The sequence below is a fragment of the Streptomyces flavalbus genome (assembly GCF_042674625.1).
Classification (GTDB): Bacteria; Actinomycetota; Actinomycetes; order Streptomycetales; family Streptomycetaceae; genus Streptomyces; species Streptomyces flavalbus.
This window is the reverse complement of record NZ_JBHTEB010000001.1, coordinates 2,498,049-2,553,855: the sequence shown is the minus strand read 5'-3', so window position 1 is coordinate 2,553,855 and position 55,807 is coordinate 2,498,049. Positions and strand designations below refer to the sequence as shown.

The window sequence follows — 55,807 nt, the reverse complement described above, 5'->3', positions numbered from 1 at the left end:
AGCGGTGACAACCGGCTGAGCGTCGCCGAGGGGCTGGCGGGGACCGCCCGGGTCATCACCTGCGCCGCGCTCATCATGACCAGCGTGTTCTTCGCGTTCCTGCTCTCCACCAACGTGGTCATCAAGATGCTGGCCCTCGGGCTCGGCGTGAGCGTCGTCGTGGACGCCACCGTCGTGCGGCTGGTGCTGGTGCCCGCGACCATGTTCCTGCTGGGGCGGGCCAACTGGTGGCTGCCGCGGTGGCTGGACCGGGTGCTGCCCCGGCTCGACGCCGAGGGGGTCGAGCAGTGAGGTCCCGGCGTCGTCGCGTCGTCGTCGCGGTCCTCGTCGCCGGGCTGCTCCTCACCGGCACCGTCGGCGAACTCGTCGCCCGTGCCCTGCTCGCCGGTCGGGTCGAGGACGCGGTCGGGCGGCGGCTGGGCGAGGACGCCGACGTCGATGTCGACATCGAGGGCGGGCTGATGCTGTACGAGCTGTACGACCGTCACCTGGACGCCGTGACCGTGCGCGGTGACGACGCCGACCTGGGGCGGATGGAGGGGGTTCACGTGCAAGTGCGGCTCGATGACGTGCGGCTGCGCCAGGGGACCGTCGGGCGGACCCGGGCGGACGTCGACATACCGGCCGCCTCGCTGACGGAGCTGGCCAGCGGCGGCGATGGCCCCCGACGGCTGGAGGTCACCGGCGTGCGCACCGACCCGGGCGCCGACACCGTCGTGCTCCAGCTCGGCGGCGGGCTCGGTGAGGTCACCCTGCGGCCCGGCGTCGAGGACGGGCGGGTCGCGCTGCACGTCGGTGCCGTGCGGGTCTTCGGCAGGGACGCGCCCCCGGCCCTCGTCGAGCGGTTCGAGGAGAGGCTCTCGGAGCGGGGAGGGCGTGACGGTCCCCGGCGGTATCCCCTGGGGCTCGAAGCCACCGCCGTCGACGTCACCGACGACGGCCTCCACGTCAGCCTCAGCGGCGGTCCGGCGCGGCTTCCGGGGCGGGGCTGACCGCGGTGCGCTGGAGCAGGCCCCAGGTGAACTCCGCCGTCACCCGGTGCCGTACGCCCTGTCCGTCCGGTGCCGTGAACGCCAGTCCCCAGCGGGTGGGCGCGGTGCCCTCCAGGGGGCGGGCGGGGGCGAAGGCGCGGGCGGCCTCGTCGACCGTGCAGGACCACGGGGTGAGGTCCTCGACCGTACGGAGGGCGGGCGGCTCGGCGTCGGGGGCGCGGACCAGCCACTCGTTCCACAGGGCGCCGCCCGGGGCGAGCAGCACCTCGAAGCGGAGGTCGGGCCAGAGCGGGACCGGCCACCGCAGGGCCTCGCAGTCCAGGTCGCCGACGCGGCGGGGGACGGCCGTCTCCGGGGTGCCGAGGACCGAGCGGTAGCGGGTCGCCGCGGCGCGGGCGTGGGGGGAGCGGAGCATGGCCTGCCAGCGCTTGTTGGCCTCCCGCATGTCCGTGATCGACGCGCCCAGCTCCTGACGGGCCGCCGCCACCAGGTCCGGGTTGTGGTCGGCCATCCGGCGCAGCAGGACGAGCTGGAACTGGAGGGGGGTGAAAGGGCTGGGGGGGAGTTTCGAACGGGGTGGCATGGAACCCATCGTCGTCCATGCGGGCGGCGCCGTGCGGACGGCGCCCGTCCGGCAGGAACAGCACCGAGTCGACGTACGGCGAGCCGGGCCAGCTCCGGTTCGAAGCGGGGGTAGAACGCGAACGGCGGCCCGGCGCCGCCGAGTTCGCCGCGCACCGCGTACGGCAGCCGGGCGCGGGCGCGGCCCAGCGCGTCCTGCGACCAGTCGACGCCGACGAGGCGGTGCCCGGCGAGCAGTGGGGCGGCGGTGGCCGCGGCGGTGCCGTCGCCGCAGCCGAGGTCCAGGACGGTGCGGGGGCCGTCGGCCCGGGCGGGGCCGAGGGCGGCGGCCAGCAGCCGGGCCTGGCGCAGGGCGCGGGGCGTGCCGGAGGCGACGGGGACGGCGGGGTTCTCGTAGAAGTCGCGCAGGTCACCCGGGTGGTGCGGCGGTGGACATCGCGTCACCTCCGGCGCGTGGAGGTGGTGCTCGAACAGGTCCCTGAGGTGAGCGCCCTCACCGGGCCCGAGCAGGCCGCGGGACCAGCGCGGCGCCAGGTGGAGTCGGCCCGCCGTGGACGCCGTGGTGACCGTCAGGCCGCGCGGCATCCGGGCGGGCGCCGAGAACCACACCGCGTGGGCCGCGTCCGCGCCGAAGTCCAGTTTCAGTCCCCGCGGGCGCCGACCGGCAGGCGCAGCAGGTCGGTGCCGACGACCACCCGGCCCGAGTAGCCCCGCGACGCCTTGGCGCGCCAGGTGTCGTCGGGGAGGACGTTGGTCGCGCCGGGCACCAGGTGGGTCAGGACCAGCGTGCCGCAGCGGGCGCGCTCGGCGACCCGGCCGACGCGGGTGGCGTCGGTGTGGCTGATCTCCATGTGCCGGAGCTGCGCGGGCCGCAGCCCCGCCAGGGCGAGCGTCGGCAGGTCCATCACCTCGTGCACCAGCACGTCCGCGCCGCGCGCCAGCCGCTCCACGTTCCGGCAGGGCGCGGTGTCCCCGCCGAACACCACCGAGCCGTGCGCCGTGTCGAAGCGGAACGCGTACGACGGGAAGACCGGCGGATGCTCCACCAGCGTGGCCGTCACCCGCACCCGGTCGTCCCGCATGACCTCGAACGGCCGCATCCGCGGCGCCACCGGCCCCGCCGCCCTCGCCCCGCACCGCTCCGGCAGCCGGATGTCGTGCGCCCGGACCAGCTCCCGGATGTCGGGCCAGCCCTCGCTACGCATCCGTACGTTGATGTCGTAGGCGGTCGCGTCGATGTGCCGGGCGACCAGCTCGGACAGGCCCGGCGCGGGCGCCTCGGGGCACACCGTCGGTACCGTGCGCCCCGCGGGCCAGATGTCCGGCAGGGCGCCCGCCGAGCCGGGGCCGTACAGGTGGACGGGCCCGGTCAGCGACTGGAAGCCGCCGAACCGCAGCCACAGCAGCGGGTACAGGTCGGCGAGGTGGTCGGAGTGCAGGTGCGTGACGAACACCGCCTCAAGCTGGTCGGGCGTCAGCCCCGCCTGCGCGAACCGCCCGAACGCGCCCGGACCGCAGTCGACGAGGTAGACCCGGCCGTCCACCACCAGCGCGGAGGCGATCCCCGACCGCCCGTGCATGGGCACGGGCCCGCCGCAGGTGCCGAGCAGCACCAGCTCGGTACCGGAGCCCGCGGCGGCGGGACGGCCGGAGGCCGCCGTGGCGGTGGCGGTGGCGGCGGTGAGGCCGGAAGCGGACATGGCGGCGGCGGTCGTACGCAGCAGGGCGCGGCGGGAGAGCGGAGGGACACGGGACGCGGATGAGGGCATGGCGATTCCAGGGAGGGGTGAGGCGGGTACGGGCTGCGGGTGCGGGGCGGTGGGTGCGCCCCTCTCCTCGCAGTCAACGGCGGGCGGCCGGTACCGGCTTTGGTCCCGTCGCCCAAACTCCCCGCGCTTCTTGGCACCCGCGGCCCATGACCCGGGCCGCCGTCAGCCGGGCCCCAGCAGCCGGGTGATCTCCAGGGCGAGCCGCAGTTCCAGGCAGTCCGCGGGCAGCGGGGCGCCGCCCAGGAGGCGCACGGCCCGCCGCACCCGGTACGTCACCGTGTTCCGGGCGACGAAGAGCCGCTCGGCGGCGTTCCGCGGGCTGCGCCCCTCGGCGAGGTAGACCCGCAGCGTCTCGCGCAGCTCCCGGGTCCGCGCGTCGTCGGCGCCGAGCGGGCCGAGGACGCGGGCGGCGAACCAGCGGGCGTGCTCCGGGTCGGCGGTGAGCAGGGCCGCCGTACTCACCTCGGCGTAGTCGCACAGCCAGCCGGTGCGGCCGAGGCGGGCCACGCGTTCCGCCTCCCGGGCGCCGCGGTGACTGCGCCGGAAGCCCTCGGTGCCGTAGCCGACGGGGCCGAGGGCGGCCCGCAGCGGACGGCGTTCGCGGACCCGGCGCGGCAGTTGGGCGAGGGCGTGCCGGGGCGGGGCGGCGGGCCAGCACGCCCACGCCCACAGTTCGCCGCCGCCCGCGGTGACGGTGAGGAGGTTCTCCGCGCCCGCCGCCCGGGACAGCTCGGCGGCCAGCGCGCGCAGCGCGTCCGCGGACCCGTCGGCCGGGTCGGGCGCGGCGGAGCTGACGATGAACGCCACGTGGTGGCGGGCCAGGTCGTAGCCCAGGGTGCGCGCGGCGACCGCCCCGCCGACCGCCCGCCCGGCCAGCACGTCGGTGACGATCCGGCGCCGGGCGGCCTCGGTGCCGCGCCGCCAGCGGTCGCGCTCGGCGACGTACTCCTCGGCGAGCCTGCTGGCCTGGACGTCGGCGTAGACGAACAGCAGCTCGCTGACCCGGTGCGTCTCCAGCGCCCGCACGTCCTCCGGTTCGGCGCCGAGCGCCTCCAGGAGACGGCCGTGCAGGTGGGCGTGGCCGAGCCGGACCCCGCGCAGCACCCGGTCGAGGGGGACGTTCTGCCGGGCGAGCTGGGAGTTGCTGGCGACGGCCTCCGGGGCGACCAGCGCGGCGGCGGGCTCCGGCTCGGTGAGCAGTCCGCGCAGCGCGACCAGGACGGTGGCCTCCACCGCCCGCTGGAACGGGGCGTGCGCGCCGGGGCCGCCGTGCTCGGGCACCTGCCGCACGATGTCCGCGGCCATCTCCCGGGCCACCTCCACCGCCCAGCCGACCGGCCCGGGGCCGAGGCGCCGCTCGGCGGCGGCGATCGTCTCGGCGGAGCAGGCCGGTTCGGGCGGCGGGCCGGACGGGCGCAGCCGCAGCAGCCACGAGGGTGCGGAGGAGGCCGTCACGCTCATCCGGTCAGTACAGCAGAGGGGCGGGGGAGATCAGCAGGGGAGCGCCCCGGGCATGGTCGGGGGAGGCCGTGCCCGGGACGCTCGTCCATGGGTCAGGGCCGCGCTCCCGCCAGGCCCCGGGAGCGCAGCACCCGCCGTTCCAGCGGGGCGAAGAGCAGCAGGTCGACGGCGACGCCGACCGTGAGGATCTCCGCGATGCTGGCCAGCACCAGCGCCATGTCCTGGTAGGAGCGGGCGTTCTCCAGCAACTGCCCGAGGCCGAGGCCCAGTTCCGGGGAGCTGGCGATGAGTTCGGCGGCCATCAGGGACCGCCAGGCGAACGCCCAGCCCTGCTTGAGCCCGGCGAGGTAGCCGGGCAGCGCGGCGGGCAGCAGCACGTGCCGTACCCGGGCGGGCCCGGTCGCGCCGAGGACCCGCCCGGCGCGCAGGTACAGCGGCGGCACCTGGTCGACGCCGGACAGCAGCCCGTTGGCGATGGACGGTACGGCGCCCAGCAGGATCACCGCGTAGATGGTGGCGTCGGTCAGCCCGAACCACACCACCGCCGCGGGCACCCACGCCACCGACGGCAGCGACTGGAGCCCGGACAACACCGGGCCGACCGCGAACCGCAGGGGCCGTACCGCGCCGAGCAGCAGCCCCAGCGCGGTGCCGACGACCACGGCGACGGCGAACCCGAGGGCGCCGCGCTCCACGCTGGTCCACACGGTGGAGAACAGCGTCCCCTCGTACCACTGGTCGCTCAGCGCGCCCCACACGTCGGCGGGCGAGGGCAGCAGGTAGTCCGGCTTCAGCTCGGCCGCGTAGGCCGCCTGCCACAGCAGCAGGACGACGACGGCGGCGACCAGGGGCGGCAGCACCCGCTCCCGCAGCATCCGCAGCGGTGGCGTACGGCCGCCCCCGGCCGGGACGCCGTCGAGGGCGTCCAGGCCCGCCCCGACCGCCGCCGTCCCGTCCGTCTGACGCTCCGCGGTGCGCGGCGCGGCGGTCTCACCGGCGCCCATGGCGTCGTATCTCCTCCCTCAGGGCGTCGGTGACCACGCCGGTCAGGGCCGCCTCGGGCGCGTCGGCGGCGCTCCACTCGCGGGCGACGCGGCCCGGCCGGGACGACAGCAGCACCACCCGCTCACCGAGCCGGACGGCCTCGCGGACGTTGTGGGTGACGAAGACGACGCTGAGCCCGTTCTCCGCCCAGATGCGGGTCAGCTCCTCGTGCAGCACGTCCCGGGTGATCGCGTCGAGCGCGGCGAACGGCTCGTCCATCAGCAGGACGTCGCCGTCCTGGGCGAGCGCCCGCGCGAGGGCGACGCGCTGCCGCATCCCACCGGACAGCTCGTGCACGCGCTTGCCGTGCGCGTCCTTCAGGCGGACCAGCTCCAGCAGGTGCCGGGCACGCTCGGGGCGCTCCCGGCGCGGTACGCCGCGCAGCCGCAGGGCGAGTTCGACGTTCCGTCCGGCGGTCAGCCAGGGGAACAGGGCGTGGTCCTGGAACATCAGCGCGGGCCGCCGTCCGCCCGGCACCTCGATGTGGCCCGTGGACGGCGCGTCCAGGCCCGCCACCAGGTTGAGCAGGGTCGACTTGCCGCACCCGGAGGCGCCCAGCACGCACAGGAACTCGCCGCGGCGCACGGTCAGGCCGATGTCGTCGAGGACCGTCTGACGGCGACCGCCGCCCTCGAACCACTTGGAGACATGGGTGAGGCGTACGGCGGGCGTGGCGTCCGCGTCGGCCGGGGCGAGGGAGCGGACCGGCGCACCGGCCCGCACCACCGTTTCTGACATGAGATCAAATCCCTTGGTTCAGCTCAGTGAGAGGTTCGGGGTGGTCAGTCGCCGTCGGCCCGGACGCCGAGCCCGGCGTCGGACACCGGTGGCTCGCCCATCGCGGCGCGCACCCGGTTCAGCGGCCGCAGGTCGAACACGCCGCGCAGGTCCTCGGCGGAGGGGCCGTCCCGGCGGCCCTCGGGGCCGAGCAGGTCCAGGTCGGCCGCCCGGTCCGCCTGCTCGGCGAGCGTCGCGGCGAGCGGGTCGTCGTCGAGCCGCACGTGCGCCCAGGCCGCGTCGAGGACCCCGGTGTCCAGCGGTCTGCCGGTCAGCGCGTCGATGGCGCGGTTCACGCTCGCCCGGCCCTCGCGGGGATGGTCGGTGAGCCAGACCCGGGTGCGGGCCGCGCCGCGCAGCACGGCCTCCACCACGTCGGGGTGCCCGTCGAGGAAGGACGGCGCGACGACCACCAGCGCGGTGACGAACGCGCCGTCCTCCCACAGGTCCGACTCGTCGACGACGACCCGCCCGCCGTCCGCGACCAGTTGCGCCGCGACCGGCTCGGGCACCCACGCCCCGTCGATCGCGCCGCGCCGGAAACTGGTCGGGATCTCCTTCACGGACTGCCGTACGACGGTGACGTCCCCGCGTCCGGTGCGCGGGTCGACCTCCCAGCCCTGCTCCCTGATCCAGTGCAGCAGGGCCACGTCCTGGGTGTTGCCCGCCTCCGGGGTGGCGATCCGCAGGCCCCGCACGTCGGTGCCGTGCGCCGCCCCGGCCCCCGCGTCCGGGTCGACGACCAGGGCGGCCCCGCCGGACGCGGCGCCCGCCACGATCCGCAGGGCCCGCCCGTGGGAGCGCAGATAGCCGTTGACGGCCGGTGAGGGCCCCATCCACGCCATGTCCACGGCACCGGCGTTGAGCGCCTCCAGCGCCGCTGGGCCGCCGTTGAACACCTGCGTGCGCAGCCGGGTGCCGCCCAGCTCCTCGGTGAGGAAGCCCTCCCGCACCCCGGCCAGCGCGGTCGCGTGGGTCACGTTCGCGAAGTAGCCGACGCTCACCGACTCCGCGGACAGCGGCGGCCCGCTGCCCACGTACTCCGGCACGGCGGCGGCCCGCGGCGCCCGTGACCCGTAGCCGCACCCGGCGGCGGCCAGCAGGCAGACGACCGCCAGGAGCAGCGCCAGCCGGGCCCGCCTGGTGGGGTCAGTCCGCCGCATCGGGTAACTCCGGCGCCGTCTCCCCGATCATGCCCGCGGCGAGGGTGGCGCCGTCGCCGGGGTCGATGAGGACGAAGGAGCCGGTGCGGCGGCTGTCGGCGTAGGCGTCGTAGGCGAGGGGTTCGGCGGTGCGCAGGAAGACCTGGCCGATCTCGTTCAGGTCGAGCCTGCCGCCGCCCGCGATCCGCCGGACGACCGCGCGCACGGTGCGCGTGGTGTGCTTCAGCAGCACGTGGTCGCCGGGGCGCAGCGGCCGTTCGTGCAGGTGGCAGACGGCGGCCTCGACGTCCCGGGACACCGTGGGCAGCGCCCGCGCGGGCACCAGCAGGTCACCCCGGGACACGTCGAGGTCGTCCGCGAGCCGCACCGCCGCGGACTGCGGGGCGCGGGCCGACCGGGTCGCCGCGCCGAGCACGTCGATGCCGGTGACGGTGGTGGCGCGGCCGGAGGGCAGCACGGTGACCCGGTCGCCGACCCGCAGCTCACCGGAGGCGAGCTGACCGGCGTACCGGCGCACGTCACCGGCGCGGATGACGTACTGCACGGGGAAGCGGGCCGGGGTGTCCGCGCCGCCCTCCTCCGCGACCGGTACCCGCTCCAGGTGTTCGAGGACCGTCGGCCCCCGGTACCAGTCCATGCGCGTCGACGGTTCGACGACGTTGTCCCCGGCGAGCGCGGAGATCGGGATCGCGGTGACGTCCGGGACGCCGAGGCCGGTCGCGAACCGGGTGAACTCCTCCGCGATCGCCGTGAACACGGCCTCCTCGTACCCGGCGAGGTCCATCTTGTTGACGGCGAGGACCACGTGCGGCACCCGCAGCAGCGCCGCCACCGCCGCGTGCCGCCGGGTCTGCTCCACGACCCCCTTGCGGGCGTCGACGAGGATCACCGTGAGGGTGGCGGTGGAGGCGCCGGTGACCATGTTGCGGGTGTACTGCACGTGGCCCGGCGTGTCCGCGAGGATGAACCGCCTGCGCGGGGTCGCGAAGTAGCGGTACGCCACGTCGATGGTGATGCCCTGCTCGCGTTCGGCGCGCAGCCCGTCCGTGAGCAGCGCCAGGTCGGGCCCCTCCCCGGACGACGCCCGCGCCACCGCCTCCAACTGGTCCGCGAGGACCGACTTGGAGTCGTGCAGCAGCCGTCCCACGAGGGTGGACTTGCCGTCGTCCACGGAGCCCGCGGTGGCCCAGCGGAGCAGGTCGGGTTCGGGCGCCGCGACTGGCGCTTCGGGTTCCCGCGCTTCGGGTTCCTCGGTGAGCTGGGGCATGGCGTTCGGGTGTCCCTCCGGTACGGCGGCCACCGGACCGGCGGTCAGCCGGGACCTGGCCTCCTGGAAGATGCCGCGCATCATCAGGGCGGCGGTGACGTGCGGGGGATGGCCGTGGGGGTGGCCGTGGGGATGGCCGTAGGAATGGTGGCCGTAGGCCGAGACGTCGGCGGTCATGTCAGAAGTAGCCCTCCCGTTTGCGGTCCTCCATCGCCGCCTCCGACAGCCGGTCGTCGGCGCGGGTGGCGCCGCGCTCGGTGAGCCGGGAGGCGGTGATCTCGGTGATGACCTCGGTGACGTCGGCCGCCTCGGACAGCACCGCGCCGGTGCACGACATGTCGCCGACGGTGCGGTAGCGCACCCGGCGCCGCTCCACCGGTTCGCCGTCGCGGGGACCGCCCCAGGCGCCGGGCGCCAGCCACATGCCGGAGCGCAGGAACACCTCCCGCTCGTGGGCGAAGTAGATCGGCGGCAGCTCGATGCGCTCCCGGGCGATGTACTGCCACACGTCCAGCTCGGTCCAGTTCGACAGCGGGAACACGCGCACGTGCTCGCCGGGCAGGTGCCGCCCGTTGTAGAGCTGCCACAGCTCGGGGCGCTGACGGCGCGGGTCCCAGGTGCCGAACTCGTCCCGCAGCGAGTACACCCGCTCCTTGGCGCGCGCCTTCTCCTCGTCCCGCCGCCCGCCCCCGAAGACGGCGTCGAAGCCGCCGCCGGTGATGGCCTCCAGGAGGGGGAGCGTCTGGAGGGGGTTGCGGGTGCCGTCGGGGCGTTCGCGCAGCACCCCGCGGTCGATGTAGTCCTGTACGGACGCCACGTGCAGGGTGAGCTGGTGCTCGGCCACCACCCGGTCCCGGTAGGCGAGCACCTCGGGGAAGTTGTGCCCGGTGTCCACGTGCAGCAGCGCGAACGGCAGCGGCGCGGGCGCGAACGCCTTCAGCGCCAGGTGCAGCATCACCACCGAGTCCTTGCCGCCGGAGAACAGCAGCACCGGCTTCTCGAACTCGCCCGCGACCTCGCGGAAGACGTACGCCGACTCGGACTCCAGCACCTCGGTGTGCCCGAGGCGCCCGGTCACCGGCCGGGTGCCGACGGCGGTCACAGCAGCCCCCTGTCCGCCAGCAGCGCGTGCAGCGCCTCGACCGACTCGGGCACGGAGTGCAACTGCGTCTCGATCCGGGCGTCCGGGGCGCGCGGCGGCTCGTACGGGTCGTCGACGCCGGTCAGCCCGGACAGCCGCCCGGCGCGGGCCTGCGCGTACAGGCCCTTCACGTCGCGGACCGCGCACACCTGCAGCGGCGTGGCGACGTGCACCTCCAGGTACGGCGTGCCGCTGGCCTCGTGCCGCTTGCGGACCGCCTCCCGGCTGTCCTCGTACGGCGCGATCACCGGCACAAGCGCCAGGATGCCGTTGCGCGCCAGCACCTCCGCGACCAGGCCGATGCGCTGCACGTTGGTGTCGCGGTCCTCGCGGGTGAAGCCGAGCCCGGCGCTGAGGAAGGTGCGGATCTCGTCGCCGTCGAGGACCTCCACCCGGTGGCCCTCCCGGGTCAGACGGCTGGCGAGGGCCTGCGCGAGGGTCGTCTTGCCGGAGCTGGGCAGCCCGGTCAGCCAGACGGTGCCGCCGCGGGTCGCCGGGGTGCGCCCACTCATGCGTCGCTCCTCACCGCGATACCGGCCATGGGTCCCGCCACCGGGACGACGCCGTGCGCGGCGAGGGTGGCGAACCCGGGCGCGCACGCCTGGTCCAGCTCCTCGCGCTCGGCGTCGGGCAGGTCCCGCCAGGACGACGAGGGCTGCCCGACCCGGGCCGCGGCCCGCTTCTCCCACTCCGCGTCCACGAAGTCCGGGCCGAGGAAGTCACCGATGCGGTGCAGGGTGTCCTCGGGCGCGGCGAGCAGGTCCTCGTACCAGACGTGCAGCACGTTCTCCGGGGGCAGCAGCGACATCGCCTCCATGCCGCGCTTCATCTCGTCCGCCCAGTAGGTGCCGAACAGCGACACCGGCACGCGGTAGTCGCGCACCGCCGCCGCGTCGAACCGGTCGGGCAGGAACGGCAGCAACTCCTCGGGTACGAAGCCAAGTTCGCTCTCCCTCGGCGGCTCGCCGGGGAGCTGGTCGGCGTACGGGTCGTGGCCCAGGGTCAGGTGCAGGGCCATGACGACGGCGGCCATCCGGAAGCCGGTGTGGCGGCTCATGGACAGCGCGCAGTCCCGTCCGTCGCGCACGATGTGCAGGTAGCGGGCGTCGGGGAAGTGGTCGCGGAACTGTCCGGCGAGGATCAGCGAGCCGCCGCTGCGCTCGGCCCACAGCGTCTTGCCGAAGCGGGCGCACAGCCAGGAGAACAGCAGCGCGTAGTGGTCGGCGACGGGCGCGTCCGGGAAGGAGGCGACGGCGGCCTCGATCTCGTCGTACAGCGCGTCGGGGGTGTCGGTCAGGTGCGGGAGCGTGGTCAGGAGCAGGGCGGGGACGCCGTCCTCGGCGGTGAAGCGGGCGCCGGGCGCGGTGGGCCGGTAGAGGATCTCCTTCGGCGCGATGCCGTGCGCGGTCAGCAGCCGGTTGACGGTGTTGCGGGCGGACAGGACGCCCCAGAACTCCCGCGCGGTGACGGTGCCTTCGGGGAAGACCCGGGCGGATATCCGGTACATGTCGGTGAGGTGGTTGAACAGCTCCGACAGGCTGAGCACCTGCGGGTGTTCCCGCAGCAGCGCGGAGACGAGGGTGGAGCCGCAGCGGCCGGTGCCGGTGACGAAGAGCTGGCCCGGGGGCGCCTCAAGAGGGCTGGGCATGGTGAGGCCGTTCCTTCCGTGCGTCTGGGGTCGGTGGCTTTGCTGGCTGCGCTGGTCCCGTCGGGTGGTCAGGAGGAGCGGCGCAGCAGGGCCGCGTAGAGGGTGAGGCCGGGGCCGAAGGCCATCGCGACCACGGGGCCGTCGCTCTCCGGCAGCCGCTCCAGGACCATCAGCACGGTCGGGGAGGAGCAGTTGCCGCACTCGTCGAGGACGGCGTACGAGGCGTCCAGGGCGCCGTCGGGCAGGGCGAGCCGCTCCCCGACGACCTCCAGGATGCGCTTGCCGCCGGGGTGCACCGCCCAGCCGGTGACGTCCTCCGGGGTCAGCCCGTGCGGGGCGAGGAGCTGGTCGCGCACGACGTCACCGACGTGCTGGGCGAGTACGTCCGGCACCTTCGGGGAGAGGCTCATCTTGAAGCCGAGGTCGGTGATCTGCCAGCTCATCAGGTCGGCGGTGCTGTGGTCGGTGACGGCGACCACGTCGACCACCTCGTGGCCGCTGCCCGCGTCGGGCTCCAGGACGACGGCCGCGGCGGCGTCCGCGAACAGCGCGTGCGCCACGATCTGCTCCATGTCCCGGGTGGGCGGCTGCACGTGCAGCGAGGTCAGTTCGAGGCAGAGGAGCACCGCGGGACGGCCACGCGAGGCCACGAAGTCGGAGACCGCGCCGAGGGACGGCACGGCGGCGTAGCAGCCCATGTGGCCGACGAACAGCCGCTGCACCCTGCTGTTCATGCCGAGCTGGTCGGCGAGGCGTAAGTCCAGGCCGGGGGTGGTGTAGCCGGTACAGGACGCCACCGCGAGCAGCCCCACGTCCTGCGGGTCGAGCCCCGCGGAGTCCAGGGCGGCGGTGACGGTGCGCAGGCCGAGCGGGACGGCCTCCTCTATGTAGCGCTCCATGCGCTGGCCGGTGCTCCAGCCGGACACCTCGCGCTCCTCACGCGGGTCCACCGCCGTGGAGCGGGAGCTGATACCGGAATTCTCGAATATCCGGCGGGCCAGCGGGAAACCGTCGTAGTGCTCCAGGAAAAAGTCCTGCCAGAGTTCTTCCTGGCTGGATCGGGTGCCGGGAAAGGAATGCGAGGAGCCGGTGATGACGGGACGCGCGGCGGCGCGCAGGCCGTGCCGGACCGGGGCGAGCTTTTCTTCGAGTTGCATGTCGATTCCTTTGCGTTGGGCAGCAGAAATTTGCCCGGTGAGGGTTGAATAGGGAATCGTGCATGGGGAAGCCTGGCCTCTTTGCGCAGGCAGAACGGGCGCGGCAAGTGACTGCCGGATGTGCGCCGTGATCTCAGTCAAACACAGCCCGTTCAGCGGAATCAAATGTTCCACGGTTAATTTCCGTGCCGGTAACACTGGCGACGAAAAAACGTCGGCCCATCCTCCGGGTAACACCGGAAGATGAGCCGATCGGGCCTTTTTTTGGGTGTCTGGAATCAGCGCTTGGTGAGATTGGTCGGCTCGGGGAATTCAGCCAGCGGTGGGTCGGTTTCCTGCCGTGGAGTTTCCAGGCGCGCGCCCTCCACGTCCAGGTCGGGCAGCGCCCGGTGAAGGGCGCGCGGCAGCCACCACGCGCCGCGTCCCACCATCGCCAGTACCGCGGGCACCAGCGTCATCCGCACCACGAAGGCGTCCACCAGCACCCCGAACGCCAGCGCGAACGCGATGGGTTTGACGATCGCGTCCTCCGACGTCACGAAGCTGGCGAAGACGAAGAACATGATGAGCGCCGCCGCCGTCACCACCCGCGCGGCGTGCCCGGCGCCCTCGACCACCGACTCCCGCGCCCGCCCGGTGCGCACCCACTCCTCCCGCATCCCGGAGACCAGGAACACCTCGTAGTCCATCGCCAGTCCGAACAGCACCGCCATCAGCACGACCGGCAGGAAGCTGACCACCGGCCCGGTCCTGGCCACGCCCAGCGCGTCGGCCAGCCACCCCCACTGGAACACCGCCACCACCGCGCCGAACGACGCCGCGACCGACAGCAGGAAGCCCGCCGTCGCCTTCACCGGCACCACCAGCGAACGGAACACCAGCAACAGCAGGACCAGACAGAGCCCGACGACGACCGCCGCGAACGGCACCAGGGAGTCGCTCAACCGGTCCGACACGTCGATGCCGATCGCGGTGGTGCCGGTCACCGACACCGCGGTGCCGGTCTCGCGCTCGATCGCCGCCGCGTCGCCGCGGATCGAGTCCACCAGGTCCTGGGTGGCCTCGTCCTGCGGACCGCCGTCGGGCACCACCTGGATCACCGCCCGGCCCGACTCCGGCGCGTACTGCGGCGCGCCCACCTTGACCACGCCGGGCAGTTGCTGCAAGCGCCGCGCCACCGCCGCCGTCCGCCGCTGCCCGTCCTGGCCGTCCGCGTCCGCCTCGGCCAGCACCAGCAGCGGGCCGTTGAAGCCCGGCCCGAACGCGTCCGCCACGGTGTCGTACGTCTGGCGCTGTGTCGTGTCGTGCCCGGCCGAGCCGTTGTCGGGCAGGGCGAGGCGCAGATCGGTGGCGGGCAGGGCGACGGTGACCAGGGCGGCGGTGCCGGCGAGGAGGACGAGGAGGGGGCGGCGGGTGACGAGCGCGGTCCAGCGCTTGCCCAGGGTGGGGGTGGTGTCGTCCTTGTGGTGTGTCTGGGTGGCGCGGCGGGCCGCGCGGGAGTCCGGGTGGGGGGTGAGGCGGTCGCCCGCGACGCCGAACAGCGCGGGGAGCAGGGTGATGGCGACGAGTACGGCGATCAGGACCGTCGCCGCCGCGCTCAGGCCCATCACCGTCAGGAACGGGATGCCGACCACCGTCAGCCCGACCAGCGCGATGACGACCGTCGTCCCGGCGAACACCACCGCGCCGCCCGCCGTGGCCACGGCACGCCCCGTCGACTCCTCGGGACCCATGCCCCGGGCGAGCTGGTTGCGGTGCCGGGACAGTACGAACAGGGCGTAGTCGATGCCGACCGCGAGCCCCAGCATCAGCGCCAGGCTCAGCGCCGTCGACGACACCGTCACGCCCGAGGACACCGCCAGCAGCCCGGTGAGGGCCGTGCCGATCCCGACGAACGCCGTCAGCAGCGGCATCCCGGCCGCCAGCAGCGACCCGAACGTGACCACCAGCACGCCCAACGCGACCGCCACGCCGAGCAGTTCAAGGGCGGTCGGGGTCAGCACGCCGTTGCCGTACGCCTGTCCGCCGACGGAGACCGTCAGGCCCGCCTCCTTCGCGGCCCCCGTGGTGTCCTCCAGGGCGTCCAGCGTGCCGTCGTCCAGGGCGGCGCGGTCGACGTCGTAGTTGACCTGGGCCAGCGCGGTGCGGCCGTCCGGGGTGACGGTGCCCGCCTTGTCGGGCGGGATCACGACGGCGACCTGCGGGGCGTCCCGCGCGGCGGCCAGGGTGCGCTGGATGGCGGTGGCGGCCTGGGGGTCGGTGACGGTCCGCCCCTCGGGCGCGGTGAACACGATCTGCGCGCTGGTCCCGGCCGCCGCCGGGAAGTCCTCGGCCATGGTGTCCTGCGCGCGCTGGGACTCCGACCCCGGGATGGTGAACTCGTTGTCGAGCTTGCCGCCCAGCAGGACCAGGCAGGCCACGGCCGCCGCGAGGACGGCCAGCCAGGCCGCCAGGACGAGCCGCCGGTGGCGGTACGCGCCGGTGCCGAGGCGGTAGAGCCATGTCGCCACGTTGCTGCTCCTCAGGCTTTCGCGGGGGTCGGTTCGGGCTTTGTGCGGTGGTTCCGTTCGGGCTTTGTGTGGTGGGTCGGTTCAGGCTTTGTGTGGTGGTTCGGTTCAGGCTTTTACGGTCGTCCGGCCGCCGGTCAGGTCCAGGCGGAGGCCGGTGGCGGTGACGGAGAGGCTGTTCGGTTCCAGGGCGAGGGGCAGGCCGGACAGGTCGACCTCCCGCGGTGCGGCGTTCTGGAGCAACTGGTCGGCGAGGGCGGGTGGGACGAGGCGGTCGCCTATGCGGACGTCGGTGCGTTCGAAGCGGATGGACGCCTCGCCGGTTTTGTTCAGGACGGGGCGGAAGCCGACCAGGATGCGGCCCGCCGGGCCCGCGACCACCACCAGCTCGCCGCTGGCCGGGTCCGTGGTGACCGTCGCCGCGCCGCCCAGCGCGCCGTCCGTCACCGTGCCGAGCGCGGCGGTGAGCGCGTCGTGGGGCAGTTCGGCGGTCACCCGGGAGTCGCGCACCGACAGTCCGTCGCCGGTGCGGACCACGTCGTCCAGCTCCGCCTCCAGGTCCACCCCGCTGAACCGTCGGAACGTCGCGTCCTGACCGGAAACCTGCACCCGGGGGAAGGTGCCGCGGGCGAGCTGGAGCATCACCGGCGTCGGTCCGAACCCGACGTCGACGCCGGTGTGCAGACGGCGCTCCATCCGGTCCGCGAACCGGTCGGCCGCGCTGTGCCGTGCCACGGCCTCCGCGACGCCCCCGGTGACCAGCACCGCGCCGATCACCCCGAGGGTGACCAGGCGCCCCCGGCCGGACACACGCCTCATCCGCAAAAGTGTCATGACTGACAGCATAGCCAAAGTGTCATGACTGACAGATTCTTTCCCGTCGCTTTTCGGCCTGCGATACTCCTCACATGTCAACCGTCGAGTCGCAGGGAGTGCGCCGGCCGCAGGAAGCGCGTCAGTCGCGGGGGCGGCGCGAGGCGCACAAGGCGGCGACCCGCAAGGCGCTCCAGGAAGCCGCCCACCGCATGTTCGAGGAGCGCGGCTACACGCACACCACCGTGCGGGACATCGCGTCCGCCGCGGGGGTCACCGAGCGGACCTTCTTCCGCTACTTCCCGTCCAAGGAGGACCTGGTCCTCGACGAGGTCCTCGACCTGATCCCGGTGATCCGCGCCAAGGTCGTCGGCCGTCCGGCGGAGGAGGGGCCGTACGACGCCGTACTGGGCGCCGCGCTGGAGCTGATCGCCGACCGGGGGGTGGGGCTGATGTTCAGCGGGCCGCCGCAGCGGTTCCCCGGGCAGCCGGTGCGGCACTTCCTGCCGGTGCTGACGCAGTTCGAGGAGGGGCTGGCGGGGGCGCTGGAGGAGCGGCTGGCGGCGGGGGGTGACGGTCCGTGCGAGGGCGTCGTGCTGCGGGCCGCCGTGCTGGCGCGGGCGGCGGTGGGGGCCATGCGGTCCGCGCTGTTCGCGTACGCGGTGCTGCCGGAGGAGGAGCGGGTGCCGGAGTCGGCGCCGGAGCTGCTGCGGGTGGCCTTCTCGTACCTGCGGCAGGAGTGAGGGCGCAGGGCCATTGCCCCGGCAAAGCCTCCATGAGTAGCCTGTTCGTTATTCCGACCGTCTGTTGAAATATCGAACGTTTCGATTCGAACCGACCTGACAGAAGAAGGGGGTGCCGGTCGTGGGACGCCTCGTACCCGCCGTGACCCGGGCTCTCGACATCCTTGAGCTCTTCCTCGACGGGGACGGCACGCTGTCCGCCCCCGACATCGTGCGCAAGCTGCAACTGCCGCGGACCACCGTGCACGAGCTGGTCACCACGCTCGCCGCCCGCGGGTACATCGCCCCGGTGCCCGGCCAGCCCGGCCGTTACCGGCTCGGCGTACGCCCCTACCAGCTCGGCAGCCGCTACGCCGAACAGCTCGACCTCGCCGCCGAGGGGCAGCAGGTCGCCCGCTCCGTCGCCGAGACCTGTGACGAGACGGTGCACGTGGCGATACTCGAGGGCACGGACGTCATCTACATCGCCAAGGTGGACTCCACGCACGCCGTGCGCATGGTCTCCGCGGCGGGCCGCAGGCTCCCGGCGCACTGCACGTCGGTGGGCAAGATGCTGCTGGCCTCCCTTCCCGAGCCGGAACTCGCCGCGCGCATCCCCGACGGCGCCGAGCTGGTCGCCATGACCCCCAACAGCATCACCGACCCGGCCGATCTGCGCGAGGCCCTGACGGAGATCAGGCAGCGGGGCATCGCCGTCGAGAGCCGGGAGTCCAACCCGGACGTGTCCTGTGTGGCGGCGCCGGTGCGGGACCGTACCGGGCGGGTGGTGGCCGCGTTGTCCATCTCGGTGCCGATGATCCGGTGGAGCGATGAGCGCCGGGTGGAGCTGGAGCACCTCGCGGCGAAGGGTGCCGTGGATCTGTCGGAGCGGCTGGGACACCGGAGCGTGGCATGAGGTACGAGGTGGCGGTACGGGCGGAGGCGCGGTTGGGGGAGGGGCCGACGTGGGACGCGTCGGCGGGCCGCCTGCTGTGGATCGACATCCTGGGGTCGCGGGTGTACGGCTACGACCCCGCGTCCGGTGCGCGCACGGTGCGCCGGACTGACCAGCACGTGGGCGCGGTGAAGCCGCGGGTGGGCGGGGGGCTGGTGTTGAACCTCCGCGACGGGGTGGGCCTCCTCGACCCCGACGACAGCTTCCGGTGGCTGCACCGGGAGGTGGTGCCGGGGCGTCGGGGGAACGACGCGGCGGTGGCGCCGGACGGGTCGCTGTGGGCGGGCACGATGCGGTACGACGAGGCGGTGGGCGGCGGTACGTTGAGCCGCTTCGGCGGGGACGGGTCGGTGACGCCGGTCCTGGACGACGTGACGGTGAGCAACGGCACGGGCTGGAGCCCTGACGGCACGCTCATGTACTACGTCGACACCCCGACCCGTCGGATCGACGTCTTCGACTTTGAGGACGGGCGGGCGGTGAACCGCCGCCCACTGGTGGAGATCGAGGAGGACGCGGGCTACCCGGACGGCCTGACGGTCGACGCCGAGGGCTGCGTGTGGGTGGCCCTGTGGGACGGCGCGGCCATCCGCCGCTACACCCCGACGGGCGAACTGGCCGACGTCCTGGATCTGCCCGTCCCTCGCATCACGGCCTGCGCCTTCGGCGGCCCGGGGCTGACGGACCTCTACATCACCACGGCCCGCGTGGGCCTGGACTCCCCCCACCCGTTGGCAGGCTCCCTCCTCGTCTCCCCGGGCGCGGGCAAGGGCCTCCCCCAACCCGCCTTCGCGGGCTGACCGCCCATGCCTGCGGCGGCCCGTGACTGTCCGGCGGGCGGCTGATGTAGCGCTGCCTGCCGGGTGGTGGGTCGGGGCCGCGCCGGGGGGTGTCCGTCCTCGGAACCGCGCGGACTGTACGGCTGCGAGGTCGCCGGTGTGTTCCGCGCGAACCACTGCGGGCGGACACCCCCCGACACGGCCCCTTCCGTCGTACGGCGACTGCAGCCCGTCCTAGCTGCGGGCAGTCGTGCCGCTGGGGCGATGGGGGTCCCCCCTGCTCGAGCGAAGCCGAGAGCTTGGGGGAGGGTGGGCGCAGCGGCACCCCGTCAGCGCCGGGCCGCGCGACCCACCCGCCGCGTCAGCACCCACGCCGGGTGACCCATGAACGCCGTATCCCAGCCGCTCACGTCCGGTCCAGTGCCGCCAGTACCTTTCGTTCGCCCGGTGTCAACGGTGCCTCCGTAGGTGGGCCTAGCAGGGGGCCCGTCAGTGCGGCCAGGAGGGCGTCCGGGTGGAGGACGCGGGTGGGGCCGCCGCGCATACTCATCGCGTCCCAGACCACCGACGCCGCCTTGTAGGAGCCCGTCGCCGCGTGCATCAGGCGGCGGGAGTAGGCCGTGATGAGGCGGTCGGCGGGGCGGGGGTGGCCGCCCAGGGTGGCGGGGTACAGGACGTCCTGGCTCACCGCCGCGGACCAGGCCGTCTCCACGGAGCGGGCGACGCCCCGCTGTACTCGTCGGGAGAGGCCGGGGGCGGCGGGACCGGAGTGCCGTACCTCGTGCGCGAGGGTCTGTGCGCCGAGGGCCGCGACGGACATGCCCTGGCCGTAGGCCGGGTTGAAGGTGGCCACCGCGTCGCCGAGGGCGACGAAGCCCTCCGGCCAGCGCGGGGCCTTCTCGAAGTAGCGGCGGACGTTGCTGGTGGAGCGGCTGACGTGCACCCCGGTGAGCGGCTCCGCGCCGGAGATCAGGCGGCCGACGATCGGGTCGGGGAGGTCGAGGGTGTACCGGAGGAAGCCGTCGGGGTCGGCGGGCGGTTCGGCGCCCCGGGTGCCCGCGAGGCTCACCATCCAGCGGTCGCCCTCGATGGGCAGGACCATGCCGCTGCGGCCGGGGCGGGAGAGGTGGGGGTTGGCGTGGACGACCGTCAGGGGGAAACGTTCCGCTCCGGGCGGGACACGGTAGACGCGGGTCGCGTTGACGAGTCCGGAGTCGACCGTTCGTTCGCGGATGTGGGATATGCCCACTTCGCTCAGCCAGGTCGTCGTGCGGGAGCCTCGGCCGCTGGCGTCCACCACCAGGTCCGCGGGGAGGTGGGTGGAGTCGTCCACCACCACTCCGGTGACGCGGTCCGCGGTGCCCAGCAGGGACGTCACCGTGCCCTGGTGGAACGTCGTCGCGGTATGGGTGGTGACGAGGTCCCGTACCGCCCAGTCCAGCAGCGCCCTGCTGCACGTCAGCAGGTGGGGGCCCGGGCGGCGCCAGCGGTGCAGCCAGCCCTCGGGGGTGAGGGCGACCACCCCGGAGCTGAGGGAGATCTCGTGCGCCCCGGCGGCGAGGAGGTGCTTGCGGACGTCCGCGTCGGGGAACAGGGACCCGATGGCGTCCAGACCACCGGCCAGGAGGAGGTGGGCGTGACGGCCCTGCGGGACGCCCCTGCGGTGCTCCGGGCCCTCCGGCATGGCGTCGCGGTCCAGCACGGTCACCTCGTCCACGGTCGTGGACAGGGCCGCCGCGGCCAGCAGGCCACCCATACCGGCACCGATGACGACAGCTCTACGCGACATGGGGCTCCTCGGGGTTCGGTGTGGCTCGCGCCGTGTCCTCGTGGGGGGTGGGGGCGTGGTGCAGGGCCTGGGACAGTTCCACCAGTCCGCTCGTTCCCGAGGCCCCGGAGGCCTCCGTGGCGTGCAGGCGGTGGGTGCTGGGGTGGTCCAGGGGCGCCTCGCGGGCCGCGGCCCGGCGGGCGGCGTCGGTGAGCATGGCCGCCTCGGCGGCGATCCGCGCCCGGTGCGGGGAGGCGCCCGCGCGCAGGGCGGCGGCGTGGGCGTGGGCGCGGACCCGGTCGTCGAAGTGGGGGGCGAGGGCGAGCAGCGCGTCGTGGATGCACACCTCCCGCCAGTGCAGCCGGGTCTGCGGGAGGTCCCACCAGGACGTGGGCGGTTTGGGGGACGTGGAGACGTGGTGGAGCAGGGACCAGAGGGGGGCCAGGCGGCGGTAGGCGGTCAGGCCCTGCCAGTGGGCCGTCAGGGAGGGGAGCAGGCGGGGGAGGACGAAGCCCGCCGAGCAGAGCAGCGCGGCCAGGGAGGCCATCGGCGGGGCCAGGTCGGTGGAGAGGGTGTCGAGGTCGTGGCCCGTCCAACGGGCGGCTATCGCCGTGTACTTGGTGAGCTGGAAGCCGGTGACGTCGACCAGCGCGCCGAGGACGATCAGCCGCAGGCCGATGCGGAGCAGCCCGGTGACCTCGCGCGCCCATCTGACGCAGACGGCGGCCATGACCAGGGTCGCCGCGCTGTGGCCGAGCAGGTAGAGCAGGATCATCTCCCGCATGTACGGCGTGGTGGCGTAGTAGGTGTCGAGGTCGCGCAGGCGCTCGGTGTCCGCGTCGGCGAGGGCGAAGAGCACGACGATCGCGACGACGAGCAGGGCGTACGCGGCGACGCTGCGCAGCACCAGGCGCCGTACCCGGGCGCGGGGGCCGCCGCGCCAGTGGGTCAGCAGGATGAGCAGGGCGCAGCTGTACGCGGTGATCAGGCCGTACGTCAGCGGCGCGCCGAAGTTGGGGACGCCGGTGAGGTCGTTGACGGCGGCCAGGGTCAGGGGGGCGGAGCAGAGGAAGACGAGCGCGGCGAGGGTGACCGCCACGGAGGTGGAGAGGGTGAGCGGGTTGCGGGGGCGGCGGAAGAGGACGACGCCGGAGAGGCCGAGGGCGGCGGCGGCCAGGTAGACGACGTAGCTCATGGTCTGGTTCATGCGCCACCCGTCGTGGACGTGCCGCTTGGGACCCGGGGGGCGGCGAGGGCGGCGACGGCGGGGTCGCGCAGGGCGTCGGCGATGAGGGCGAGGTCGGGGAGCTGGTCGGGCAGCCGGTCGGCCGGGGGCGCGGCCGGGGGGTGGTGGGCGTCGGCGCGGGCCGCCGCGGTGATGGTGGTGGCCCAGGCGGCGGCGCGGGCCCGGGCCGGGTCGCCGCCCGCGTCCAGGGCGGCCTGGAGGGTGCGGTCGTACAGGGAGCGGTCGAGGTAGGCGTCGAGGTGGCTCAGCGCGTTGTGGATGCTGGTCTGACGCCAGATGAGGAGCGTGACCGGGGAGGCCGGGCGGGGGCGGGGGAGCCGGAGGCAGTGGCGGGTGAGGAGGTCGTCCAGGGCGCGTTCCATGGGCGCGAGCCGGGTGTACGTGCGCCGGGCCTGGCGGCAGGCGGCGACGCGCGGCGCGGTGAGCGGCAGGAGTACGCCGGTGACGGTGGTCACGGCGCCGAGGCCCGCGGCGGCGGGGGCGACGGTGGTGCCGAGCGCCGACCAGTCGTGGCCGCTCCAGCGGGCGCCGACGGCGACGAGTTTGCTCACGCTGTACCCGCAGTTGAACACCGAGCCGATGCCGAGGACGGTCAGACCGGCGCGCAGCCAGCCGTCCACGCGGCGGGCCCAGCGCAGCGCGGAGAAGGTGGTGACGCTGGCCGCGGTGAGGTGGGCGACCAGGTAGAGGACGATCATCTCGGCGATGAACGGCGTGGTCGCGTAGTAGGTGTCCAGGTCGGTACGGCGTTCCACGGGCGCGTCGCCGAGCGTGAACGTGACGGCGATGCCGACGGTCACGCAGGCGTAGGCGAGGATCCAGCGGCGGGCGGTGCGGTGCACCGTGGGGCCGCCGCGCCAGTAGACGACCAGCACCTGGGAGGCGGCGCAGTACGCGGTGATCGCCGCGTAGGTCAGCGGCGCGGCCAGGTTGGGAACGCCGCCGAGGTCGTTGATGGCGCCGACGCTCGGCGGGGCGCCGAGGAAGAAGCAGAGCCCGGCCAGGCCCAGGACGACGCAGATGGTCCGCAGGTAGGGGTCGGCGCGGTGGCGGACCAGGTCGGGGGCCTTGAGCAGCACCGCGAGCCACAGGACCGTACAGCTCACGTAGTTGATCAGGCCGCTCATCTTCGGGTCCCGCGGTAGTTGAGGGCGGCGCCGATGCGTCCGGCGAGGTCCTGGGTGTCGTCGTCGTCCGTGCAGTCCGAGGAGGCGTCCAGCCAGGTGCGCAGCCGACGGCCCATCAACATGCCGAAGCGGTCTGCCTCCTGTTCCTCGGCGAGGCTGAAGTCGGTGCGGGCGGCGACCAGTTGGGGGTGGGCGGGGTCGGGGACGGCGGGGCGTCTGTTCATGTGCCACACCTCGTGGCAGAAGATGACGATCTGGTGCCACACGGCGGCCCGCTCGTCGACGATGACGTCGTCGTGCGTGTCCCGCCTCAGCCACAGCCCGCTCGCGGTGTGCGGCGGGAACGCCCGCCGGTGCACGGTCACCTCGCGGCCCCGCCAGGCGCTGACGGAGGCGACGAGCGCCTCGAACAGCACCTCGGGGTCGGCCGGTACCGGCACCCGTATGGGGTCGATGAGGGCGTCAGCGAGGCGACGCATCTCCTTCCTCGTACGCACCCTTCTCTCCCTGCTCGGCCGGTCTCCGTACGGTCACTTGTGCACTATGCCACTGTCCTCGGGGTGGGCGGCGCGGGTGCGTACCGCCCGGATGTCGTCGGGGCGCCCCAGCGCGCGGGAGACGGCGCCGATCTCCTTGAGCAGGTCGCCGTCCCAGGGGGCGCCGGGGTGGTCCGGGGCGCGCGGTCCGGTGTCGACGGCGTCGAGGATGGCGACGGCGGCGGCGAGGGCGCGGGCCCGCTCGGGCGGGAAGCCGAGGCCGAGGGCGGCGGCGTGGGAGCGGGCGCGCAGGTCGCGGTCGAGGTGCTGGGCGAGCGGCAGCAGCGCGTCGCGGATGAACGTCTCGCGGCGGGTCAGGCGCAGTTCGGGGCTGGCGCGCAGCACGAGCGGCACGCGGTCGCCGGTGGCGCGGCGCATCAGCGCGTACAGGGGCCGCAGTTGGTGGTGGGCGAGCCGGATGCGCCAGCGGCCGTGCAGGTACTGCCCGGCGTGCGGCAGGATGAAGCCGACGGCGATCAGTACGGCGGCCAGGCAGGCCACCGGCGGGGCCACGTCGACGTTGAGCCAGTCCAGGTCGTGGCCGGTCCAGCGGGCGGTGACGGCGGTCAGCTTCACGGCGTCGAAGACGAGGTTGAGGGCGTAGCCGAGGCCGAGGAACTTCAGGCCGCCGCGCAGCCAGGCGTCGAGGCCGTCGGCGCGGACCCAGTTCCAGATCAGCTTGGAGATGACCAGCGCGGCGGTGGTGTGCGCGAGCAGGTAGAGCAGGATCTCCTCGCGCATGAACGGGGTGTTGGCGTAGTAGGTGTCCAGGTCCCGCAGGCGTTCGTCGGGCACGTCGGCGAGGGCGAACAGCACCCACAGCGCGACGACGACGCCCGAGTAGGCGGAGAGCACCCAGCGCCGGGTGCGGCGGGTGGTGGCGGACCGCTCGGAGAGTCCGTTGCGCCAGGCGGTGATCAGCCACAGGCAGGCCCCGGAGTACGCGGTGAGCAGCGAGTACACCCAGGGCGCGGAGATGTTGGGGACGCCGGTGACGCGGTTGACCCAGGCGATCGTCGAGGGGGCGACGAAGACGAACACCGCGCAGGCGAGCAGCAGCAGACCGCCGACCGCGCGCAGCAGCGGGTCGTCCCAGAGCCGGATGATGGTGGGGAGCTTGAGCGCCAGGGCCACGGCCAGCACACCGGCGGGCACCCACCAGAACGAGGTGTAGAACCCGCTGAGGAACGCGGCGGGGCCCTGGGCCGTCGGCAGCGCGCCCGCGAACTCCATCGGCCCCCCTTCTGACCGTCGAGCGGCGGTCGTACGAGGGTACGTGGCCCGTCGCCGCGGGGGGACCCGGGCCGCTCAGGTTCCGCAAAGTTCTGTCCGATCCATTGACGGTTGATGGCGACGACCTTACGGTCCCGTTCGAAGTTACGAGCACGATTCGAAATCTCGAACATCTCGAACGATGAGGGCAGGGCAATGGGACGACCTGGCCTGAACCGCAGGCAACTACTCACGGCCGTGGGGGGCTTGATCGTCGCCGGGAGCTTCGGCTTCGCGGCGCTCGGCACCGGCGCCGACGCGCTCGCCACCGGCGCGGACACCCGGGTGCGCTACTGGAACCTCTTCAGCGGCGGCGACGGCTACAACATGATCGCCATGCTCGACTCCTTCCGCGCCGAGCACCCGGAGATCGCGGTCAAGGACTCCACGCTCCAGTGGGGCAGCCCCTTCTACACCAAGCTCGCCATGGCCGCCGCGGGCAACCGCGCCCCCGAGCTGAGCGTCATGCACCTCGGCCGGGTCACCGGCTTCTCACCCGGCCGCCTCCTCGACCCGTGGGACGTGGACCTGCTCGCCAAGTACGGCGTCCGGGAGGCCGACTTCAACCCCGAGCTGTGGAAGCGCGCCGTCGTCGACGGCAGGCTCTACGCCCTCCCGCTCGACATCCACGTACAGCTCTGCTTCTACCGCAAGGACGTGCTGAAGCGGGCGGGACTGCTCGGCGCCGACGGCCGCATGGTGCCCGTGACCTCCACCGACGAGTGGTTCGACGTGCTGAAGGAGGCCAAGGCGGCCACCAAGAAGGGCCTCCAGACCATCGGCCTGTGGCACAACGACCAGAACTTCCAGTGGTGGTTCTTCGTCGCCTTCTACACCCAGCTCGGCGGCACCTGGTTCAACGACGCCAGGACCGAGGTCACCTTCGACACCGACAAGGCCACCCAGGTCCTGGAGTTCCTGCACCGGCACATCGCCGACGGCTACGCCAACCCCAACTTCGGCGGCGGCGCGGGCGCCGAGCAGTTCGTCAACGGCTCCCCGTTCGCCTGGGAGGGCAACTGGTCGGTGCCGGTCTTCGACGCCGCGGAGATCGAGTACGGCGCCACCCCGCTGCCGCCCGTCTTCGGCCAGCGGGCCACCCACGCCGAGTCGCACGCCTTCGTCCTGCCCCACCAGTCCGGCCGCGGCGGCGCCACCAACGAGGCCGCCCACCAGCTCGCCGCCTACATCGTGCGGCACGCCCAGGCGTGGGCGGGCGGCGGCCACATCCCCGCCTACACGCCCACCCTCTCCGCCCCGGACTACCAGAAGCTCCAGCCGCAGAGCGAGTACGTCAGCGCCATGGAGCACCAGGCCACCGAGCCCAAGGTGTGGTTCGCGGGCTCCACCGGCATCCTCGCCCAGCGCGTCGGCCCGATCGTCGTCTCCGCCACCAGCGGCTCCGCCCGGCCGGAGGCCGTCGCCCGCCGTATGAAGGGCGCCCTCACCCAACTGCTGTCCATGCCCAACCCCATGGACGGCAAGACCGCCGCGCAGGGAGGTGCCGTCGCATGACGACGACCAGCGCAGGAACCGTCCTCGCACCGGCCCGCGCCAGGACCGCCGCGCCGAGCGCCACCGTCCGCCGCGGGCAGGGCTTCCAGCACGGCGGCTGGTTCATCGCGCCGTTCCTGCTGCTCTTCGCCCTCTTCGTGATCTGGCCGCTGCTGCGCGGCCTCTACCTCAGCTTCACCGACGCCAACATCTCCGGCGACGGCGCCAGCTTCATCGGCCTCGACAACTACCGCGAGGCCCTCAAGGACGACCTGATGTGGGAGTCGCTGGGCCACAGCGCCTACTTCACCCTGCTGGTCGTGCCCTGCATCACCGTCCTCGCCTTCCTGCTCGCGATGCTCGCCCACCACATCGAGCGCGGCAAGTGGCTCTGGCGGCTCTGCTTCTTCGCCCCGTTCCTGCTGCCGTCCACCGTCGCCGCCAACCTCTGGCAGTGGCTGTTCAACCCCGGCACCGGGATGGTCAACCACGTCTTCGGCCTCGACACCCCGTGGCTGACCGACAAGTCGTACGCCATGCTCGCCGTCGTCATCACCACCCTGTGGTGGACGGTCGGCTTCAGCTTCCTGCTCTACCTCGCCGCCCTCCAGGGCATCCCCGGCCACCTCTACGAGGCCGCCAAGCTGGACGGCGCGGGCGCCTGGCACCGCATGGTCCACATCACCCTGCCGATGCTGCGCAACATCACCGGCCTCGTCATCGCCCTCCAGATCCTCGCCTCGCTCCAGGTCTTCGACCAGGCCGTCGTCATGCAGGACTTCGGACCCGGACCCGAGGGCAGCACCCGCACCTTCGTGCAGTACACCCTCGAAGAGGGCTTCACCAGCTACCGCGTGGGCTACGCCTCCGCCATCTCCGTCATCTTCTTCGTGATCATCGCGGCCGTCGCCCTCGCGCGGACGTGGCTGCTGCGCAACCGTGAGGAGGGCGCCCGATGAGCACCGCCACCCCGACCTGCACCAGGCCCCGCGGCACCTGGACCCCGAGCCAGATCGTCCTCACCCTGCTGGGCGCCGCCGTCTCCGCGGTCTTCCTCGCCCCGCTCGCCTGGGCCCTGTTCACCTCCCTGAAGTCCGAGACCGAGGCCGTCGAGGTGCCCCCGCACTGGCTGCCGAAGGAGTGGACCGGCCAGGCGTGGACGGCGATCTTCGAGACCGGCAACATCACCAACTGGTTCGTCAACTCGCTCGTCGTCTCCGTCTGCGTCACGGCCATCGTGCTGACCGTCGCCGCCCTCGCCGGATACGGCTTCGCCCGCACCGAGTTCCGCGGCAAGAACGTCCTGCTCGGGATCGTCATGGCGGGCCTGATGGTCTCCCCGGCCGTGCTCGGCGTGCCGCTGTTCACCACCGTCCAGCAGATGGGCATGGTCGACACCTACTGGGGCATGATCCTGCCGCAGTGCGCGCCCGCCGCGATGGTCTACATCCTCTACAAGTTCTTCCAGGGCGTCCCGCGCGAACTGGAGGAGGCCGCCTTCATCGACGGCGCGGGCCGCTGGCGGGTCTTCTTCACCATCGTCGTCCCGCTCGCCCGCCCCTCCCTGGCGGCGGTCGGCATCTTCACCTTCATCGCCTCCTGGAACAACTTCCTCTGGCCGTACATGGTGACCAACAACCCCGACCTGATGACCATGCCCAACGGCATCGCGACCGTCATGAACTCCTACGGCATCCAGTGGGCCCAGCTCATGGCGGGCGGCCTGATGGCGGGCCTGCCCCTGATCATCGTCTTCGTCTTCTTCCAGCGGCAGATCGTGGCGGGCGTCGCCCACACGGGACTGGCGGGCCAGTGACCCCGCGCACCGCGATGGCGGCCCTCGCCGCGACGGCCCTGCTGGTCCTCGTGCCGACCTCGGCACAGGCGGCCGACGTCAGCTACCCCGACCCCCGCCCGATCACCGGCCAGGAGATCATCCACGACCCCACGGTCATGCGCCTGAGGACGGGCGGCTACGTCGCCTACTCCACCGGCGGCGTGATCGGCGCCCGGCTGTCGAAGGACGGCAGGCACTGGGACGACGCGGGCAACGCCTTCGCCGAGCCCCCGGCCTGGTGGTACGAGTACAACGACACCGGCGACCCCTGGGCCCCCGACCTCTCCTACCGCGACGGCCGCTACTGGCTCTACTACGCCGTCTCCTCCTGGGGCACCAACCACTCCGCGATCGGCGTCGCCACCTCCCGGACCGGCCTGCCCGGCACCTGGACCGACCACGGCACGGTCCTCACCTCCGAGACCACCGACCACTGGAACGCCATCGACCCCGCCGTCATCCGCGCCGACGGCAGGCTGTGGATGGCCTTCGGCTCCTACTGGACCGGCATCCGCATGGTGGAGCTGGACGCCCGCACCGGCAAGGCGGTCAAGGGCACCACGGTCCACCACCTGGCGACCCGCCCGGACGAGCCGTACGCCGTCGAGGGCCCCTACGTCGTCCGACACGGCCGCTACTACTACCTCTTCGCCTCCTACGACGCCTGTTGCGCGGGCACCAGCTCCACCTACAGGATCAAGGTCGGCCGCTCGACGTCGGTCACCGGCCCGTACGTGGACAGCACCGGCACCCCGCTCCTGGAGGGCGGCGGCGACCTGCTCCTCGCGGGCCACGGCGACTTCGTCGGCACGGGCGGCCAGTCGGTCTTCCAGGACAAGGGAGGGGACTGGCTGGCGTACCACTACTACGACGCCCAGGACGACGGCACCCCGAAGCTGGGGCTGAACAGGCTGAGCTGGACGACAGACGGTTGGCCTCTCGTCCTCTAGGGGCGCGACCAGCCACCCACCACCCGCACCCGCCCACCGAACAGAAACCACCCACCCCGAAAGGCGACCATGCACGGCACTGCCCGTTTCACCCTCGACCCCGCCTTCACCGTCGGCGAAGTCAACCCCCGTATCTTCGGCAGCTTCGTGGAGCACCTCGGCCGCTGCGTCTACACCGGCGTCTTCGAACCGGACCACCCCACCGCCGACGAGGCGGGCCTGCGCCAGGACGTCCTGGAACTCGTCCGCGAACTCGGCGTGACCGCCATCCGCTACCCCGGCGGCAACTTCGTGTCGGGCTACAAGTGGGAGGACTCCGTCGGCCCGGTCGAGGACCGCCCCCGCCGCCTCGACCTCGCCTGGCGCACCACGGAGACGAACCGCTTCGGCCTCTCCGAGTACATCGCGTTCCTGAGGAAGATCGGCCCGCAGGCGGAGCCCATGATGGCCGTCAACCTCGGCACGCGCGGCGTCGCCGAGGCCATCGAACTCCAGGAGTACGCCAACCACCCCTCCGGCACCCGCCTGTCGGAGCTGCGCCGCTCCCACGGCGACAAGGACCCCTTCGGCATCCGGCTGTGGTGCCTCGGCAACGAGATGGACGGCGAGTGGCAGACCGGCCACAAGACCGCCGAGGAATACGGCAGGATCGCCGCCGAGACGGCCCGCGCGATGCGCCAGATCGACCCCGGCCTGGAACTCGTCGCCTGCGGCAGCTCCGGCCAGTCGATGGACACGTTCGCGGAGTGGGAGGCGACCGTCCTGAAGGAGACGTACGACCTCGTCGACTACATCTCCCTGCACGCCTACTACGAGCCGGTCGACGGCGACGTGGACTCCTTCCTCGCGTCGGCCGTGGACATGGAGTCGTTCATCGAGAACGTCGTCGCGACCTGCGACCACGTCGGCGCCCGGCTGAAGTCGAAGAAGAAGATCAACCTCTCCTTCGACGAGTGGAACGTCTGGTACATGCGGCGCCACCAGGAGGAGGCCCGCACCAACCCGCTGGACTGGCCCGAGGCCCCCCGCCTGCTGGAGGACAGCTACAGCGTCACCGACGCCGTCGTCTTCGGCTCGCTCCTCATCGCGCTGCTGCGGCACGCCGACCGCGTCACCGTGGCCTGCCTCGCGCAGCTCGTGAACGTCATCGCGCCGATCATGACGGAGCCGGGCGGCCCGGCGTGGCGGCAGACGACGTTCTTCCCGTTCTCGCAGGCGTCCCGGTACGGCCGGGGCGAGGTGCTCGACGTCCGGGTGGACTCCCCGACGTACCAGACGGCCAAGTACGGCGAGACGGACCTGCTGCACGCCACCGCCGTACGCGCCGAGGACGGCTCGGTCACCGTCTTCGCGGTCAACCGCAGCCGCACCGAGCCGCTGCCGCTCACCGTCGCCCTGAACGGCCTGGACCTGACCGGGGTCGTCGAGCACAGCGCGCTGGCGGACGCCGACCCGGACGCCCGCAACACCCTGGAGGACCCCGAGCGGGTGACCCCGCACGCGGTGGACGGCACCACCCTGACGGACGGGACCCTGACCGCCGTACTGGAGCCGCTGTCCTGGAACGTGATCCGAATGAGCTGATACCGCGCCCGTCCGGTGCGCCGTCGCCCCCCGGCGCACCGGACAATGGCGGCATGAGGATCTCGGCACGGGCGGACTACGCGGTGCGGGCGGTACTGGAACTCGCCGCACGGCAGGGACAGGGCGGCGACCCGGTGAAGGCGGAGGCCATCGCCGCCGCGCAGGACATCCCGCACAAGTTCCTGGAGGGCATCCTCGGCGATCTGCGCCGCGGCCAGATCGTCGAGAGCAGGCGCGGCGGCAGCGGCGGCTACCGGCTGGCCCGCGACCCGTCGACGATCACCGTCGCGGACGTCATCCGCACGGTGGACGGCCCCATCGTGTCCGTCCGCGGCGAACGCCCGAACAGCCTCAGCTACACCGGCACCGCCGAACCCCTGCTGCCCCTGTGGATCGCGCTGCGCGCCAACGTACGCGCGATCCTGGAGGGCGTGACGATCGCCGACATCGCCACGAACACCCTCCCGGAGCCCGTACTGCGCCTGGCATCGGAACCGGCGTCCTGGGAGAACCCGACGTGAGACGCGCCGCGCCGCCCGGAACCGGGCACTCGCGACCGCCGCGGGGTCCGGCTCAGCCGAACATGCCGACCTCGTAGCTTCCAGCGGGCTGGCGGACCAGTACGTTGACGCGGTTGTACGTGTTGATGGCCGCGATCAGCGCCGCCAGGGCGGCGAGTTGGTTCTCGTCGTAGTGCTTGGCGGCGTTGGCCCACACCTCGTCGCTGACCCCACCGGCGCCGTCCGCGATCCGGGTGCCCTCCTCGGTCAGCTCCAGGGCGGCGCGTTCGGCGTCCGTGAAGACGGTGGCCTCCCGCCAGGCGGCGATGAGGTTCAGCCGCACCGAGGTCTCCCCGGCGTGCGCGGCGTCTTTGGTGTGCATGTCGGTGCAGAATCCGCAGCCGTTGATCTGGCTGGCCCGGATCTTCACCAACTCCTGTGTCGTGGCGGGGAGGTCCGAGTCGGTCACGGCCTTCCCCGCGGCGTTGATGCTCCTCAGGAACTTGCCGAGGACGGGGTTGCTGAACAGGTCGAGACGGGCTTCCACGGTGATCTCCTCTTGCTCGTTTCTCGTGGATGGCTACGCAGCTATGACCCGCCGCCCCCGCCGGGTGTGACAGCCCTCCGTGTGACCTGTGCCTCAGGCCGGAGGGACGGGGTGTGCGCGAGGGATTGACGCGCATGGTGTTCGATTCTAGGTTCCGTCCGACAGAACGACCGTTGTTCGAAATTCCGAACGAACAGGAGCGTTCAAGTGAGCCGCATCCCCACAACGCGCACCCCCCGCATCCCCCGCGCACTCCTCGCCCTCCCCGCCGCCGTCGCCCTCGCCCTGGTCCCCACCAGCGCGTCGGCGTACCCGAACCCCGGCTACGTCACCGGCTCGGTCGTCACCCACGACCCGTCGATGATCCGCACGTCCTCCGGGCAGTACCTGCTCTACGCCACCGGCGGCGGCATCAGCAACAAGACGTCCAGCGACCGCACCGCCTTCACGGCGGGCCGGGACGCGTTCACCACCCGCCCGAGCTGGTGGTCGCGCTACTCCTCCGTGCCGGAGGCGTGGGCGCCGGACATCTCGTACCACGGCGGCAAGTACCTGATGTACTACTCGGTCTCGTCGTTCGGCTCCAACACGTCCGCCATCGGACTGGCGGGCTCCACGACGGGCCAGCCGGGCAGTTGGAGCGACTACGGCATCGTCTACACGTCGTCCTCGTCCAGCGACTACAACGCCATCGACCCCAACCTCTTCGTCGACGGCGACGGCAAGTGGTGGCTGTCGTTCGGCAGTTGGTGGACCGGCATCAAGATGATCCAGATCGACCCGTCCACCGGGAAGCAGCTCGCCTCCCACACGACCCGCTACTCCCTGGCCTCCCGCCCCACCGGCACCAAGGCGGTGGAGGCCCCCTTCATCGTCAAGCGCGGGAGCTACTACTACCTCTTCGCCTCGTACGACACCTGCTGCGCGGGCACCAGCTCCACGTACAAGGTCAAGGTGGGCCGCGCCACGAGCGTCACCGGCCCGTACTACGACCGCAACGGCGTGTCGATGATGAACAACGGCGGCACCCCGGTCCTGGAGTCGCACGGCAACACCATCGGCCCCGGCGGCCAGTCGATCATGTCCGACGTGGACGGCGACCTGATCGTCTACCACTACTACGACGGCGCCGCGAACGGCACGCCCAAGCTCGGCATCAACCTCCTGAACTGGAGCAGCGGATGGCCCGTCGCCTACTGACCCGGGGCGGGCCGGGGCAGGCGGCTCAGCCCGCCTGCCCCATCCCCGCCGCGTTCGGCCAGGTGCCCGGCCCCGGCCAGCCCGTCGCCGGGGCCGCCGTCAGGTCGGCTGGGGACGTGGCGCCGCGGACCTGGGCGGCGGTGAGGCCGCCGTGGGCCGGGACGCCGGGTGGGGTGGGGCCGGGCATCGCCGCCGCCGGAGCCGGTACCGGTGTGGGGGCCGGTACCGGCTGCTGGGCGGCGGCGGGACGCGGCGCCGCAGGGTGGGGGGTGGGCTGGGGGACCCCCTGCGGTACCGCTTGCGGGTAGGGCTGGGGAGGGGGGAAGGGCGTTCCCACCGGGTGGGGCAGCGGCTGTGCCATGCGTGCCCCCGCTCCGTTCGTCGCGCCGATCAACCGGTCCACCGCCGCCGTGCCCGAGCTGTAGCCGGTTCCGGTGCTCAGTTCGGGTACGGCGGCGGCTCCCCTCCTGGTCCCGTAGAGGACCTGCTCCAGGCCGGACACCAGGCGACGCACGTCCACCTGGGGGCGCACCACGAGACGCAGGAAGCGGCTGGACGAACCGATCTTGTTGCCGCACTCGCGGACCAGGACGCGGTGCTCGGTGAGCATCCGGTCCCGGACCACCGTGCCCTCCGCGCCCACCGGGAGGCGGACGAAGAGGAAGTTGCCCTGGGAGGGGTAGACCGTCAGGCCGGGCAGGGCGGCCAGTTGGCTGGCCATGTCGAGGCGGTCGCGGCGGACCTGGTGGAGGGACTGGGCGTACTCCGCGCCGTGGTCCTTCAGCATGAAGACGACGTGTTCGGCGAAGGAGTTCAGGTTCCACCTCGGGAGCGCGGTGCGGATTCTCCCGGCCAGCGCCGGGTTCGCCACCAGGTAGCCGAAGCGGATGCCGTGCAGGCCGAAGTTCTTGCCCAGGCTGCGCAGCACGACCACGTTCGGGCGCAGCATCGCCTCCTGGACGACGGACGGTTCCGCCTCCGCGTCGGCGAACTCCAGGAACGACTCGTCGACCACGACCAGGTCCAGGTCGGCCATCGCGTCCATGAACTGGACGACGGCGTGCTTGTGGAGGTAGCCGCCGTCCGGGTTGTTGGGGTTGCAGAGGACCGCGACGCGCGTTCCCCGGGCGCGGATGAACTCCGCGTACTGGGCGAGGTCGAGGGCGAAGCCGCTGGACTCCTGGAGCGGGAACATGTCGACCCGCTTGCCGGTCTCCATGGGCTGGTCGGTCCAGCGGCCGAAGGTGGGGACGGGGATGGCGAGGGACTCGCGGACCATGAGGTGGTCGAGCCACGTGATCAGCTCCGTGGAGCCGTTGCCCATCGCCACGCACTGCGGCGGGAGCTGGAGCAGGCCGCACAGTTCGGCCGTGATGGTGTCGGCGCCGCTCGGGTAGTACGTGATGATGTCCCGCAACCTGGCCGCCATGTCGTCGAACATGGCGGGGGTGGGGAAGTACGGGTTGCAGGGGATGCAGAAGTCCACCGGACCGGCGCCGTCCCCGCCGCTCTCCCGGGTCAGCGCCGCCATCGAAGGGCTGTGCGCCGCCGTGGAGCGGAACAACGAGGTGACGTTGTCAGCCAAGGGGACCTCCGGTTCGGGGTGGCCCGTGCGGGGGAGCACGGGCCACCCCTACGTACGGAGGCGGGAGGGGCGCCGTTCAACTGACGTGAAGGAAATGTGTGCCCCTCACCACGCCGGACGGATCACGCGTCGAACGAGTGCACCGTCGTCGTCCGGTACGTCTGGCCCGGTCGCAGCACCGTCGACGGGAAGCCCGGCTGGTTCGGGGAGTCCGGGAAGTGCTGGGTCTCCAGGCACAGCCCGTCGCCCTGCCGGTAGACCGTGCCGCCGGTGCCGACCAGGCTGCCGTCGAGGAAGTTGCCCGAGTAGAACTGCAGGCCGGGCTCGGTGGTGGCGATGTGCATCGTGCGGCCCGAGGACGGGTCGCGCAGGGTCGCGGCGTGGGCCGGGCGGGAGGTGATGCCCTTGTCCAGGACCCAGTTGTGGTCCAGGCCCTTGCCGTAGAGGAGCTGCTGGTGGGCCACGCGGATGTCGCGGCCGACCGGCTTGGCACGGCGGAAGTCGAAGGGGGTGCCCGCGACCCTCGCCAGCTCGCCGGTGGGGATCAGACCGGAGTCGACGGGGGTGTAGCGGGAGGCGTCGATCGACAGCTCGTGGTCGTAGATCGTGCCGCTCGACTCGCCCGCCAGGTTGTAGTAGACGTGGCTGGTGAGGTTGACGACGGTGGTCTTGTCCGTCGTCGCCTCGTAGTCGATGCGCCAGTCGCCGTGCCGGGTCAGGGTGTACGTCACCTTGGTGCGCAGCGTGCCCGGGTAGCCCATCTCGCCGTCGGCGCTGGTGTAGCGCAGGACGAGGCCGACGTCCGTGCCGGTGCTGAACGGCTCGACGTCCCAGACCCGCTTGTCGAAGCCCTGCTCGCCGCCGTGCAGGCTGTTCTCGCCGTCGTTGACGGACAGTTGGTACGTGGTGCCGTCGAGGGTGAAGCGGCCCTGGCCGATGCGGTTGCCGTAGCGGCCGATGAGGGCGCCGAAGTAGGGGCTGGAGGCGACGTACTCCTCGATGGTGTCGAAGCCGAGGGAGACGTTCGCGTACCGGCCGCGCCGGTCCGGGATCTCCAGGGACTGCACGATGCCGCCGTAGGAGAGGACCTTCATGCGGGTGCCGCCGTTCGCCAGCGACCAGCGGTACACCTTCGTGCCGTCGGCGAGCGTGCCGAACAGCGACTTCGACGGCGCGCCCCCGCCCTTCGCGTGTGCCGTACCCCCTGTCGCCGCCGCCGCGGTGACTCCGGCGGCTGCCGCTCCTGCGATGACCGTGCGTCTGCTCAGTTCCATGTGCGGCTCTCCAAAAAGGTGGGGCCCCGCCGTCCGGCGGGGCCCGAGCGACTTACGAACCGACCTTGCGCTTGTTCCAGACGTCGAAGCCGACCGCGGCCAGCAGGGCGAGGCCCTTGATGACCTGCTGCCAGTCGGTGCCGACGCCGAGGAGGTTCATGCCGTTGTTCAGCACGCCGAGGACGAGACCGCCGATGATCGCGCCGAGGACGGTACCGACACCGCCGCTCATGGACGCGCCGCCGATGAACGCGGAGGCGATGGCCTCGAGTTCGTAGTTCAGGCCCGCCTTCGGAGACGCCGCGTTCAGGCGGGCGGCGACGACCAGTCCCGCCAGGGCCGCGAGCATACCCATGTTCAGGAAGACGTAGAAGGTGACCTTCTTGTCCTTGACCCCGGACAGCTTGGCCGCCGGGAGGTTGCCGCCGATGGCGTAGATGTGGCGGCCGAAGATGGAGTTGCGCATCACGTAGCTGTAGCCGACCACCAGCACGCCGAGGACCAGCAGGACGATCGGGGTGCCCTTGTAGCTGGCGAGCAGCAGGGTGACGGTGAGGATCGCCGCCGTGATGGCGACCAGCTTCAGCAGGAACAGGTTCCGCGGCAGGACCTCCAGGGAGAACTCCTGCTGGCGCTTGCGGTCACGGACCTCCTGGAAGACCACCGCGGCGATCAGGACGAAGCCCAGGAGGAGGGTGAGGTTGTGGTAGTTGGTGTTCGGGCCGACCTCCGGCAGGAAGCCGTTGCCGACCTTCTGCTCGCCCTTGGGGAACGGGCCGAGGGTCTGGCCCTCCAGGAAGATCTCGGTGAGGCCGCGGAAGACCAACATGCCCGCGAGGGTGACGATGAACGAGGGTATGCCGCCGTAGGCGATGAAGAACCCTTGTGTGGCTCCCGCGACCGCGCCGATGGCCAGGCACAGCACCACGGCGAGCGGCCATGGCATGTCGTTCTTGACCATGAGCACGGCGGCCACGGCGCCGACGAACGCCGTCAGCGAGCCGACCGACAGGTCGATGTGGCCCGCGATGATGACGAGCATCATGCCGATCGCGAGGATCAGGATGTAGCTGTTCTGGAGGACCAGGTTGGAGACGTTGCGCGGCAGCAGCAGGTCGCCGTCGGTCCACACCGCGAACAGCGCCACGATCAGGCCGAGGGCGATCAACATGCCGTACTGCCGCATGTTGCGGCGCATCCCGTCCAGGACCAGGCCCAGCAGTCCGCCGTCGGTGGCGCCGCCGTTCCTGCCCGGCGGCGCGGGGGCCGGGGTCTTGGCGGTCACATCGGTGCTCATCGCGTTACCTCTTTGTCCTTCGTCATCTGACGCATCAGCGTTTCCTGCGAGGCTTCCGCCCGCGTGAACTCACCGGTGAGCCGCCCGGCGGCCATGGTGTAGATGCGGTCGCACATGCCGAGCAGTTCCGGCAGCTCGGAGGAGATGAAGACGACCGCCTTGCCCTGGGCCGCCAGTTGGTCGATGACCGTGTAGATCTCGTACTTGGCGCCGACGTCGATGCCGCGCGTCGGCTCGTCCAGGATCAGCACGTCCGGACCCGCGAAGATCCACTTGCTGAGGACGACCTTCTGCTGGTTGCCGCCGGACAGCTTGCCCACCGGCTCGAAGACGGTCGGCGCCTTGATGTTCATGGACTTGCGGAAGCCCTCGGCGACCTGCCGCTCCCCGTGCTCGTCGACCACGCCCCGCTTGGCGACCTTGCCCAGCGCGCTGAGCGAGATGTTGCGGTTGATGGTGTCGATGAGGTTGAGGCCGAAGTGCTTGCGGTCCTCGGTGACGTAGGCGATGCCGTGCTTGACCGCCTCCGCGACGGTCTTGGTGCGGATCTCCTCGCCGTCCTTGAGCACCGTGCCGCCGCTGTAGCGGCCGTAGGTGCGGCCGAAGACGCTCATCGCCAGTTCGGTGCGCCCGGCGCCCATCAGGCCCGCGATGCCGACGATCTCCCCGCGCCGGACGTGCAGCGACACGTCGTCGACGACCTTGCGGTGCTGGTCGATGGGGTGGTACACGGTCCAGTCGCGGATCTCCAGGGCCGGGGCGGCGCTGTCCTCCGGGTCGATCGGGGTGCGCTCGGGGAAGCGGTTCTCCAGGTCGCGGCCGACCATGCCGCTGATGATGCGGTCCTCGGTGGTCTCCGCGGCCTTCACGTCGAGCGTCTCGATGGTCTGCCCGTCGCGCAGGATCGTCACCGAGTCGGCGACCTTGCGGATCTCGTTGAGCTTGTGGCTGATGATGATCGACGTGATGCCCTGGTTCTTCAGCTCCAGGATCAGGTCGAGCAGCTTGCCGCTGTCCTCGTCGTTGAGGGCCGCGGTCGGCTCGTCGAGGATGAGCAGCTTCACCTTCTTGGAGAGCGCCTTGGCGATCTCCACGAGTTGCTGCTTGCCCACGCCGATGTCCGCGACCCGGGTCTCCGGGTGGTCGTCGAGCCCGACGCGGCGCAGCAGTTCGGTGGCGTGCCGAAGGGTCTGGTTCCAGTTGATGAACCCGCGCGAGGCGTGTTCGTTGCCGAGGAAGATGTTCTCCGCGATGGAGAGGTAGGGCACCAGTGCCAGTTCCTGGTGGATGATGACGATGCCGTGCTGCTCGCTCGCCCGGATGTCCTTGAACCGGCAGGTCTCTCCCTCGAAGAGGATCTCCCCTTCGTAGCTGCCGTGCGGGTGGACGCCGGAGAGGACCTTCATCAGGGTCGACTTGCCGGCGCCGTTCTCGCCGCAGATGGCGTGGACCTCGCCCTGCCGGACGGTCAGTGTGACGTCCGACAGCGCCTTGACGCCGGGAAAGGTCTTGACGATCGAGCGCATTTCCAGGACGGGTCCCGCCATGGTCGTGCCTTCCAATCAGTAGGGGGTGGCGGTTACGCGTAACCGGTCACTCGGACCGGTTACTTGAGGTCGCCCTCCTTGATGTAGCCGGAGTCGACCACGACCTCCTGGTAGTTCTCCTTGTTCACCGCGACCGGCTCCAGCAGGTAGGCCGGGACGACCTTCGAGCCGTTGTCGTAGGTCTTGGTGTCGTTGACCTCGGGCTTCTTGTCGTTGAGCAGCGCGTCGACCATGTTGGAGGCGACCTTGGCCAGCTCGCGGGTGTCCTTGTAGACGGTCATGGCCTGCTCGTCGGCGATGATCGACTTCACCGAGGCGACCTCGGCGTCCTGCCCGGTGACGACCGGCAGCGGCTTGCTCTTGGTGCCGTAGCCGTCGGACTTCAGCGCCGACAGGATGCCGATGGAGATGCCGTCGTACGGCGAGAGGACCGCGTCGACCGGGTCGCTCTTGTAGGACTTGGTGAGGATGTCGTCCATGCGGCGCTGCGCGGTGGCGCCGTCCCAGCGCAGGGTGGTGACCTGGGTCAGCTCGGTCTGGCCGGACTTGACGACGAGCTGCTTCTTGTCGATGTAGGGCTGCAGGACGTTCATCGCGCCCTGGAAGAAGTAGCGGGTGTTGTTGTCGTCGTTGGAGCCCGCGAACAGCTCGATGTTGAACGGGCCCTTCTCGCCGTCCTCCAGGCCGAGCTGCTGGACGATGTAGCTGCCCTGGAGCTCGCCGACCTTCTCGTTGTCGAAGGAGGCGTAGTAGTCGACGTTCTCGGTGCCGAGGATGAGGCGGTCGTAGGAGATGACCGGGATGTCGGCGTCGGCGGCCTGCTGGAGGACGTTGTTGAGCGACTTGTTGTCGATGGCCGCGACGATCAGGGCGTCCACACCCTGTGTGATCATGTTCTCGATCTGGGAGACCTGCTGGTCGGGCTCGTCCTCGCCGTAGACCAGCTTGGTCTTGTAGCCCTTGGACTCCAGGTTCTTGACGACGTTGGCACCGTCGGCGATCCAGCGCTCGGAGGACTTGGTCGGCATCGCGATGCCGACGGTGGCCCCCTCCGAGCTGCCCTTCTTCTCCTCGCTGCCGCCCTCGCTGTCCTGGCCGCAGGCGGACAGGGTCAGGGCGAGGGAGGCGGCGGTGGCTATGGCGGCGAGTGAGACTCGGCGGTTGCGCATGGTCATCATCCTTGATGTGTGTGCGGCTGGGGGCGGTGCCTCGGCCGTGCGCTGAGAGCTGGTCCGGCCGAAGAAGTGTGTTGGATTGTGCGCAGCTGTGTCGCGTTTTGTGGAGGGAAGTTTCCGGATAGTTATGCCGGGTTTTCGAACCTGCGCAGTTGACCCGGCAGTCGCGACCCCAGCGGCGCCATGTCCCCGTCCGCGCCGTGCCGGGCGAGCAGGTCGAGGGCGAGCCGTCCGCGCCGCACCCGCTCCCGGGCCGTGTCCAGGGTCAGGTCCCGCATGTGGGTGCCGTACGGGTAGATCCCGGGGGCCTTGGAGAGACCGAACTTCAGGTAGAGCGGGGCCCCGCGCCGGATCAGCTCGGCGACCTCGTACATCCGGACATAGCCGCCCAGATCGTCCGGCGCCTCGATGTACATGTCCATCGGGGCCGCGGACACCCGGCGTATCTCCGTGAGGTGGTCCAGCGTCAGGTCGCTGGGCACGTTGACCGAGTCGGCGCCGAGCAGCTCGTACACCTGGTACGCGGCCGGGTTGACCGGCCCGATCAGCGCCGACACCTTCAGCGTGGTGTCGGCCGGGAGAATCCCGGCGGCGCGCGCCCGGTGCAGCGTCCACAGCACGCCCTCGTCGGCCACCAGCAGGCACTTCACGCCCAGTTCGGTGGCGCGTACGGCGTCCTCGACGCACCCGGCGACCGCGTCGTGCCCCCGGGCCCGCGCGCCCGCCCCGCCCGAGTCGGTGCGGGTGGAGCCGCCGATGTCCCAGGTGCCGCGCGGCCCGGTGAACAGGCACAGCTCGATGTCCCGGGCGGCGGTCGCCTCGACCATCTCGGTGATCTCGGCGTCGGTGAGCATCCACACGCCGCTGCCCTGGCTGATCCGGTGGATCGGCACGTCAAGGCGCGAGGACTCCTTCAGGACCACCGCGAGCGCCTCGGGACCCTCGCACGAGGGGATCTCGGTGCGCCAGCGGCCGCCGCCGGGGAAGGAGTGCGGCGAGGCGTCGGCGGGGTCGAGGTCCGGGGCGCCCAGACCGAGCGTGGTGAGGGCCTGCTCACCTGGCCTGCGGGCCGCCGGGGCGGAAGCGTCGGTCACAAGTTGTCCTTCGTGTTCGAAATAGCGGACGAAGTTCGCGGCACCAGGTGCGCGAAGGCTCGTAAGGGCCTGGTGTACGCCGGTGCGGGGGTCGTCAGGTGCCCCCGCACCGGCGTACGGCTAGGGGCGCAGGAGCACCTTCCCGACCTTCGGGTCGCCGGAGCCCACCAGGTCGATGGCCGTGGAGAACTCCGTGAGCGCCAGCTCGTGCGTGACCAGCGGCTCCGTGTCGAGCAGTCCCGCGCCGAAGACCCGCACGGCGTGCGACCAGGCGTCCGGCGCCGCCCCGAAGACGGTGTGCACCTCCAACTGCCGTACGACGAGGTCGGTCGGGTCGAGCCCGGCCGCGCCCGGCGCCGGGATGCCGGTCAGCACCAGCCGCCCGCCGCGCCGCAGCAGGGCGGCGCCGACCTTGGCGGCGTCGGCGGACCCGGCGGTCTCGATCACCACGTCCAGGTCGTCCGGCAGCTCCCGGTCCTTGGTGCGGAAGTCCGTCGCCCCGAACCGCCGCGCCAGCGGCTCCCGGTCCGGACGGGTGCCGACGACCAGCAGCTCGGCCGGGGAGACGGCGCGCAGGAACTGCACGGCCAGCATCCCGAGCGTCCCGGTGCCGACCACGCCCACCCGCTGCCCCGGCACGGCGGCGGCCTTCAGCGCCGCCGCCGCGATGCACGCCGCGGGCTCCAGCAGCGCCGCCGCCGTCAGGTCGGCGTCGTCGGGGAGCACGTGCAGCAGCCGCGCGGGGAGCGTGAGCGTGGTCGCCATCGCGCCCGGCTGGGTGAACCCGGTCTCCTCGTAGCCCTCGGCGCACAGCGTCGTCTCACCGGCGTGGCAGCGGTCGCACACCTGGCAGTTGCGGAAGCCCTCCGCGACGACCTTGCGCCCGACCAGGCTCGCGGGCACTCCGCCGCCCACGACCTCCACCGTCCCGGACCACTCGTGGCCGGGGGTGAGCGGGTACCGCACGTACCCCTCGGGCCGGTTGCCCTGGTAGACCTCGCGGTCGCTGCCGCAGATCCCCACGGCGTGCACCCGCACCAGCGCCTCCCAGGGGTCCGGCTGCCGTGGTGTGTGCTCGACGACCCGGTGGCTGCCGGGCGCCTCGACGACGACGGCGGCGCCCCTCACGCGCCGGTGCCCTTCGGCTTGCGCTGCTCCCAGCCCTCGGCCCACAGGTCGAAGCGGGCCTGCTGCTGCGGGAACTCGGCGGCGGCGTCGGTGTCCAGCTCGACGCCGAGGCCGGGCGCGTGGGAGAGGTGGAAGCAGCCGTCCTCGGGGTCCACCTGCGGCGCGCCCTTGACGACCTTCTTGATCTCCGCGTCCGCGAAGTCGTTGAAGTGCTCAAGGATCTTGAAGTTGGGGGAGGTGAACCCGACCTGGAGGGAGGCCGCGGTGAGCACCGGGCCGCCCACGTTGTGCGGGGCGACCAGCATGTAGTGGGTCTCCGCGGTGGCGGCGAGCTTCCGGGTCTCCCAGATGCCGCCGATGTGGCCGACGTCCGGCTGGATGATGTCGACGGCCTGGCTCTCGAACAGCTCCCGGAACTCGATCCGGTCGTGGATGCGCTCACCGGTGGCCACCGGCATGTCCACCTTCGCGGCGACCTTCTCCAGCGCCTTGAGGTTCTCCGGCGGCACCGGCTCCTCCAGCCACGCGGGCTTGAACGGCGCCAGCTCGTGGGCGAGGCGCACGGCGGTCGCGGGGGAGAACCGGCCGTGCATCTCCAGCATCAGCTCGGCCTCGGGCCCGATGGCGTCGCGCACCGCCTCGATCAGGGAGACGGCGTACAGGGTCTGCTGGTGGTCCAGCTCGAAGTGCCCGGTGCCGAAGGGGTCGATCTTCAGCGCCCGGTACCCGCGCTCCATGACGCCCTGCGCGGCCTTGTGGTACGCCTCCGGGGTGCGCTCGGTGGTGTACCAGCCGTTGGCGTACGCCTTGACCTTGTCGGTCACCTTGCCGCCGAGCAACTGCCACACCGGCACGCCCAGCGCCTTGCCCTTGATGTCCCAGCAGGCCATCTCGATGACGGCGATGCCGGACATCACGATCTCCCCGGCGCGCCCGTAGTCGCCGTACTTCATCCGCCGGACGAGGTCTTCCACGGCGAACGGGTCGGAGCCGAGAATGTGGTTGGTCTCGGCCTCCTTGAGGTAACCGAGGAGGGCGTCGGTGTGCCCGAGCATCCGGGTCTCGCCGACTCCGGTGACGCCCTCGTCGGTGTGCACCTGGACGTACGTCAGGTTGCGCCAGGGCGTCCCGACGACGTGTGTGCTGATTCCGGTGATGCGCACGGTTTACTGCCCCTCGTAAACGTCGGCTGTGGCTTGCTCTGTTCGAAATGTCGTCACACGTTCGAAATGCTGGCGTGACAGTAAGGACGGGCGGCCGGACGTGTCAATGGGTCGAACGCGTAACGGTTTCGACACTTTCGAAACTGGTATCGAAACTCGCTTTCGACGGGAAGGCGCCGGTTGCCCGGCCTGTCCCCGGGGTGCGCCCCAACTCCCGCCTCGGAACGAAAAGTTCCGCACAGAACCTTCACTGAAGCGGCTAGGAACACCACCAGTCCGGAACTTAATCTTCCCGCGTCATGGATTACTGCCACCCGTGCCGACGGCACCTGAACGGCGCCCTCGCCTGCCCGGGGTGCGGCACGCCCACCGGCTTCCTGCCGCCCGAGACGGAGGAGTACGAGGCGGAAGCCGACGCCTACGACACCGAACCCGGCGACGAGGGGCCGGACGAGGCGGCACCTGCCGGGGGCCGTCAGAGCCGACGCGACCGCAAAGCCGCCGCCCACCGCCGCCGGCGCCGCCGCGCCCTGCTGGTCGGCACCGGCTTCGTGCTGGCCGCCGCGGGCCTGAGCCTCGCCGAGCTGGGCCTGGACGCCCCCGGCTCCGATCCCCGCCCCGCCGCGGCCGGTGCCCCCTCGACGGACGGCGGCGCGGCGGCCGAGGCGGGGGCCGACCCGGCGGACCCCACGACCGGCGCGGCCCGCGCCGACGCCCCGTCGTCCTCCGGCTCGGGCTCCCCGGACACGTCGGCGTCCCCGTCCACGTCGGCGAAGGACGGGGACGGGGACGAGGACGACGAGAAGGACAAGGGCGAGGACGAGGGTGAAGGCACGGACGAGGAGGGCGACGCGTCCCCCACCCGGGACGCCCAGACCGCCACGGCCGGACCGCCCCCCAGCGCCTCCGCCCCCAGCGGCACGCGCCCCGCGCCGGACCCCACGCCCACCACCGACCCCCCGGCCGACGACCCGGAACCGGCACCGGAACCCACCAAGACGTGCGACCGGTTCCTGTGGTGGTGCACGTGAACCACCCCGGCTTGCTCAGAGCTTGACGATCATCTTCCCGGTGTTGTCGCCGCGCAGCACCCCGAGGAACGCCTCCAGGTTGTTCTCGATGCCCTCGACGACCGTCTCCCGGTACTTCAGCGCCCCGGAGGCCACCCAGGGGCCCACCTCGGAGACGAACTGCGGCTGGAGGTCGTAGTGGTCGCCGACGAGGAAGCCCTCGATGCGGCCCCGGGTCTGGATCAGCCGGGCCAGGTTGCGCGGGCCGGGCGCGGGCTCGGTGTCGTTGTAGACGGAGATCATCCCGCAGACCGCGATCCGGCCGCCCCGGTTGAGGGAGCCGATGGCGGCCTCCAGGTGGTCCCCTCCGACGTTGTCGAAGTAGACGTCGATCCCGTCCGGCGCGGCGGCGCGGAGCTGCTTGCTGACGGGGCCGTCCTTGTAGTTGAAGGCCGCGTCGAAGCCGTACTCCTCGACCAGCAGCTTCACCTTCTCGGCGGAGCCCGCGGAGCCGATGACCCGGGAGGCGCCCTTCAACTTGGCGAGCTGCCCCACCTGGCTGCCGACCGCGCCCGCCGCGCCGGAGACGAAGACCGTGTCGCCCTCCTTGAAGGAGGCGGTGCGCAGCAGCCCGGCGTACGCGGTCAGGCCGGTCATGCCGAGCACGCCGAGGTACGTCGACAGGGGCGCGGCCTGCGGGTCGACCTTGACGGCGTGCTTCGCCTCGACGGTGGCGTACTCGCGCCAGCCGCCGAAGTGCAGGACGTGGTCGCCGGGCGCGATCCCGTCGGCCTGGGAGGCGACGACCTCGCCCACCGCGCCGCCCTGCATGGCCTTGCCCAGCTCGTAGGGGGCGACGTAGGACTTGGCGGCGCTCATCCGGCCGCGCATGTACGGGTCGACGGAGAGGTACGCGTTGCGCACCAGGACCTCGCCGGGCCCCGGCTGCCGGATCTCCGCCTCGGCCAGCTCGAAGTCCTCGGGCTTCGGCCAGCCGACGGGGCGGCTCAGCAGCCGCCACTCGCGGCTGACGGCGGGGAGTGTGGGGGTGTCGGACATGGAACGCCTCTCCGGTCGTCACGTGCGCGGTTGCTTCCGTACACGCGGCAATTGTTTCAGTGTCTGAAACAAAGATGCTCCTGAACATTTCAGGCTGTCAAGTAAGCGGGTACCCTGGAGGGCATGGCCACACCCCCCGCCCGACGCCGCCCCGACGCGCTCACCCTGGAGGTCGTCGACCTCATCGGCTCGGTCGTGGCCCGCTACCACGACGAGTACGAGGAGGCCGCCGCCGCGCACGCGCTCACCGGCGCCCAGGCGAAACTCCTCAGCCTGCTCAGCCTCGAACCGCTGCCCATGCGCAAGCTCGCCAACAAGCTCAGGTGCGAGCCGTCCAACGTCACCGGCATAGTCGACCGCCTGGAGTCCCGCGGCCTGGCCGAGCGCCGCCCCGACCCCGCCGACCGCCGCGTCAAGCTCGCCGCGGCCACCCCCGAGGGCCGCAGGGTCGCCCGCGAGCTGCGCGAGTCCCTGAGCTTCGCCCGCGAACCCCTCGCCGCCCTGTCGGAGGAACAACGCCTCGCCCTACGGGACCTGCTCCAGCGCATGGTCGACGCCTAGACCGCCTGCCAGGCCCCTTCAGGTCGCTCGATAGAGTCACGTCATGCGTGATCTCGGGGCGGGCTTCCGCTATCTCCTCAAAGGCCAGCGGTGGGTGGCCCGGCACGGCAGGAGCTACGGCTTCGCGCTGCTGCCCGGACTGATCACCCTGCTGCTCTACGCGGCGGCGCTGGTCGCCCTCGCGCTGTGGGGCGCGGACCTCGTCACCTGGGCGACCCCGTTCGCCGACGACTGGTCCAGCCCCTGGGCCGGGCTCTTCCGCGGCTTCCTCACCGCCGTGCTGTTCGCCCTCGCCCTGCTGCTCGCCGTCCTCACCTTCACCGCCGTGACCCTGCTGGTCGGACAGCCGTTCTACGAGAACCTCTCCGAGCGGGTCGACCGCGACGTCTCCCCGGACGGCACCGCGCCCGAGTCCGGCCTTCCGCTCCACCGGGAGCTGTGGATCTCCGCCCGGGACAGCCTGCGCATCCTGGTCCGCGCCGCCCTGTGGGGCGTGCTGCTGTTCGGCCTCGGGTTCCTGCCCGTCGTCGGCCAGACCGTCGTCCCCGCGGTCGGCTTCGTCGTCACCGGCTTCTTCCTCGCCGAGGAGCTGACCGCCGTCGCCCTCCAGCGGCGCGGCGTCGAACTCCGCGAGCGGCTCGCCCTGCTGCGCGCCCGCAAACCGCTGGTCTGGGGCTTCGGTACGCCCCTCGCGCTGGCCTTCCTGGTCCCGCTGGTCGCCGTCTTCCTGATGCCCGGCGCGGTCGCGGGCGCCACCCTCATGGCCCGCGACCTGCTGGGCGAGGAGATCGAGGAGGGCGACGCCCCGGAGCCGACCGAGAAGAGCCTCAGCTCCTAGCGCCGACCGCCACCGTCACCACCGCGCGCACCTGCGCGATGATGTCCAGCCGGTTGCGTACGAACTCCGGGTCGGTGACCTCGGTGGTGTTCCCGGCCGCGAACTGGAGCACCGGCGTGTGCACATGGCCGCCGGGCAGCGTGGCGCGCAGGCCGAGCCGGTCGCGCAGCAGCGTCGCGCGGTAGGCGATCTCGTTGGAGAGGTAGTTCCCGCCGCCCCCGGCCCGCGCCGTCGACCCCGGCGTCGGCCCGTCCGGCCGTACGACCGCCGCGGTGCCGCCCGCCGGGACCTCCGTCACGGACGTGTTGTCGTAGACCGGGAAGCGCCCGGTGTCCGCCGCGACGACCGCCGCGTACGGCAGCGTCGTCGGCGTCCACTGCGGCTGGCTGGCCGGGTCGGTCACCGGCACGGTCTCCGTCAGGCCGACGTTCTCGTTGTCGGGGAAGCCGCCCCGCCAGGCCCCGTTGGTGCGCTCGATGTCGAACCGCCCCACCCGGCCCTGGCTGACCGTGGCGAACAGGTCCACGTGCGGCAGGTACGGCCGCAGCGTCCGCTCCACCGTGCCCGCCGTGAAGTCCCGCCAGCGCACCGGGAACACCGCCGTCTCCACCCGCGCCGGACCGTCCGCCGTCTCGATCACCGTGCCGTCGAGGGCGAGCGCGGTGGCGCCGGACGGGTTGGAGATCCGGATGTCCCGGTCCAGGGTGAACGGGTCGAACCCGGTGAGCAGCACCCGCCGCTCCCCGCCCCCGCGCCGGTACCGGATGTCCGTCTGCCCGCGCGAGGTGCGCTCCAGGGCGTCGAGCAGCGCCGCCCGCCGCGCCTCGGAGAGCGGGAACGACGGCTCCCACAGGCGCAGTTCACGCGTCATGCCCAGCCGCGCCCAGTACAGCGGCCGGTCGTCGTCCCGGCTCAGGTCGCCGCCCGTCGGGCCCCGCCCCTGCGCCCGGCCCACGGCCCGCCGCCACAGCGCCGACCCCTGGTGGACGACGGTCCGCCGGGCCTGCGCGTAGGAGCGGGCCGAGTCCAGTGCCCCCGCCAGCCGCGGCGCCACCGCGTCGAACCCGGAGCGCCGCAGGATCTCCCGCGGCACGGGGCCGTCGAGGCGCTGCTCCTCGACGGTCGGGGCGGCGGCGGGCGCGGCCACCGCAGGGGCCGACGTCGGGGCGGACAGGGTGGCCAGCAGGGCCAGGCCGAGGGCGCCGAGCACCCTCGTTCTCGTATGAACGCGTAGGTAGATCAAGGGAGTTCGGTCCTTCCGTCGCCGTGGGGAGCGTGCGTGGTGCCGGACGGCGGAAGTATCGCATCCGTAGCCGGTGTGGCCGTTTGTGAAGGGTTGGTACGAGATTCATCCAGGGGCACCTGATCGCCGACCACGGGATCGGCGCGCCGGTTACCGTCGGGGCAGCCCTGGTCCGGTGACCTGACCACCGGACCAGGGCTGACGGACGTCAGTCGCGCACCGCGAACCCGTACACCGTCCGCGACCGGTACACCTCGCCCGGCCGCAGCACGGTGCTCGGGAACTCCGGGTGGTTGGGGGAGTCGGGGAAGTGCTGGGTCTCCAGTGCGATGCCGGAGCCAGGGGGGTACGGTCCGGTCAACTGGTCGGCGGTGTAGAGCTGGAGCCCCGGTTCGGTGGTCGCCACCGTCAGCACCCTCCCCGACGCCGGGTCGTACAGCTCGGCGACCTCCTCCGCGGCCTGGGTGACGCCCTTGTCCAGCACGTAGTTGTGGTCGTAGCCCGAACCCGACTTCCGCGGCTCACGGAAGTCGAAGCGGGTGCCCGCCACCTCCGCCACCCCGGTCGGGATCAGATCGGCGTCCACCGGCGTGTACCGGGAGGCGTCCACGCGCAGTTCGTGACCGGCGGTGGGCTCCGGACCGCCGTCCACACCGCCCAGGTTCCAGTACGAGTGGTTCGTCAGCGCCAGGACCGTCGGCGCGTCCGTGACCGCCTCGTAGTCGAGGCGCAGCGCGCCGGACTCCTCCAGCGCGTACACCGCCGACACCTCCACCCGCCCCGGGAAGCCCTCCTCGCCGTCCGGGCTGACCCGCGACAGACGCAGCGCGTACGGGCCGTCCGGGACGACCTCCCACACCCGCTTGTCGAAGCCGCGCGCGCCGCCGTGCAGACAACTCGGGCCCTCGTTGCGGGTGACCTGGTACGTCCGCCCGTCGAGCGGGAAGGCGCCGCCCGCGATCCGGTTGGCGTACCGGCCGACCAACGCGCCGAAGTACGGCCCCGGGTGCTCCTCGTAGCCCGCGGGGTCGTCGAACCCGAGCACCACGTTCCCGGGGCGGCCGGTGCGGTCCGGCACCTGGACCGACTGCACGATCCCGCCGTACGACAGCACCCGCACCCGTACGCCCGCGCGCTCCAGAGTCCAACTGCGCACCTCGGTGCCGTCGGAAAGTGTGCCGAAAGGTGTGCCGGAAAGTTCGCTCATGAGCGAAACCCTAGGTCACGGCCGCTACGAGGGCGACTGCCGGGCCGTCACCGTGCGGTACGCGATCTCCGCGAGCCGCGCCTGGCCGTTCTTGCTGGGGTGGAACCAGTCCCAGTGGCTCAACTGGTCCGTCCCGAACCGGTACTCGTACACCGCGCCCCCGTCGAAGCGGCAGCGGCGGTCCTTGGCGCACACCTCCTCCAACACGGCGTTGTAGTCCTCCACGCGCTTCAGTACCGTCTCCCGGCGCAGGGTGGCCGCCGTGTCCAGCGCGTCCGCGTCGTCCAGCATCGACGGGCAGATGCCCAGCTTCCACACCTGCTTGCCCAGCGGGTTGCCCCGGCCCTGCGACCACAGCCGCATCAGGTTCGGCACGCTCGCCACGTACACCTGCGCCTTCGGCGCGGTCCTGCGCAGGGTGCGCAGGGCGTCCTCGAAGTCGGCACGGAACTCCGCGACCGGCGTCATCTGCGCCGTCGTCGCCCGGCAGGCGTCGTTCGCGCCCGTCATCACCGTCACCAACTCCGGCCGCCGCGCCGCCGCGCGGGCCATCTGGCCGGGCAGGTCCGCCATCCGCGCCCCGGACACCGCGTAGTTCCAGCTCCGCTCCGCCGCCCCCGAGCGCCCCAGCAGCCGCACCGCCAGGCTGTTCACCTCCGCGCTGTCACCGGTCGCCCAGGACACCTCCGGACAGTCCGACAGCACCCCGCAGGCGTCGAAGCCCCGGGTGATGGAGTCACCGACCGCCGCGAGCGACTCCGGGCTGCGGTCCCACTCCGGCGTCGGCTTCGGCGACGGCCGCGCGCTGCTCGCGTCCGCCGTGGGGCCCGCCGAGTCACCGCCGACCGCGTCACACCCCGTCAGCGCCAGCGCGCCCGCGACCAGCGCCGCGAGCACACCTCCCGCGCGGTGACCGCCACTCCGCATCTGAAGAAGATCCCCTCGCTCGCCACGCCGCCGCCGGACCCGCCCCCACTCATGACAACGCGCGCGAGTTCCCGTACGCCCGCGCGCCCCCCGCCACCGCCCCGCACAAGCGTCCTGCCGGGTGAAAGGGAGGCGTTGTGCGCACCGGGACCGACGGTACGTCACACTCCGCGCGCCCCCGCACGGTAGCCTCGCCATCAGCGTGGCCCCGCCGCCACCACCGCCCACCCGCCCGCCCACGTCCCGCTCTGCTCGGAGGTCCCGGTGACGACACGTGGAGTTCTGTACGTGCACTCCGCTCCGCGCGCGCTGTGCCCGCACGTCGAGTGGGCCGTCGCCGGGGTGCTGGGCACCCGCGTCAACCTCGACTGGATCCGGCAGCCCGCCGCGCCCGGCACCTGGCGCTCGGAGTTCTCCTGGCAGGGCGAGGCGGGCACCGCCTCCAAACTGGCCTCCGCGCTGCGCGGCTGGCACCTGCTGCGCTTCGAGGTCACCGCCGAGCCCTGCCCCACCGCCGAGGGCGAGCGCTACAGCTGCACCCCCGACCTCGGCATCTTCCACGCCGTCACCGGCATCCACGGCGACATCCTCATCCCCGAGGACCGCCTGCGCGCCGCCCTGGTCCGCGCCCAACGCGGCGAGACCGAACTGGAGGCCGAGATCGCCAAACTCCTCGGCAAGCCCTGGGACGACGAACTGGAACCCTTCCGCTACGCGGGCGAGGGAGCACCGGTGAGATGGCTCCACCAGGTGGTGTGAGGCTTTTCGGGTGGTGTGAGAAGGGAACTTGAGCCACACACCACCCGCACTCGGCACACGACCCTCACACACAACGGCAATGGCCCGGACCCCCAAAGGGACCCGGGCCATCAAGCTGACGTAAGACGTCACACCGTCCGGAACGCCAGCACCACGTTGTGCCCGCCGAACCCGAACGAGTCGTTCAGGGCCGCGATCCGGCCCTCCACGGGCAGCTTCCGCGCCTCGCCCCGCACCACATCAGCGTTCGCCTCCGCCTCAGGGTCGAGGTTCTCGACGTTGATGGTGGGCGGCGCCACCCGGTGGTACAGCGCCAGCACGGTCGCGACGGTCTCGACCCCGCCCGCGCCACCCAGCAGGTGCCCCGTCATCGACTTGGTCGCGGACACCGCGATGTGGTCGGCGTCGTCGCCGAACACCTTCCGCAGCGCCTTCAGCTCCGCGATGTCACCGGCGGGCGTGGACGTCGCGTGCGCGTTCACGTGCACGATCTCCGACGGCTTCAGGTCGGTGCGGTCCAGCAGGTTGTGCAGGGCGTGCGCGATGCCCCGCCCCTCCGGCTCCGGCTGCACGATGTCGTGGCCGTCGGCGGAGATGCCCTGGCCGACCGCCTCCGCGTAGACGCGGGCGCCGCGCTTGGCGGCGTGCTCGGCGGACTCCAGGACGACGACGCCCGCGCCCTCACCGAGGACGAAGCCGTCCCGGGCGGTGTCGTAGGGGCGGGAGGCGCCCTGCGGGTCGTCGTTGTTCTTGGACATCGCCATCATGTTGCCGAACGCGGCGATGGGCAGCGGGTGGATCGCCGCCTCCGTGCCACCGGCGACGACGACGTCGGCGCGGCCGGTGCGGATCATCTCGATGGCGTAGCCGATGGCCTCGGCGCCGGACGCGCAGGCGGAGACCGGGGTGTGCACGCCCGCGCGTGCGCCCACGGCCAGGCCCACGTTGGCGGACGGGCCGTTCGGCATCAGCATGGGGACGGTGTGCGGGGAGACGCGGCGTACGCCCTTCTCCTTGAGCACGTCGTACTGGTCGAGGAGGGTCGTCACACCGCCGATGCCGGAGGCGATGACGGCGCCGAGGCGGTCCGGGTCGACCTCGGACGACCCCTCACCGGCCTTGGCGGTGAAACCGGCGTCGGCCCACGCCTCCTGCGCCGCGATCAGCGCGAACTGCGCCGAGCGGTCGAGTCGGCGGCCTGCGGCCGTGGGATGACCTCGGAGGGCTCCACGGCGATGGTGGCGGCGATGCGGACGGCCTGCTCGGCCGCCCACTCCTGCTCCAGGGGCTTGACGCCGGAACGTCCGGCCACCAGCCCTTCCCAGGTCGAGGCTGCGTCGCCACCCAGCGGTGTGGTTGCGCCGATACCGGTGACGACCACGGTGCGATTGGTCGGGCTCACGGGAATTCTTTCTCCAACGGTTACGAGGAGGACAACCCCCGCGCGAGGCGGGGATGACGGCGCCACCGCCGGGTGGCGGGGCAGTCAGCCCAGGGGGTGATCGGTGATCAGCCCTGGTGCTTGAGGATGTATTCGGTCGCGTCGCCGACGGTCTTGAGGTTCTTGACGTCGTCGTCCGGGATCTTGACGTCGAAGCGCTCTTCGGCGGCGACGACGACCTCGACCATGGACAGCGAGTCGACGTCCAGGTCGTCGGTGAAGGACTTGTCCGACTGGACGTCCTCAACCGGGATGCCGGCGATCTCGTTCACGATCTCCGCGAGACCGGCGACGATCTCTTCCTGAGTGGCGGCCATGTTGGCGCTCCTTCGTTGGTTTCCAGAGAGGGATGCTGTGGTTCGCTGCCGTGCCGGACGGATCATCCGGCACGGAGTGCCTAGGGGAGGGTAACGACCGACGCGGCGTAGACGAGACCCGCCCCGAATCCGATGACGAGCGCGGTGTCGCCGCTCTTCGCCTGACCGGTCGCCAGGAGACGCTCCATCGCGAGCGGGATCGAGGCGGCCGAGGTGTTGCCGGTGGTGCGTACGTCCCGGGCGACCGTGACGGTCTCCGGCAGCTTCAGGGTCTTCACCATCGAGTCGATGATCCGCTCGTTGGCCTGGTGCGGGATGAAGACGTCCAGTTCGTCCGCGCTGATCCCGGCCGCGTCCAGCGCCTGCTGGGCGACCTTCGCCATCTCGAACACGGCCCAGCGGAACACCGCCTGGCCTTCCTGGGTGATCGCCGGGAACTTCTCGACGTGGCCGTCCCGGTAGTCCGTCCACGGCACGGTCTGCTTGATGGTCTCCGCCTTGTCGCCCTCCGAGCCCCACACCGTGGGACCGATCGCGGGCTCCTTCGACGGGCCGACGACGACGGCTCCGGCGCCGTCACCGAACAGGAAGGCCGTCGCGCGGTCCTCCAGGTCGGTCAGGTCGCTCAGCCGCTCCACGCCGATGACCAGCACGTACTCGGCGGAACCCTCGACGATCATGCCCTTGGCGAGGGTGAGACCGTAGCCGAAGCCCGCGCAGCCCGCGGAGATGTCGAAGGCGGCGGCCTTCGCCGTGCCGAGCTTGTCGGCGATCTCGGTGGCGACGGCCGGGGTCTGCTTGAAGTGGCTGACCGTGGAGACGATCACGGCGCCGATCTGCGCGGCGTCGATCCCGGCGTCCGCGATGGCCTTGCCGGACGCCTCCACCGACATCGCGGCGACGGTCTCCTCGGCGCCCGCCCAGTGCCGGGTCTCGATGCCGGAACGGGAGCGGATCCACTCGTCGGACGAGTCGATCGTCTCCAGGATCACCTCGTTCGGCACGACACGGGTGGGCCGGTAGCCGCCCACACCGAGGATGCGCGCGTACGGGGCGCCCTTGCTGGGCTTGATCTTGGCCATAATCCGGTCGGCTCCTTCGGGCGTCTTAGACGTGCTCGGCGACGAGCTGGCGGGCCGCGTCGAGGTCCGCGGGGGTCTTCAGGGCGAGCGTCGCCACGCCGGGCAGCGCACGCTTGGCGAGACCGGTGAGGGTACCGCCCGGGCACACCTCGACCAGCGCGGTGACGCCCAGCTCCTTGAACGTCTCCATGCACAGGTCCCAGCGGACCGGGTTGGCGACCTGCCCGACCAGCCGCTGGAGGACCTCGGTGCCGGTGGCGACCGCCGCGCCGTCCTTGTTGGAGACGTACGTCACCTTCGGGTCGGCGGGCGTCAGCGCCTTGGCGGCCTCGGCGAGCTTCTCCACGGCCGGGGCCATGTGGTGGGTGTGGAAGGCGCCCGCGACCTTCAGCGGCATCACCTTGCGCACCCCCTCCGGCTTGTCCTCGGCCAGCGCGGCGAGCTGCTCCAGCGTGCCCGCGGCGACGATCTGACCTGCGCCGTTCATGTTCGCCGGGGTGAGCCCCAGCTTCTCCAGGTGCGCGACGCTGACCTCGGGGTCGCCGCCGAGCAGCGCCGACATCCCGGTCTCGGTGACGGCGGCGGCCTCGGCCATCGCCAGGCCGCGCCTGCGTACGAGGGTCAGCGCGGCGGTGTCGTCGAGGACCCCGGCGAGCACGGCGGCGGTGATCTCACCGACGCTGTGCCCGGCGACGGCGTCCGGGGTGAACTCCGCGGTGTCACTGAGTGCCATGGCGGAGAGCAGACCGGCGGCGACCAGCAGCGGCTGCGCCACCGCGGTGTCACGGATCGCGTCGGCGTCGGCCTGGGTGCCGTAGTGGGCCAGGTCGAGGCCGATGGCGTCCGACCAGGCGGCCACACGGTCGGTGGCGCCGGGCAGTTCGAGCCAGGGGGTCAGGAAGCCGGGCGTCTGGGCGCCCTGGCCGGGAGCGACGAGTACGAGCACTCTCACACTCTCTCTTGTGGACGGCCAAAGCCGCCCGTGGGGACAAGGACGAAGAACAGCAGGGGGTTTTGTGGACCCTCCACAAATAGCTAAACCTGGGGGTCACCGTCGGCGAGACGCCCCAGGATGAGCGCGATCCGCAGCGTGAACGCGGAGCGTACGTCGGACGGCGACCAGCCGGTGACGTCAGTCACACGTCGCAGCCGGTAGCGCACGGTGTTGGGATGCACGAAGAGCATCCGCGCCGCGCCCTCCAGGCTGCTCGCCTGTTCCAGATACACGCTGAGCGTCTCCAGCAACGCGGACCCCGCGACCTCCAGCGGTCTGTAGATCTCCTCCACCAACTGCTCGCGCGCGCCGGGGTCCCCGGCTATGGCGCGTTCCGGAAGCAGATCGTCCGCCAGCACCGGGCGCGGGGCGTCCTGCCAGGCGAAGCACGCCTTCAGTCCCGCGGCGGCGGCCTGCGCGGACCGGGTCGCGGCCAGCAGGTCGGGCACCACGGGCCCGGCGACGACGGGCCCGGCGGCATAGGGCCCGATCAGCGACTTCGCCACGGCCAGCGGGTTGTCGCTGCCGCCCGCGATGACCACCAGCCGGTTCCCGAGCACCCCCGTGAGCACCTGGAGCTTCGCGTGCCGGGCGGCCCGCCGGATGGCCTCCACGGTCAGCTCACTGTCCCCGTCCGGCGCGGTCCCGAGGACCACGCACACGTGCTCCGGCGAGTTCCACCCCAGCGCGGCGGCCCGGCTGACGGCCCCCTCGTCGGCCTCCCCGCTCAGCACGGCGTTCACGACGAGCGACTCAAGGCGGGCGTCCCAGGCACCGCGTGCCTCGGCGGCCTGCGCGTAGACCTGCGCGGTGGCGAAGGCGATCTCCCGCGCGTACACGAGCAGCGCCTCGCGCAGCACGCTCTCGTCCCCGGGCGCCGCCACCTCGTCGATCGCGGTCTCCATGACCTCGATCGTCGTCCGCACCATCTCCACGGTCTGCCGCAGCGTGATCGCCCGCGTCAGCTCACGCGGCGCCGTCCCGAAGACGTCCGTGGAGATCGCCTGCGGGGCGTCCGGGCGCCGGAACCACTCCGTGAACGCGGCGATACCGGCCTGGGCGACCAGCCCGATCCAGGAACGGTTCTCCGGGGGCATCGCCCGGTACCACGGCAACGTCTCGTCCATCCGCGCGATCGCCTGCGCGGCGAGCGAACCGGAGGACTTCTCCAGCCGCCGCAGGGTCGCGGCGTGCGGGTGGACGTCGGGCGGGGAGGCGTCGGCGGCGCGGGTTTCGGGTTCGGGCACGGGACAAGACTGCCTTATCCG

At 72.2% G+C, this 55,807-nt stretch carries 51 protein-coding genes and 2 pseudogenes (1 of these 53 running past the window's edge); 16 read left to right on the top strand and 37 right to left on the bottom strand.

Annotated features, from left to right (window positions below; all coding sequences use genetic code 11):
• Nucleotides 1-291: the 3' end of an MMPL family transporter gene (locus tag ACFQZ6_RS11405; RefSeq protein ID WP_381607281.1), read on the top strand. The gene continues 1,893 nt to the left of window position 1, outside the view; 291 of the gene's 2,184 nt are visible here — the last part of the coding sequence; its start codon lies off the left edge, out of view; the stop codon is at nt 289-291.
• On the top strand, nt 288-992 hold the full coding sequence (locus tag ACFQZ6_RS11400) for an LmeA family phospholipid-binding protein (protein ID WP_381607279.1): 705 nt from the start codon (nt 288-290) through the stop codon (nt 990-992). The genes ACFQZ6_RS11405 and ACFQZ6_RS11400 overlap by 4 nt, the downstream gene beginning before the upstream one ends.
• Here the strand turns inward: ACFQZ6_RS11400 and ACFQZ6_RS11395 are convergent.
• The 14 genes and pseudogenes from ACFQZ6_RS11395 to ACFQZ6_RS11330 form a co-directional block, all read right to left on the bottom strand.
• Complete coding sequence (locus ACFQZ6_RS11395; RefSeq protein WP_381607277.1) at nt 955-1,584, bottom strand: hypothetical protein; 630 nt, start codon at nt 1,582-1,584, stop codon at nt 955-957. The two genes, ACFQZ6_RS11400 and ACFQZ6_RS11395, sit on opposite strands and share 38 nt — an antisense overlap.
• Nucleotides 1,585-1,691: 107 nt before the next feature.
• Nucleotides 1,692-2,018: pseudogene (locus tag ACFQZ6_RS11390) on the bottom strand (methyltransferase domain-containing protein); the annotation flags it as partial.
• Between the two features lie 197 nt (nt 2,019-2,215).
• Complete coding sequence (locus ACFQZ6_RS11385; RefSeq protein ID WP_381607275.1) at nt 2,216-3,343, bottom strand: MBL fold metallo-hydrolase; 1,128 nt, start codon at nt 3,341-3,343, stop codon at nt 2,216-2,218.
• Between the two features lie 162 nt (nt 3,344-3,505).
• The gene (locus ACFQZ6_RS11380) at nt 3,506-4,804 is read right to left on the bottom strand and encodes a PucR family transcriptional regulator (RefSeq protein WP_381607273.1); all 1,299 of its coding nucleotides are present in this window, start codon (nt 4,802-4,804) and stop codon (nt 3,506-3,508) included.
• Between the two features lie 92 nt (nt 4,805-4,896).
• Entirely contained in the window at nt 4,897-5,808 is a 912-nt protein-coding gene (locus tag ACFQZ6_RS11375) for an ABC transporter permease (protein WP_381607271.1), read from the bottom strand.
• Entirely contained in the window at nt 5,795-6,586 is a 792-nt protein-coding gene (locus ACFQZ6_RS11370; RefSeq protein WP_381607269.1) for an ABC transporter ATP-binding protein, read from the bottom strand. Before ACFQZ6_RS11370 ends, ACFQZ6_RS11375 begins: the two co-directional genes overlap by 14 nt.
• Before the next feature lie 44 nt (nt 6,587-6,630).
• Nucleotides 6,631-7,788, bottom strand: coding sequence for an ABC transporter substrate-binding protein (locus ACFQZ6_RS11365; RefSeq protein ID WP_381607267.1), 1,158 nt, complete (start codon nt 7,786-7,788; stop codon nt 6,631-6,633).
• The gene (locus ACFQZ6_RS11360) at nt 7,775-9,055 is read right to left on the bottom strand and encodes a sulfate adenylyltransferase subunit 1 (protein ID WP_381618234.1); all 1,281 of its coding nucleotides are present in this window, start codon (nt 9,053-9,055) and stop codon (nt 7,775-7,777) included. Before ACFQZ6_RS11360 ends, ACFQZ6_RS11365 begins: the two co-directional genes overlap by 14 nt.
• A gap of 178 nt (nt 9,056-9,233) precedes the next feature.
• Complete coding sequence (gene cysD / locus ACFQZ6_RS11355) at nt 9,234-10,157, bottom strand: sulfate adenylyltransferase subunit CysD (RefSeq protein ID WP_381607265.1); 924 nt, start codon at nt 10,155-10,157, stop codon at nt 9,234-9,236.
• Nucleotides 10,154-10,708 carry an adenylyl-sulfate kinase gene (cysC, locus tag ACFQZ6_RS11350; RefSeq protein WP_381607263.1) on the bottom strand — a complete coding sequence of 185 codons (555 nt, stop codon included), beginning with the start codon at nt 10,706-10,708 and terminating at the stop codon, nt 10,154-10,156. Before cysC ends, cysD begins: the two co-directional genes overlap by 4 nt.
• Nucleotides 10,705-11,844 (bottom strand): sulfotransferase family protein, encoded by a 1,140-nt coding sequence (locus ACFQZ6_RS11345; protein ID WP_381607261.1) that lies wholly within the window; start codon nt 11,842-11,844, stop codon nt 10,705-10,707. Before ACFQZ6_RS11345 ends, cysC begins: the two co-directional genes overlap by 4 nt.
• Nucleotides 11,845-11,912: 68 nt before the next feature.
• The gene (locus ACFQZ6_RS11340; protein WP_381607259.1) at nt 11,913-13,001 is read right to left on the bottom strand and encodes a type III polyketide synthase; all 1,089 of its coding nucleotides are present in this window, start codon (nt 12,999-13,001) and stop codon (nt 11,913-11,915) included.
• 278 nt (nt 13,002-13,279) lie between these two features.
• Entirely contained in the window at nt 13,280-15,511 is a 2,232-nt protein-coding gene (locus ACFQZ6_RS11335) for an MMPL family transporter (protein ID WP_381607257.1), read from the bottom strand.
• Nucleotides 15,512-15,616: 105 nt separating this feature from the next.
• Nucleotides 15,617-16,327, bottom strand: coding sequence for an LmeA family phospholipid-binding protein (locus ACFQZ6_RS11330; protein ID WP_381607255.1), 711 nt, complete (start codon nt 16,325-16,327; stop codon nt 15,617-15,619).
• A gap of 89 nt (nt 16,328-16,416) precedes the next feature.
• Here ACFQZ6_RS11330 and ACFQZ6_RS11325 point away from each other — a divergent pair, with 89 nt between their 5' ends.
• From ACFQZ6_RS11325 to ACFQZ6_RS11315, 3 genes are all read left to right on the top strand, one after another.
• Nucleotides 16,417-17,064 (top strand): TetR/AcrR family transcriptional regulator, encoded by a 648-nt coding sequence (locus tag ACFQZ6_RS11325; RefSeq protein ID WP_381607253.1) that lies wholly within the window; start codon nt 16,417-16,419, stop codon nt 17,062-17,064.
• A 121-nt stretch (nt 17,065-17,185) separates the two neighbouring features.
• On the top strand, nt 17,186-17,959 hold the full coding sequence (locus tag ACFQZ6_RS11320; protein WP_381607251.1) for an IclR family transcriptional regulator: 774 nt from the start codon (nt 17,186-17,188) through the stop codon (nt 17,957-17,959).
• A complete protein-coding gene (locus ACFQZ6_RS11315) occupies nt 17,956-18,798 on the top strand; it encodes an SMP-30/gluconolactonase/LRE family protein (RefSeq protein ID WP_381607249.1) in 843 nt (280 codons plus the stop codon). Before ACFQZ6_RS11320 ends, ACFQZ6_RS11315 begins: the two co-directional genes overlap by 4 nt.
• Nucleotides 18,799-19,183: 385 nt before the next feature.
• Here the strand turns inward: ACFQZ6_RS11315 and ACFQZ6_RS11310 are convergent, their stop codons facing one another.
• The 5 genes from ACFQZ6_RS11310 to ACFQZ6_RS11290 are packed head-to-tail and all read right to left on the bottom strand — an operon-like array spanning nt 19,184 to nt 24,687.
• Nucleotides 19,184-20,566: an NAD(P)/FAD-dependent oxidoreductase gene (locus ACFQZ6_RS11310; protein ID WP_381607247.1), complete on the bottom strand. Its 1,383-nt coding sequence runs from the start codon at nt 20,564-20,566 to the stop codon at nt 19,184-19,186.
• Nucleotides 20,556-21,740, bottom strand: a complete 1,185-nt coding sequence (locus ACFQZ6_RS11305) for an MAB_1171c family putative transporter (protein ID WP_381618231.1) — start codon at nt 21,738-21,740, stop codon at nt 20,556-20,558. Before ACFQZ6_RS11305 ends, ACFQZ6_RS11310 begins: the two co-directional genes overlap by 11 nt.
• Nucleotides 21,741-21,748: 8 nt before the next feature.
• A complete protein-coding gene (locus tag ACFQZ6_RS11300; protein WP_381607245.1) occupies nt 21,749-22,918 on the bottom strand; it encodes an MAB_1171c family putative transporter in 1,170 nt (389 codons plus the stop codon).
• Complete coding sequence (locus ACFQZ6_RS11295) at nt 22,915-23,397, bottom strand: toxin (RefSeq protein ID WP_381607242.1); 483 nt, start codon at nt 23,395-23,397, stop codon at nt 22,915-22,917. The genes ACFQZ6_RS11300 and ACFQZ6_RS11295 overlap by 4 nt, the downstream gene beginning before the upstream one ends.
• Nucleotides 23,398-23,448: 51 nt before the next feature.
• Entirely contained in the window at nt 23,449-24,687 is a 1,239-nt protein-coding gene (locus tag ACFQZ6_RS11290) for an MAB_1171c family putative transporter (protein ID WP_381607240.1), read from the bottom strand.
• Between the two features lie 195 nt (nt 24,688-24,882).
• Between ACFQZ6_RS11290 and ACFQZ6_RS11285 the strand changes: the two genes are divergently transcribed.
• The 6 genes from ACFQZ6_RS11285 (at nt 24,883) to ACFQZ6_RS11260 (ending at nt 31,112) form a co-directional block, all read left to right on the top strand.
• The gene (locus tag ACFQZ6_RS11285) at nt 24,883-26,241 is read left to right on the top strand and encodes an extracellular solute-binding protein (protein ID WP_381607238.1); all 1,359 of its coding nucleotides are present in this window, start codon (nt 24,883-24,885) and stop codon (nt 26,239-26,241) included.
• A complete protein-coding gene (locus tag ACFQZ6_RS11280; RefSeq protein WP_381607236.1) occupies nt 26,238-27,179 on the top strand; it encodes a carbohydrate ABC transporter permease in 942 nt (313 codons plus the stop codon). The genes ACFQZ6_RS11285 and ACFQZ6_RS11280 overlap by 4 nt, the downstream gene beginning before the upstream one ends.
• Entirely contained in the window at nt 27,176-28,036 is an 861-nt protein-coding gene (locus ACFQZ6_RS11275) for a carbohydrate ABC transporter permease (protein ID WP_381607234.1), read from the top strand. The genes ACFQZ6_RS11280 and ACFQZ6_RS11275 overlap by 4 nt, the downstream gene beginning before the upstream one ends.
• A gap of 14 nt (nt 28,037-28,050) precedes the next feature.
• Nucleotides 28,051-29,007, top strand: a complete 957-nt coding sequence (locus ACFQZ6_RS11270; RefSeq protein WP_381618229.1) for an arabinan endo-1,5-alpha-L-arabinosidase — start codon at nt 28,051-28,053, stop codon at nt 29,005-29,007.
• Between the two features lie 69 nt (nt 29,008-29,076).
• The gene (gene arfA, locus ACFQZ6_RS11265; RefSeq protein ID WP_381607232.1) at nt 29,077-30,591 is read left to right on the top strand and encodes an arabinosylfuranosidase ArfA; all 1,515 of its coding nucleotides are present in this window, start codon (nt 29,077-29,079) and stop codon (nt 30,589-30,591) included.
• A gap of 53 nt (nt 30,592-30,644) precedes the next feature.
• Nucleotides 30,645-31,112, top strand: coding sequence for an RrF2 family transcriptional regulator (locus ACFQZ6_RS11260; protein ID WP_381607230.1), 468 nt, complete (start codon nt 30,645-30,647; stop codon nt 31,110-31,112).
• 52 nt (nt 31,113-31,164) lie between these two features.
• On the opposite strand, the gene ACFQZ6_RS11255 is transcribed toward ACFQZ6_RS11260, so the two are convergent.
• On the bottom strand, nt 31,165-31,638 hold the full coding sequence (locus ACFQZ6_RS11255; RefSeq protein WP_381607229.1) for a carboxymuconolactone decarboxylase family protein: 474 nt from the start codon (nt 31,636-31,638) through the stop codon (nt 31,165-31,167).
• Between the two features lie 207 nt (nt 31,639-31,845).
• On the opposite strand from ACFQZ6_RS11255, the gene ACFQZ6_RS11250 reads away from it, so the two are divergent.
• Nucleotides 31,846-32,838 (top strand): arabinan endo-1,5-alpha-L-arabinosidase, encoded by a 993-nt coding sequence (locus tag ACFQZ6_RS11250; RefSeq protein ID WP_381607228.1) that lies wholly within the window; start codon nt 31,846-31,848, stop codon nt 32,836-32,838.
• Between the two features lie 25 nt (nt 32,839-32,863).
• Here ACFQZ6_RS11250 and ACFQZ6_RS11245 read toward each other — a convergent pair whose 3' ends face one another.
• The 8 genes from ACFQZ6_RS11245 to ACFQZ6_RS11210 form a co-directional block, all read right to left on the bottom strand.
• Nucleotides 32,864-34,423 carry a pyridoxal phosphate-dependent aminotransferase gene (locus ACFQZ6_RS11245; protein ID WP_381607226.1) on the bottom strand — a complete coding sequence of 520 codons (1,560 nt, stop codon included), beginning with the start codon at nt 34,421-34,423 and terminating at the stop codon, nt 32,864-32,866.
• Between the two features lie 122 nt (nt 34,424-34,545).
• Nucleotides 34,546-35,697, bottom strand: a complete 1,152-nt coding sequence (locus ACFQZ6_RS11240) for an aldose epimerase family protein (protein ID WP_381607223.1) — start codon at nt 35,695-35,697, stop codon at nt 34,546-34,548.
• Between the two features lie 52 nt (nt 35,698-35,749).
• A complete protein-coding gene (mmsB, locus tag ACFQZ6_RS11235) occupies nt 35,750-36,994 on the bottom strand; it encodes a multiple monosaccharide ABC transporter permease (protein ID WP_381607221.1) in 1,245 nt (414 codons plus the stop codon).
• Nucleotides 36,991-38,541 carry a multiple monosaccharide ABC transporter ATP-binding protein gene (mmsA, locus tag ACFQZ6_RS11230; RefSeq protein ID WP_381607219.1) on the bottom strand — a complete coding sequence of 517 codons (1,551 nt, stop codon included), beginning with the start codon at nt 38,539-38,541 and terminating at the stop codon, nt 36,991-36,993. The genes mmsB and mmsA overlap by 4 nt, the downstream gene beginning before the upstream one ends.
• 59 nt (nt 38,542-38,600) lie before the next feature.
• Nucleotides 38,601-39,710 (bottom strand): multiple monosaccharide ABC transporter substrate-binding protein, encoded by a 1,110-nt coding sequence (chvE, locus tag ACFQZ6_RS11225; protein WP_381607217.1) that lies wholly within the window; start codon nt 39,708-39,710, stop codon nt 38,601-38,603.
• A 131-nt stretch (nt 39,711-39,841) separates the two neighbouring features.
• On the bottom strand, nt 39,842-40,810 hold the full coding sequence (locus ACFQZ6_RS11220; RefSeq protein ID WP_381607215.1) for a hypothetical protein: 969 nt from the start codon (nt 40,808-40,810) through the stop codon (nt 39,842-39,844).
• A gap of 120 nt (nt 40,811-40,930) precedes the next feature.
• On the bottom strand, nt 40,931-41,938 hold the full coding sequence (locus tag ACFQZ6_RS11215; protein WP_381607213.1) for a zinc-dependent alcohol dehydrogenase: 1,008 nt from the start codon (nt 41,936-41,938) through the stop codon (nt 40,931-40,933).
• Nucleotides 41,935-43,101 carry a mandelate racemase/muconate lactonizing enzyme family protein gene (locus ACFQZ6_RS11210; protein WP_381607210.1) on the bottom strand — a complete coding sequence of 389 codons (1,167 nt, stop codon included), beginning with the start codon at nt 43,099-43,101 and terminating at the stop codon, nt 41,935-41,937. The genes ACFQZ6_RS11215 and ACFQZ6_RS11210 overlap by 4 nt, the downstream gene beginning before the upstream one ends.
• Before the next feature lie 299 nt (nt 43,102-43,400).
• Here ACFQZ6_RS11210 and ACFQZ6_RS11205 point away from each other — a divergent pair, with 299 nt between their 5' ends.
• A complete protein-coding gene (locus tag ACFQZ6_RS11205; RefSeq protein ID WP_381607208.1) occupies nt 43,401-44,132 on the top strand; it encodes an SCO2400 family protein in 732 nt (243 codons plus the stop codon).
• A 15-nt stretch (nt 44,133-44,147) separates the two neighbouring features.
• Here ACFQZ6_RS11205 and ACFQZ6_RS11200 read toward each other — a convergent pair whose 3' ends face one another.
• Nucleotides 44,148-45,170, bottom strand: coding sequence for an NADP-dependent oxidoreductase (locus tag ACFQZ6_RS11200; RefSeq protein WP_381607206.1), 1,023 nt, complete (start codon nt 45,168-45,170; stop codon nt 44,148-44,150).
• Nucleotides 45,171-45,293: 123 nt separating this feature from the next.
• Here ACFQZ6_RS11200 and ACFQZ6_RS11195 point away from each other — a divergent pair, with 123 nt between their 5' ends.
• Both ACFQZ6_RS11195 and ACFQZ6_RS11190 read left to right on the top strand, forming a co-directional pair.
• Nucleotides 45,294-45,731: a MarR family winged helix-turn-helix transcriptional regulator gene (locus tag ACFQZ6_RS11195; protein WP_381607204.1), complete on the top strand. Its 438-nt coding sequence runs from the start codon at nt 45,294-45,296 to the stop codon at nt 45,729-45,731.
• A 43-nt stretch (nt 45,732-45,774) separates the two neighbouring features.
• Nucleotides 45,775-46,569, top strand: a complete 795-nt coding sequence (locus ACFQZ6_RS11190; RefSeq protein ID WP_381607202.1) for an EI24 domain-containing protein — start codon at nt 45,775-45,777, stop codon at nt 46,567-46,569.
• On the opposite strand, the gene ACFQZ6_RS11185 is transcribed toward ACFQZ6_RS11190, so the two are convergent.
• The 3 genes from ACFQZ6_RS11185 to ACFQZ6_RS11175 all read right to left on the bottom strand — a co-directional run bounded on the left by ACFQZ6_RS11185 (nt 46,559) and on the right by ACFQZ6_RS11175 (nt 49,946).
• On the bottom strand, nt 46,559-47,779 hold the full coding sequence (locus ACFQZ6_RS11185) for a pyroglutamyl peptidase (RefSeq protein WP_381607200.1): 1,221 nt from the start codon (nt 47,777-47,779) through the stop codon (nt 46,559-46,561). The genes ACFQZ6_RS11190 and ACFQZ6_RS11185 overlap by 11 nt on opposite strands.
• A 241-nt stretch (nt 47,780-48,020) precedes the next feature.
• The gene (locus tag ACFQZ6_RS11180) at nt 48,021-49,019 is read right to left on the bottom strand and encodes an aldose epimerase family protein (protein ID WP_381607198.1); all 999 of its coding nucleotides are present in this window, start codon (nt 49,017-49,019) and stop codon (nt 48,021-48,023) included.
• A gap of 24 nt (nt 49,020-49,043) precedes the next feature.
• Nucleotides 49,044-49,946, bottom strand: a complete 903-nt coding sequence (locus ACFQZ6_RS11175; RefSeq protein WP_381607196.1) for an SGNH/GDSL hydrolase family protein — start codon at nt 49,944-49,946, stop codon at nt 49,044-49,046.
• A 264-nt stretch (nt 49,947-50,210) separates the two neighbouring features.
• Between ACFQZ6_RS11175 and ACFQZ6_RS11170 the strand changes: the two genes are divergently transcribed.
• Nucleotides 50,211-50,705, top strand: coding sequence for a DUF3145 domain-containing protein (locus tag ACFQZ6_RS11170; protein WP_381607194.1), 495 nt, complete (start codon nt 50,211-50,213; stop codon nt 50,703-50,705).
• A gap of 128 nt (nt 50,706-50,833) precedes the next feature.
• On the opposite strand, the pseudogene fabF reads toward ACFQZ6_RS11170, so the two are convergent.
• From fabF to ACFQZ6_RS11145, 5 genes and pseudogenes are all read right to left on the bottom strand, one after another.
• Nucleotides 50,834-52,107: pseudogene (gene fabF, locus ACFQZ6_RS11165) on the bottom strand (beta-ketoacyl-ACP synthase II).
• 107 nt (nt 52,108-52,214) lie between these two features.
• Entirely contained in the window at nt 52,215-52,463 is a 249-nt protein-coding gene (locus ACFQZ6_RS11160; RefSeq protein ID WP_381607192.1) for an acyl carrier protein, read from the bottom strand.
• An 80-nt stretch (nt 52,464-52,543) separates the two neighbouring features.
• Nucleotides 52,544-53,545, bottom strand: coding sequence for a ketoacyl-ACP synthase III (locus ACFQZ6_RS11155; RefSeq protein WP_381607190.1), 1,002 nt, complete (start codon nt 53,543-53,545; stop codon nt 52,544-52,546).
• A 25-nt stretch (nt 53,546-53,570) separates the two neighbouring features.
• Entirely contained in the window at nt 53,571-54,491 is a 921-nt protein-coding gene (locus ACFQZ6_RS11150) for an ACP S-malonyltransferase (RefSeq protein WP_381607188.1), read from the bottom strand.
• A gap of 89 nt (nt 54,492-54,580) precedes the next feature.
• Complete coding sequence (locus ACFQZ6_RS11145; protein WP_381607186.1) at nt 54,581-55,786, bottom strand: PucR family transcriptional regulator; 1,206 nt, start codon at nt 55,784-55,786, stop codon at nt 54,581-54,583.
• Nucleotides 55,787-55,807 lie beyond the last annotated feature (21 nt).

What these genes read in the sequence shown, in the direction of transcription:
- ACFQZ6_RS11375 (WP_381607271.1), bottom strand. Translation starts at nt 5,808, where the DNA reads ATGGGCGCCGGTGAGACCGCCGCGCCGCGCACCGCGGAGCGTCAGACG.
- ACFQZ6_RS11280 (WP_381607236.1), top strand. Translation starts at nt 26,238, where the DNA reads ATGACGACGACCAGCGCAGGAACCGTCCTCGCACCGGCCCGCGCCAGG.
- ACFQZ6_RS11315 (WP_381607249.1), top strand. Translation starts at nt 17,956, where the DNA reads ATGAGGTACGAGGTGGCGGTACGGGCGGAGGCGCGGTTGGGGGAGGGG.
- ACFQZ6_RS11240 (WP_381607223.1), bottom strand. Translation starts at nt 35,697, where the DNA reads ATGGAACTGAGCAGACGCACGGTCATCGCAGGAGCGGCAGCCGCCGGA.
- ACFQZ6_RS11260 (WP_381607230.1), top strand. Translation starts at nt 30,645, where the DNA reads ATGAGGATCTCGGCACGGGCGGACTACGCGGTGCGGGCGGTACTGGAA.
- mmsA (WP_381607219.1), bottom strand. Translation starts at nt 38,541, where the DNA reads ATGGCGGGACCCGTCCTGGAAATGCGCTCGATCGTCAAGACCTTTCCC.
- ACFQZ6_RS11190 (WP_381607202.1), top strand. Translation starts at nt 45,775, where the DNA reads ATGCGTGATCTCGGGGCGGGCTTCCGCTATCTCCTCAAAGGCCAGCGG.
- arfA (WP_381607232.1), top strand. Translation starts at nt 29,077, where the DNA reads ATGCACGGCACTGCCCGTTTCACCCTCGACCCCGCCTTCACCGTCGGC.
- ACFQZ6_RS11180 (WP_381607198.1), bottom strand. Translation starts at nt 49,019, where the DNA reads ATGAGCGAACTTTCCGGCACACCTTTCGGCACACTTTCCGACGGCACC.
- ACFQZ6_RS11395 (WP_381607277.1), bottom strand. Translation starts at nt 1,584, where the DNA reads ATGGGTTCCATGCCACCCCGTTCGAAACTCCCCCCCAGCCCTTTCACC.
- ACFQZ6_RS11360 (WP_381618234.1), bottom strand. Translation starts at nt 9,055, where the DNA reads ATGCCCCAGCTCACCGAGGAACCCGAAGCGCGGGAACCCGAAGCGCCA.
- ACFQZ6_RS11370 (WP_381607269.1), bottom strand. Translation starts at nt 6,586, where the DNA reads ATGTCAGAAACGGTGGTGCGGGCCGGTGCGCCGGTCCGCTCCCTCGCC.
- ACFQZ6_RS11300 (WP_381607245.1), bottom strand. Translation starts at nt 22,918, where the DNA reads ATGAGCGGCCTGATCAACTACGTGAGCTGTACGGTCCTGTGGCTCGCG.
- ACFQZ6_RS11175 (WP_381607196.1), bottom strand. Translation starts at nt 49,946, where the DNA reads ATGCGGAGTGGCGGTCACCGCGCGGGAGGTGTGCTCGCGGCGCTGGTC.
- ACFQZ6_RS11290 (WP_381607240.1), bottom strand. Translation starts at nt 24,687, where the DNA reads ATGGAGTTCGCGGGCGCGCTGCCGACGGCCCAGGGCCCCGCCGCGTTC.
- cysC (WP_381607263.1), bottom strand. Translation starts at nt 10,708, where the DNA reads ATGAGTGGGCGCACCCCGGCGACCCGCGGCGGCACCGTCTGGCTGACC.
- ACFQZ6_RS11325 (WP_381607253.1), top strand. Translation starts at nt 16,417, where the DNA reads ATGTCAACCGTCGAGTCGCAGGGAGTGCGCCGGCCGCAGGAAGCGCGT.
- ACFQZ6_RS11310 (WP_381607247.1), bottom strand. Translation starts at nt 20,566, where the DNA reads ATGTCGCGTAGAGCTGTCGTCATCGGTGCCGGTATGGGTGGCCTGCTG.
- ACFQZ6_RS11365 (WP_381607267.1), bottom strand. Translation starts at nt 7,788, where the DNA reads ATGCGGCGGACTGACCCCACCAGGCGGGCCCGGCTGGCGCTGCTCCTG.
- chvE (WP_381607217.1), bottom strand. Translation starts at nt 39,710, where the DNA reads ATGCGCAACCGCCGAGTCTCACTCGCCGCCATAGCCACCGCCGCCTCC.
- ACFQZ6_RS11160 (WP_381607192.1), bottom strand. Translation starts at nt 52,463, where the DNA reads ATGGCCGCCACTCAGGAAGAGATCGTCGCCGGTCTCGCGGAGATCGTG.
- ACFQZ6_RS11200 (WP_381607206.1), bottom strand. Translation starts at nt 45,170, where the DNA reads ATGTCCGACACCCCCACACTCCCCGCCGTCAGCCGCGAGTGGCGGCTG.
- ACFQZ6_RS11345 (WP_381607261.1), bottom strand. Translation starts at nt 11,844, where the DNA reads ATGCCCAGCCCTCTTGAGGCGCCCCCGGGCCAGCTCTTCGTCACCGGC.
- ACFQZ6_RS11205 (WP_381607208.1), top strand. Translation starts at nt 43,401, where the DNA reads ATGGATTACTGCCACCCGTGCCGACGGCACCTGAACGGCGCCCTCGCC.
- ACFQZ6_RS11195 (WP_381607204.1), top strand. Translation starts at nt 45,294, where the DNA reads ATGGCCACACCCCCCGCCCGACGCCGCCCCGACGCGCTCACCCTGGAG.
- ACFQZ6_RS11340 (WP_381607259.1), bottom strand. Translation starts at nt 13,001, where the DNA reads ATGCAACTCGAAGAAAAGCTCGCCCCGGTCCGGCACGGCCTGCGCGCC.
- ACFQZ6_RS11285 (WP_381607238.1), top strand. Translation starts at nt 24,883, where the DNA reads ATGGGACGACCTGGCCTGAACCGCAGGCAACTACTCACGGCCGTGGGG.
- ACFQZ6_RS11330 (WP_381607255.1), bottom strand. Translation starts at nt 16,327, where the DNA reads ATGAGGCGTGTGTCCGGCCGGGGGCGCCTGGTCACCCTCGGGGTGATC.
- ACFQZ6_RS11380 (WP_381607273.1), bottom strand. Translation starts at nt 4,804, where the DNA reads ATGAGCGTGACGGCCTCCTCCGCACCCTCGTGGCTGCTGCGGCTGCGC.
- ACFQZ6_RS11270 (WP_381618229.1), top strand. Translation starts at nt 28,051, where the DNA reads ATGGCGGCCCTCGCCGCGACGGCCCTGCTGGTCCTCGTGCCGACCTCG.
- ACFQZ6_RS11385 (WP_381607275.1), bottom strand. Translation starts at nt 3,343, where the DNA reads ATGCCCTCATCCGCGTCCCGTGTCCCTCCGCTCTCCCGCCGCGCCCTG.
- ACFQZ6_RS11155 (WP_381607190.1), bottom strand. Translation starts at nt 53,545, where the DNA reads ATGGCCAAGATCAAGCCCAGCAAGGGCGCCCCGTACGCGCGCATCCTC.
- mmsB (WP_381607221.1), bottom strand. Translation starts at nt 36,994, where the DNA reads ATGAGCACCGATGTGACCGCCAAGACCCCGGCCCCCGCGCCGCCGGGC.
- ACFQZ6_RS11275 (WP_381607234.1), top strand. Translation starts at nt 27,176, where the DNA reads ATGAGCACCGCCACCCCGACCTGCACCAGGCCCCGCGGCACCTGGACC.
- ACFQZ6_RS11305 (WP_381618231.1), bottom strand. Translation starts at nt 21,740, where the DNA reads ATGAGCTACGTCGTCTACCTGGCCGCCGCCGCCCTCGGCCTCTCCGGC.
- ACFQZ6_RS11295 (WP_381607242.1), bottom strand. Translation starts at nt 23,397, where the DNA reads ATGCGTCGCCTCGCTGACGCCCTCATCGACCCCATACGGGTGCCGGTA.